This window comes from Kitasatospora sp. NPDC006697, from assembly GCF_042869935.1.
In the GTDB taxonomy this organism is placed as follows: domain Bacteria; phylum Actinomycetota; class Actinomycetes; order Streptomycetales; family Streptomycetaceae; genus Kitasatospora.
On sequence record NZ_JBIAGU010000002.1, the window covers coordinates 1 to 57,671 of the forward strand.

Consider the following 57,671-nt stretch of genomic DNA (forward strand, 5'->3'; position numbering starts at 1 on the left):
GATTCGCCACCGACCGGTGCTCCACCGCCACACCCTTCGGCCGACCCGTCGACCCCGACGTGTAGATCACATACGCCGGATGAGCCGGCAGCAGCTCCCCGTGGACGAACGGGCCCTCGGCCAGGGCGGCCAACGCCTCCTGCACCTCCGGCGCGTCCAGCACCAGCGGAGCGGCCGCTCCGGCCGGCACCACGCCGCGGGTCGACCCGGTGCACAGCGCCACTACCGGCGCGGCATCCGCGAACAGGTACTCCACCCGCTCCGCCGGATAGGAGATGTCCACCGGCAAGTAGGCACCGCCGGCCTTGAGCACCGCCAGCAGCGCCACCACCGACAGCGGCGAACGCTCCAGCACCACCGCCACCAGCGACTCCGGACCCACCCCCGCACCGACCAGCAACCTCGCCAGCCGGTTCGAACGCGCATCCAACTCCCGGTAGCTCAGCTCCTCCTCACCGCAGACCACCGCCACCGCATCCGGCGACCGCAGCACCTGCGCCGCGAACAGCTCCGCCACCGTCACCACCGGGAACTCCACCGCGGTGTCGTTCCACCCCGCCACCACCAGACCCAACTCGGCCTCGCCCAACACCCCCAGCGAACCGAAGGCCACCTCCGGCGACTCCTCCAGCGCCGCCACCAACTCCGCCGTCACCGTCGCCAGCATCCCGCAGACCGCCTCCGCATCGGCCGGCTCGACCGCGTAGACGTCGAAGCTGAAGCCGGCGCCGAAGTCGTTGACCGAGACGCTGAGCGGGTAGTTGCTCGGGTCCGCGCTGTAGAGCGCGCTCATGCCCTCGAAGAACTCCCCGGGCTCCTGGTCCTCGGAGTGCCGCGAGCCGCTGTTGTGGCGGTAGTTGAAGAGCGAGGTGAACAGCGGCGCCTGGGCCGGCAGTCCGGCCGCCCGCTGGGCCAGGGCCAGCGGCGCGTGCTCGTGCACCAGCAGGTCGGCCAGACCGCCCTGGAGGGTCCGGACCGCCTCCTCCACCGACTCGGCGCCGACGTCGACCCGGATCGGCAGGGTGTTGATGAAGAGCCCGGGCACCCGGTCGGCGCCCACGCCGCCCTGCATCCGGCCGAACAGCACGGTGCCGAACACCACGTCCTGCCGACCGGAGACGGCCGCCAGCACCCGGGCGTAGACCAGGTGGAAGAGCGTCGCCGCGCTGACGCCCAGGCGGCGGGCGGTGGCCCGGACCCGCTCGGCCAGCTCGGTCTCCAGTGTCAGCAGCGCCTCGACCGCACCGGCGCCGTTCCCGTGCACGTCCAGCATCCCGAACGGCGCGGTCGGCTCGGTCACATCGCCCAGCAGGTCGCGGAAGAACCGCTCGTGCTCGGCCCGGGAGACCCCGAGCCGGGCCTGCGCGACGAAGTCGCGGAACGGCAGCGGCTCGGCCAGCTCCTCCTGACGGCCCGCCAGGAAGGCGCCCACCTCGGCGAGCACGACCTCCAGCGCGGTGTGGTCCTGCACCAGGTGGTGCACCTGGACCAGCGCGTACCAGGTGCCGGTGGCCGGCTCCTGTCCGGCGTAGATCCGCAGCAGCGGGGCCTTGGTCAGGTCCATCACCGGGTCGGCGACGGCGACCAGCTGCTCCACCACCTCGGCGCCCTCGGCCAGTTCGACCGGGATCAGCGGGATCCGGGCCCGCCGGCAGACCACCTGCACCGGCTCCGGGAGCCCCTGCCAGGCGATCGCCGTGCGCAGGATGTCGTGACGGTCGACCACCGACTGCACGGCCGCGACGAACGCGTCCAGCCGCTCCCGGGCGGTGAACCGCAGGACCGTCGGCTGGACGTAGACGTCGCCGCCGCCTTCGACGCCCATCAGGGTGTGGAAGAAGATGCCCTCCTGGAGGGGGGCCAGCGGGTAGACGTCCGCCACGTTGGCGGCGCCGCCCGCGACGGCGACCACCTCGGCGATCTCGGCGGCCGTCAGGGTGACCAGCGGCAGCATCTCCGGGGTGATCTCGGTGGCGTCCGCCGGGATCAGGTTCGGCGGCACCACCACGTCGCCCTTGCCGCCGGCCGCGGACAGCCCGGCCGGGGTCGGCGAGGCGAACAGCGCCCGCACCGAGACCGAGACGCCGCGCAGCCGCAGCTTCTCCACCAGCGAGACTGCGAGCAGCGAGTGCCCGCCGAGCTCGAAGAAGTTGTCGTCCATGCCGATCGAGGGCAGGCCGAGCACATCGGCGAAGACCTTGCAGATGATCTCTTCCTGGAGCGAGGTGGGGTCGCGCCGGACGGCGGCGCCGGCCGCGTAGTCCGGGGTGGGCAGCGCCTTGCGGTCCACCTTGCCGTTGACGGTCAGCGGCAGCGCGTCCAGCACCAGCACGGCGGACGGGACCATGAAGTCCGGCAGCTGCTCGGCCACGTAGCCGCGCAGCAGGGTGGGCAGGCCGTTCGGGTCGGTCTCCTCGGTGGCGACCACGTAGGCGACCAGGCGCTTGTCGCCGGGCACGTCCTCGCGGGCCACCACCACGACCTGGCCGACCTGTTCGGCCCCGGCGAGCACCGCCTCGATCTCGCCCGGCTCGACGCGGAAGCCGCGGATCTTCACCTGCTCGTCCGCGCGCCCGGCGAAGACCAGCTCGCCCTCGGCGTTCCACCGCACCAGGTCACCGGTGCGGTACATCCGCTCACCCTCGCCGAACGGGCAGGCGGTGAACCGCTCCGCCGTCAGCGCCGACCGGCCCAGGTAGCCACGGGCCAGGCCCGCCCCGGCGATGTAGAGCTCCCCGGCGACGCCCACCGCGACCGGGGCCAGGTGCTCGTCGAGCACGTAGACCCGGGTGTTGTCCATCGGGCGGCCGATCGGCAGCGGATCGCCGACCGCCTCGGGGGCGGAGACCAGGTGCCGGGTCGCGTTCAGCGTGGTCTCGGTGGGGCCGTAGAGATGACGGACCGTCAGCTCTTCGCAGGCCTGGAGCACCCGCCGCACGGCGGCGGCCGGTACCACGTCACCACCCGTCAGCACCTCGCGCAGGCCGACGAAGCAGCCCGGGTCGTCCTCCGCGAGAACCCGGAGCAGACCGGCCGTCACATGGACGTGGGTGAGAGCGAGTTCGGCGATCAAGTGACGCAGTCCGGCCCCGTCGATCCGGGCGCCGGCGACCGTGACCACCGTGCCGCCGGCGGCCAGCGGCGCCCACAGCTCGTAGGTCGAAGCATCGAACGCATGCGGCGCGTGGAACAACACCCGCGCACCCGCACCCACACCCCAGGACCGGTCCGACACCAGCTCCACGACATCCCGCTGAGTCGCCACCACACCCTTCGGCAACCCCGTCGAACCCGAGGTGTACATCACGTACGCCGGATGCGCCGGCAACAACTCCGCCCGCAGGAAAGGCTCATCGGAGTAGGCGGCCAACCGCTCCACCACCGCCGGCTCATCCACCACCAGCACCTCACACCCACCCGGCACCGCACCCCGCGTCACACCCGTACACACCACCACCACCGGCGCCGCATCAGCGAACACATACTCCAACCGCTCCGCCGGATACGACAGATCCAACGGCAGATACGCACCCCCCGCCTTCCACACCGCCAAGAACGCCACCACCAACTCCACCGAACGACCCATCGCCACCGCCACCACCGACTCCGGACCAACCCCCGAAGCCACCAGCAACCGCGCCAACCGATTCGCCCGCTCATCCAACTCCCCATAACTCACCACCACCCCGTCACACACCAGCGCCACCGCATCCGGCGCCTCCGACACCCGCGCCGCGAACAACCCCGGCACCGTCACCACAGGCAACTCCACCGCCGTGTCATTCCACTCCGACACCACCCGCCGCAACTCCACCTCACCCAGCACACCCACCGAGCCGACCCGCAGTTCCGGGTCGGCGGCGACGGCTTCCAGCACCCGGACCAGCCGCTCGGCCAGCGCCCAGGCGGCGGGCTCGTCGAAGAGGTCGGAGGCCACCTTGACCGAGCCGAGCAGGCCGGCGGGCGCGCCCGCGGCGAACTGCTCGGCGGCGGTGACCTCCAGGTCGAACTTGGAGGTGCCGCTCTCCAGCGAGAGGCCGCCCACCCGGGTGTCACCGAGCCGCAGTTCCGGGTCGGCGTTGTTCTGCAGGGTCAGCATCACCTGGAAGAGCGGGTGCCGGGAGAGCGACCGGGACGGTGCCAGGTCCTCCACCAGCCGGTCGAACGGCACGTCCTGGTGGGCGAAGGCGCCCAGGCCCGCCTCCCGGACGCGGTCCAGCACCTCGGTGAAGCGCGGGTCGCCGGAGAGGTCGGTGCGGATCACCAGGGTGTTGACGAAGAACCCGACCAAGTCGTCCAGCGCCTCGTCCACCCGGCCGGCCACCACCGAGCCGATCGGGATGTCGGCGCCGGCGCCGAGGCGGGAGAGCAGCACGGCCAGCGCGGCCTCGAAGACCATGAACAGGGTCACGCCCCGCTCACGGGCCAACTCGACGAGTCTGGCGTGGAGTTCGGCGGAGAGTTCGAGCCGGCTGCTGAATCCGCGGTGGGTGGAGACGGCCGGGCGGACCTTGTCGAAGGGCAGCTCCAGCTCGGCGGGCGCCCCGGCCAGGGCCTGCCGCCAGTAGCCGACCTGCTGGGAGAGCAGGCTCTGCGGGTCCGCCGCGTCGCCCAGCAGCTCCCGCTGCCAGAGCGCGTAGTCGGCGTACTGCACCGGCAGCGGCTCCCACTCGGGTGCCCGGCCCTCGGTACGGGCCGCGTAGGCGGTCGAGACGTCGCGGGCCAGCGGGCCCATCGACCAGCCGTCACCGGCGATGTGGTGCACCACCAGGACCAGCACGCGCTCGTCCGCGGACTCCTCGAACAGCCAGGCGCGCACCGGCACCTCGGCGGCCAGGTCGAAGCAGTGGCCGGCCGCCCGGGCGACCAGGCCCTCGGTCTCGGCCGGCTCGGTGCGGACCAGCTCCAGCTCCCAGTCCAGTTCGGCGGTCGGCACGATCCGCTGGTGCGGCACCCCGCCGCTGGTCGGGAAGACGGTCCGCAGCACCTCGTGCCGCTCCAGCACGTCCCGCAGCGCGGTGCGCAGCGCGGCCAGGTCGACGGCGCCGGAGAGCCGCACCACGGCGGGGATGTTGTAGGTGGCGCTCGGGCCGTCCAGCTGGGCCAGGAACCAGAGGCGCTGCTGGGCGAAGGAGAGCGGCACCCGGTCGGGCCGGGGGCGGGGGGTGAGTTCGGCCCGGGCGCCGGCCGCGTCGGCCAGCGCGGCGGCCACCCCGGCCACCGTCGGGGCCTCGAACAGGGCCTTCAGCGGGAGTTCGGCGCCGAGCACGGTGCGGATCCGGTTGACCAGCCGGGTGGCGAGCAGCGAGTGGCCGCCGAGGTCGAAGAAGTCGTCGTCCACGCCGACCGAGCGCAGGCCGAGGACGGCCGCGAACACCTGGCAGAGCAGCTCCTCCTGAAGGGTCGAGGGGCCGCGCCCGGTGCTGGCGGCGGCGCCGTAGTCGGGCACCGGCAGGGCCCGCTTGTCGAGCTTGCCGTTGACGGTGAGCGGCAGCCCCGCCAGCAGCACCACGGCGGCCGGCACCAGGTAGCCGGGCAGCCGCTCGGCGGCGAAGGCCCGCAGCTCGGCGGGCAGTGCGTCGGCCGGCGCGCCCTCGGCCGGCACCACGTAGGCGACCAGGCGCTTGTCCCCGGGCTCGTCCTCGCGGGCGGTCACGGCGGCCCGGGCGACCTGCTCGTGGGCGGTCAGCACGGCCTCGATCTCGCCGGGCTCGATCCGGAAGCCGCGGATCTTCAGCTGCTCGTCGGCCCGGCCGGCGAAGACCAGCTGGCCGTCGGCGTTCCACCGCACCAGGTCCCCTGTACGGTACATCCGCTCGCCGGGCGTGCCGTAGGGGCAGGCAGGGAACCGCTCCGCCGTCAGCGCGGAGCGGCCCAGGTAGCCCCGGGCCAGGCCGGCGCCGGCGAGGTAGAGCTCGCCCGCGACGCCCGGTGCGACCGGCCGCAGCGCCTCGTCGAGCACGTAGGCCCGGGTGTTGGCGATCGGGCGGCCGATGGCGGGCTCGGCGGCCTCGGGCTCGGCCCGCCAGTAGGTGGCGTCCACGGCGGTCTCGGTCGGGCCGTAGGTGTTGAAGAGCACCCGGCCCTCGGACCACTGCCGGGCCACCTCGGGCGGGCAGGCCTCGCCGCCGACCTCCAGGACCAGTTCGGCGGGGAGCGAGCCGGGCGGCAGCGCGGCCAGCACGGCGGGCGGCAGCGAGGCGTGGCTGATCCGCTGCCCGGTGAGGAAGGCGGCCAGCTCGGTGCCGAGCCGGCGCTCGGCCGGGACGACCACCAGGGCGCCGCCGTTGAGCAGCGCCAGCGACCACTCCAGGCCGAAGTTGTCGAAGCCGACGGAGGCGAACTGGGCCACCCGGGAGCCGGGTCCGGCGCCGAACCGGGTCAGGCCCTGCACGGTGTTGAGGAAGGAGCCGTGCGGCACCAGCACGCCCTTGGGGCGGCCGGTCGAGCCGGAGGTGTGGATCACGTAGGCGGGGTGCGCGGGCCGCAGCTCCGGGTGGGCGAACGGCTCGGCGGAGAGTCCGGCCAGCCGCTCGGCCGTGGCCGGCTCGTCCAGCGCCAGCACCGGCAGCGTGCTGCCGGCCGGCAGCGCCGAGCGGGTGCCCGCGGCGCAGACCACGGCCATCGGCGCGGCGTCCGCGAACAGGTACTCGATCCGGTCGGCCGGGTGGGCCGTGTCCACCGGCACGTAGGCGCCGCCGGCCTTCAGCACCGCCAGCAGGGCGGTGATCAGCTCGGCGGACCGCTCCAGCACCACGGCGACCCGGGTCTCCGGGCCCACGCCGTGCTCGACCAGCAGCCGGGCCAGCCGGTTCGACCGGGCGTCCAGCTCGCCGTAGCTCAGTTCGACGCCGTCGGCGACCACGGCCACCGCCGACGGGTCGGCGGCCGCCCGTGCGGCGAAGACCGCCGGCACGGTGGTGGCGGGCAGTTCGACCAGCGGTCCGTGCCACTCGCCCAGCACCTGCCGGCGCTCGGCCGCGTCCAGCACGTCCACCGCGCCGACCCGGACGGTGGGGTCGGCGGCCACGGCCGCCAGCACCCGCACCAGCCGCTCGGCGAAGACGGCGGCGGCGGGCTCCTCGAAGAGGTCGGCGGCGGCGTTCACCGAGACCCGCAGGCCGGCCGGCTCCCCGGCGGCGCTCTCCTCGACCACGGTGACGTCCAGGTCGAACTTGGCCGCGGCCCCGCCCAGCGGCAGCCGCCCGATCCGCAGGCCGGGCAGCTCGACGGAGGTGCCGGCGTTGTTCTGCAGGGTCAGCGCCACCTGGAAGAGCGGGTTGCGGGCCAGCGAGCGAGACGGCGCCAGCTCCTCCACCAGCCGCTCGAAGGGCACGTCCTGGTGGGCGAAGGCGCCCAGGCCCGCCTCCCGGACCCGGCCCAGCAGGTCGGTGAAGCGCGGGTCGCCGGACAGGTCGGTGCGGATCACCAGGGTGTTGACGAAGAACCCGACCAGGTTCTCCAGGGCCTGGTCGGTGCGCCCGGCCACCGCCGAGCCGATCGGGATGTCGGTGCCCGCGCCGAGCCGGGAGAGCAGCACGGCCAGGGCGCCCTGCAGCACCATGAAGAGGGTCACGCCGCGCCGCTGGGCGATCCGGGCGAGGCGGGCGTGCAGCTCGGCCGGCACCTCGGCGGTCGCGCTGTGGCCGAGGTGCGAGGCCACCAGCGGACGGGCCTTGTCGAAGGGCAGCGCCAGTTCGGCCGGTGCCCCGGCCAGCGCCTCGCGCCAGTATCCGACCTGCTGGGCCAGCACGCTGCCCGGGTCCGCGGCGTCGCCGAGCAGTTCACGCTGCCAGAGCGCGTAGTCGCCGTACTGCACCGGCAGCGGCGCCCACTCGGGTGCCCGGCCCTCGGCGCGGGCCTCGTAGGCGGTCGACAGGTCGCGGGCCAGCGGGCCCATCGACCAGCCGTCACCGGCGATGTGGTGCACCACCACGAGCAGCACGTGCTCCTCGACGGTCTCCTCGAACAGCCAGGCCCGGACGGGCACGTCGACCGCCAGGTCGAACCGGTGGCCGGCCGCCGCGGCGATCAGGCCGTCCGTGGCGCCGGGCCCGCTGCGGACCGGCTCCAGCTCCCAGTCCAGCTCGGCGGCCTTCAGCACCCGCTGGTACGGCTCGCCGCCCTCGGTGGGGAAGACCGTCCGCAGCACCTGGTGGCGGCCGATCACGTCGAGCAGGGCCGCCTGCAGCGCGCCGGCGTCCAGGCGCCCGGAGAGCCGCAGCGCGATGGGGATGTTGTAGGTAGCGCTCGGGCCGTCCAGCTGGGCCAGGAACCACAGCCGGCGCTGCGCGAATGACAAGGGAATCATCAGATCTGCTCCTGCTCCTGCATCGGCCGCAGCGCGGGCCGGACCTTCGCCTCGGTCTCTTCCGGCCGGCTGTCCAGCCGGCTCGCCAGCAGCGCCACGGTGGGCGCGTCGAACAGTGCCTTGAGCGGCAGTTCGCGATTGAGCTCCACCCGGATCCGGCTGATCAGGCGGGTGGCGAGCAGCGAGTGCCCGCCCAGCTTGAAGAAGTCGTCGTCCACGCCGACCCGGGTCAGCCGCAGCACCTCGGCGAAGAGCCGGCAGAGCAGCTCCTCCCGCTCGTTCTCCGGCCCGCGGCTCGCGGCGGCCGCCGCCCCGTAGTCCGGGGCCGGCAGCGCCCGCTTGTCGAGCTTGCCGTTGACGGTCAGCGGCAGTGCCTCCAGCACCAGCACGGCGGACGGCACCATGAACTCCGGCAGCCGCTCGGCGGCGTGCGCCCGCAGCAGTTCCGGCAGCTCCTCGGCCGGCGCGCCCTCGGCGGGCACCGCGTAGGCGACCAGGCGCCGGTCGCCCGGCTGGTCCTCCCGGGCCAGCACGGTGACCTGGGCGACCGCGGGGTGGGCCAGCAGGGCCGTCTCGATCTCGCCCGGTTCGATCCGGAAGCCGCGGATCTTCACCTGCTGGTCGGCCCGGCCGGCGAAGACCACCTCGCCGTCGGCGTTCCAGCGGACCACGTCGCCGGTCCGGTAGAGCCGTTCGCCGGTGCCGGAGAACGGGTCCGCGACGAACCGCTCCGCGGTCAGGCCGGGCCGGCCCAGGTAGCCCCGGGCCAGGCCGGCGCCGCCGAGGTAGAGCTCGCCGGCCACCCCGACCGGCACGGGGGCCAGCCGGTCGTCCAGCACGTATGCCGTGGTGTTGTCCATCGGCCGGCCGATCGGCACCGTGCCGTCGCCGTCGAGCCGTTCGCCGAGCCGGTGCAGGGTCGCGTAGGTGGTGGTCTCGGTCGGCCCGTAGACGTGCGCCAGTGCGGTCTGCGGGCAGTTCGCCAGCACCGCGGCCATCGCGGCCGGCGAGACCAGCTCGCCGCCGGTCAGCACCTCGTCGAGCCCGGCCAGCGCCGAACCGCCTTCGCCGGCCAGCAGGTTGAAGAGCGCGGTGGTGAAGAAGGCGCTGGTCACCCGCTCGGTCTCGATCGTCTTGCGCAGCACCTCCGGGTCGGTGTCCCCGGCGGGCGCCAGGACCACCGCGCCGCCGGAGAGCAGCGGCACCCAGATCTCGTAGGTCGAGGCGTCGAAGGCCAGCGGCGAGTGCAGCAGCACCCGCACCGGCCGCTCGGCCGCGAAGGCCCGGTCGGCGGCGTGCGCGGCCACGTTGCGGTGGGTCGCCATCACGCCCTTGGGCGTGCCGGTGGAGCCGGAGGTGAAGATGGCGTAGGCCACCTGATCGGGGTGGACCGTGGCCTCCGGTGCCCGGTCCGGCCGGTCGGCGGCCGCCGACAGCAGCTCGGCCAGGGTGAAAGCGCGTGCGCCGTCGGGAAGTTCCAGCGTGCCGGCGGAGCCCTCGGTGATCACCAGGCGGGCCCGGCTCTGCTCCAGGATCAGCCGGATCCGGGCCGCCGGGTAGCGCAGGTCGACCGGCACGTAGCTGCCGCCGGCCTTGAGCACGGCCAGGATCGCGACCAGCGCCTCCACCGAGCGGTCCACCAGCAGCGCGACCGGGGACTCCGGGCCGACGCCGTACTCGGCGAGCAGCCGCGCCAGCCGGTTCGCCCGGCTGTCCAACTCCGCGTAGCCGACCGGGACTCCGCCACTGATCAGGGCGGGCGCGGCGGGGGTGCGGGCGGCCTGGGCGGCGAACAGCTCGGGCAGGCTCGCCGCCGGGAACTCGGCGGCCGTGGCGTTCCAGGCGCCCAGCACCTTCTGCCGCTCCGCGCCGCCGAGCACGTCCAGCCCGGCCAGCGGCTGCTCCGGCCGCTCCTCCAACGCGGTCAGCAGCGCCTCGGTCGCGGTGCTCAGCATCGCGCAGACCGCCGCCGGGTCGATCGGCGCCACCGCCTGCACGCTGAGGGTGAATCCGGTGCCGTCGTCGTTGACCGAGACGTCCAGCGGGTAGTTGGTGTGGTCCTCGGTCTGCAGTACCTCGATCCCCTCGAAGGCCGCGTGGTGCTGTGAACCCCCGGTTCCGTGGCGGTAGTTGAGCAGCGAGGTGAAGAGCGGCGCCTGGGCCGGCAGGGCCGCGGCCTGCTGTGCCAGCGAGAGCGGGGCGTGCTCGTGCACCAGCAGGTCGGCCAGGCCGGCCTGCACCGCGCGGACGCCCTCCAGCACCGTGTGGCGGTCCAGGTCGACCCGCAGCGGCAGGGTGTTGATGAAGAGGCCGGGGGTCCGGTCGGCGCCCTGGCCGCCGTGCAGCCGGCCGAGCAGCACCGTGCCGAAGACCACGTCGGAGCGGCCGGAGACGGCGCCCAGCACCCGGGCCCAGACCAGGTGGAACAGGGTCGCGGCGCTGACGCCCAGGCGGCGGGCGGTCGCCCGGACCCGGGCGGCCGCCTCCTCCTCCAGTTGCAGCAGCGCGTCGACCGCGCCGGCGCCGTCGCTGTGCACGTCCAGCACGCCGTAGGGCGCGGTGGTCTCGGTGACGTCGCCCAACAGGCCGGCGAAGAACCGCTCGTGATCCTCGCGGGAGACGCCGGTGCGGGCCCGGACCACGAAGTCGCGGAACGGCAGCGGCTCCGGCAGCCGGTCGCCTCGGCCGGCCAGGTGGGCGCCGACCTCGGCGAGCACCACGGCCAGCGCGGTGTGGTCCTGCACCATGTGGTGCACCTGCACCAGCGCGTACCAGGCGCCGGTGGCCGGGTCCTGCGCGCGGTGGATCCGCAGCAGCGGCGCCTGGCTCAGGTCCATCACCGGGTCGGCAGCCGCGAACAGCGCGGCCACCGGGTCCTGGCCTGCCGTCAGCTCGAGGTCCAGCAGAGGGATCCGGGCCGTGCGGACGACCACCTGCACCGGCTCGGGCAGCCCCTGCCAGGCGATCGCCGTGCGCAGGATGTCGTGCCGGTCGACCACCCACTGCAGGGCGGCGGTGAAGGCGTCCAGCCGCTCCCGGGAGTCGAAGCCCAGCACCGAGGGCAGTACGTAGACGTCGCCGGTGCCGTCGCCGGACATCAGGTGGTGGAAGAAGATCCCCTCCTGGAGCGGCGCCAGCGGGTAGACGTCGGCCAGGTTGGCGGCACCGCCCGCCACCTCGACCACCCGGGCGACCTCGGCCTCGGTCAAGGTGACCAGCGGCAGCATCTCCGGGGTGATCTCGGTGGCGTCCGCCGGGATCAGGTTCGCCGGCACCTCGGTGAGCTCGCCGGCGTCCTCGGCGGCCGCGAGGCCGGCCGGGGTCGGCGAGGCGAAGAGCGTGCGGACCGAGACCGGCACGCCGCGCACCCGCAGCCTCTCCACCAGCGAGACCGCCAGCAGCGAGTGGCCGCCGAGTTCGAAGAAGTTGTCGTCCACGCCGACCGAGTCCAGGCCCAGCGCCTCGGCGAAGGCCTGGCAGAGGATCTCCTCCTGCACTGTGGCCGGCGCCCGGTCGGTACCGGTCACGGCGCCGTACTCGGGGGCGGGCAGGGCCTTGCGGTCGAGCTTGCCGTTGCCGGTCAGCGGCAGTTCGGCCAGCGCCACCACGGCGGCGGGGACCATGTGCTCGGGCAGGCGGGTACCGACCAGGGCCTTCAGCGCGGCCGCCAGGGCCTCGGTGTCGGTCTCCTCCAGCTCCTCCACCACCACGTAGGCGACCAGGCGCTTGTCACCCGCGACGTCCTCGCGGGCGATCACCACGGCCTGCTCCACCTCGGGGTGCGAGGCCAGGACGGCGGCGATCTCACCCGGCTCGACGCGGAACCCGCGGATCTTCACCTGCTCGTCCGCGCGGCCCACGAACTCCAGCAGACCCCCCGCCGTCCACCGCGCCAGGTCACCCGTGCGGTACATCCGCTCGCCCGTGCCGAACGGGTCCGCGACGAACCGCTCGGAGGTCAGCGCGAATCGGCCGAGGTATCCGCGCGCCAGGCCGGCGCCCGAGACGTACAGCTCGCCGGTGACGCCGGGCGCGACCGGACGCAGGTGCCCGTCGAGCACCAGCAGGCGGGTGTTGCCGACCGGGCGCCCCACCGGGACCCGGCCGCCGTCCAGCATCGACGGCTCCAACCGCACCGTCGCCACACCGACCGTGGTCTCCGTCGGCCCGTAGTGGTTGAACACCGCACACTCACCCGCGGCCTCCAGCAACTCCCCCACCCACGCGGGAGAAGCCGCCTCGCCGCCCAGCACCAGCGACCGGCCCGGCAGCACCCGCGCCAGACCACCCGACCCCAGCGCCGCCAGATGCGAAGGCACCACCTTCATGAACTCGATGCCCTCGGCCGCCACATACTCCGCCACCGCCACCGCATCGGTCGCCGCCTCAGCCGGCAGCACATGCAACTCACCACCGAACACCAGACTCGCGAACAGCACCGTGTTGCCCAGATCCGTCGCCTGACCCTGCAACAGACCGAACCGGCCACCCTCGGCCAGGCCGAGGCTGCGGGGGACGGTGGCCACGTAGTTGGCCAGGCCCGCGTGCGTCACCCCGACGCCCTTCGGCCGGCCGGTCGAGCCGGAGGTGTAGATCACATAGGCGAGCTGATCACCCGTCACCTCCAACTCCGGCGCCGTCGACGGCTGCCCGGCGATCCGCGCCGCCGTCACCGGGTCGTCCACCGCCACCACCCGCCCACGGGCAGCCGGCAGATCGTCCACCACCTCCGACGTCCCCAACACCACCGCAGCACGCGCATCACCCAGCATGAACGCCAACCGCTCCACCGGATACGCCGGATCCAGCGGCAGATACGCACCCCCCACCTTCCACACCGCCAACAACGCCGTCACCAACTCCACCGACCGGTCCAAGACCAGACCCACCACCCGCTCCGGCCCCGCACCCTGCGACAAAAGAAAGTGCGCCAACCGATTCGCCCGCGCATCCAACTCCGCGAACGACACCCGCTCACCACCAGCCACCACCGCCACCGCATCCGGCACCAACGCCACCCGCCGCGCGAACAACTCCGGCACCAGCAGCGAACCGGTGTCCACCGCAGTGGAGTTCCACTCGGTCAGCACCCGGTCGCGCTCCACCTCGCCGAGCACGTCGACCTCGCTGACCCGCACCCGCGGATCGGCGACCACCGCCGCCAGCACCCGCACCAGCCGCTCCGCGAACACCCCCGCCGCCGACTCCTCGAACAGGTCGGCCGCCACCGTCAGCGAACCCCGCAGACCCGCCGGCCCGCCCTCCGCGAAGGTCTCACCGACCATCACATCCAGGTCGAACTTGGCACCGGGACGGCCGACCGGCACGATCTCGACGCCGAGACCGGGGAGCTCCAGTGCGGTGTCGCCGGTGTTCTGCATGGTCAGCACGGCCTGGAAGAGCGGGTGCCGGGCGAGTGAGCGGGCCGGGGCCAGCTCCTCCACCAGCCGCTCGAACGGCACGTCCTGGTGGTCCAGCGCGCTCAGGCCCCGCTCCCGGACCCGGTCCAGCACCTCGGCGAACTCGGGGTCGCCGGTCAGGTCGGTGCGGATCACCAGGGTGTTGACGAAGAACCCGACCAGCTCGTTGAGGGCTTCGTCGACCCGGCCGGACACCGCCGAGCCGATCGAGACGTCCTCGCCGGCGCCGAGCCGGGAGAGCAGCACCGCGGCGGCGCTCTGCATCACCATGAACAGGGTCACCCCGTGCTGCCTGGCCAACTCCAGTAGCCCGGCGTGCAGTTCGGCCGGGACCACCAGCTCCGCACTGTGCCCGCGGTGCGAGGAGACCGCCGGCCGCACCTTGTCGAACGGCAGCGCCAGCTCCTCCGGAGCCCCCGCCAGCGCCTCCCGCCAGTACTCCACCTGCTGGGAGAGCAGGCTGTCGGCGTCGGCCGCCTCGCCCAGCAGCTCCCGCTGCCAGAGCGCGTAGTCGGCGTACTGCACCGGCAGCGGCTGCCACTCGGGCGCCCGGCCCTCGGCGCGGGCGGCGAAGGCGGCGGAGAGGTCGGCGGCCAGCGGACCCATCGACCAGCCGTCACCGGCCACGTGGTGCACCACCACGGTCAGCAGGTGCTCGGTCGGGGAGACCTCGAACAGCCAGGCCTTCAGCGGGATCTCGGTGGCCAGGTCGAAGCGGTGGCCGGCCGCGCCGGCCAGCAGCTCCGCCTGGTCCGCCGCGCCCGCCGCCACCACCGGCAGCTCCCAGGCGAGTTCGTCGAGGGCGAGCACCTGCTGGTAGGGCTCGCCGTCCTGGGTCGGGAAGACCGTCCGCAACACCTCGTGCCGCTCCAGCACGTCCCGCAGCGCCGCCGCCAGCACCGGCACGTCCAGCACACCGGTCAGCCGCAGCGCGATCGGGCTGTTGTAGGCCGCGCTCATGCCCTCCAGCTGGCCGATGAACCAGAGGCGCTGCTGGGCGTAGGAGAGTGGCACCCGCTCGGGGCGTTCGCGCTGCGCCAGTTCGGGGCGCACCGGACCGGTGGCCGGCAGCCCGGCGGCCAGTTCGGCGACCGTGGGGGTCTGGAAGACCGCCCGGATCTCCAGTTCGACGCCCATCGCGGCGCGGACCCGGTTGACCAGGCGGGTGGCGAGCAGCGAGTGGCCGCCGAGTTCGAAGAAGTTGTCGTCCACGCCGACCGAGTCCAGGCCCAGCACCTCGGCGAACACCTGGCAGAGGCCCAGCTCCGCCGGGGTGGCGGCGGCCCGCGACTCGGCGGCGCGGGCGCCGTACTCGGGGGCGGGCAGGGCCTTGCGGTCGAGCTTGCCGTTGCCGGTCAGCGGCAGTTCGGCCAGCGCCACCACGGCGGCGGGGACCATGTGCTCGGGCAGGCGGGTACCGACCAGGGCCTTCAGCGCGGCCGCCAGGGCCTCGGTGTCGGTCTCCTCCAGCTCCTCCACCACCACATAGGCGACCAGGCGCTTGTCACCCGCGACGTCCTCGCGGGCGATCACCACGGCCTGCTCCACCTCAGGATGCGAGGCCAGGACCGCGGCGATCTCACCCGGCTCGACGCGGAACCCGCGGATCTTCACCTGCTCGTCCGCGCGGCCCACGAACTCCAGCAGGCCCCCCGCCGTCCACCGCGCCAGGTCACCCGTGCGGTAGACCCGCTCACCTTCGCCGAACGGCGCGGCGACGAAGCGCTCCGCCGTCAGGCCCGGACGCCCAAGGTATCCGCGCGCCAGACCCGCACCGGCGACGTACAGCTCACCCGTCACCCCCGGAGCCACCGGGCGCAGACGCTCATCCAGCACCAGCAGGCGGGTGTTGCCGATCGGGCGCCCCACCGGGACCCGGCCGCCGTCCAGCATCGACGGCTCCAACCGCACCGTCGCCACACCGATCGTGGTCTCCGTCGGCCCGTAGTGGTTGAACACCGCACACTCACCCGCGGCCTCCAGCAACTCCCCCACCCAGGCAGGAGAAGCCGCCTCGCCGCCGAGCACCAGCGACCGGCCCGGCAGCACCCGCGCCAGACCACCCGACCCCAGCGCCGCCAGATGCGAAGGCACCACCTTCATGAACTCGATGCCCTCGGCCGCCACATACTCCGCCACCGCCACCGCATCGGTCGCCGCCTCAGCCGGCAGCACATGCAACTCACCACCGAACACCAGACTCGCGAACAGCACCGTGTTGCCCAGATCCGTCGCCTGACCCTGCAACAGACCGAACCGGCCGCCGCCTTCGAGGCCCAGCCGCTCCGGCACCGTCCGCACGTAGTTCGCCAGACCGGCGTGCGTGACCCCGACGCCCTTCGGCCGGCCGGTCGAGCCGGAGGTGTAGATCACATAGGCGAGCTGATCACCCGTCACCTCCAACTCCGGCGCCGTCGACGGCTGCCCGGCGATCCGCGCCGCCGTCACCGGATCGTCCACCGCCACCACCCGCCCACGAGCAGCCGGCAGATCGTCCACCACCTCCGACGTCCCCAACACCACCGCAGCACGCGCATCACCGAGCATGAACGCCAACCGCTCCACCGGATACGCCGGATCCAGCGGCAGATACGCACCCCCCACCTTCCACACCGCCAACAACGCCGTCACCAACTCCACCGACCGGTCCAAGACCAGACCCACCACCCGCTCCGGCCCCGCACCCTGCGACAGAAGAAAGTGCGCCAACCGGTTCGCCCGCGCATCCAACTCCGCGAACGACACCCGCTCACCACCAGCCACCACCGCCACCGCATCCGGCACCAACGCCACCCGCCGCGCGAACAACTCCGGCACCAGGGCAGCGTCGAGCTCGACGGCCGAGGCGTTCCACTCCTCCAGCACCAGCGACCGCTCGGCCGCCCCCAGCACGTCGACCTCGCTGACCCGCACCCGCGGATCGGCGACCACCGCCGCCAGCACCCGCACCAGCCGCTCCGCGAACACCCCCGCCGCCGACTCCTCGAACAGGTCGGCCGCCACCGTCAGCGAACCCCGCAGACCCGCCGGCCCGCCCTCCGCGAAGGTCTCACCGATGATCACATCCAGGTCGAACTTGGCACCGGGACGGCTGACGTCCAGCAACTCCACTTCGAGCCCGGCCAGTTCGAGGGCGGCATTGCCGCTGTTCTCCATCGTGAGGACGGTCTGGAAGAGCGGGTGCCGGGCCAGCGAGCGGGCCGGGGCCAGCTCCTCCACCAGGCGCTCGAACGGCACGTCCTGGTGCCCGAACGCCCCGAGGCCGGCCTCCTTGACCCGGGCCAGCAGCTCGCCGAAGGTCGGGTCGCCGGTCAGGTCGGTGCGGATCACCAGGGTGTTGACGAAGAAGCCGACCAGCTCGTCCAGTGCCTCGTCGGTGCGGCCGGAGACCGCCGAGCCGATCGGGATGTCGCTGCCGCCGCCGAGCCGCGAGAGCAGGGTGGCCACCGCGCCGTGCATCACCATGAACAGGGTCACACCGTGCTGCCTGGCCAACTCCAGCAGCCCGGCGTGCAGTTCGGCCGGGACCACCAGCTCCGCACTGTGCCCGCGGTGCGAGGAGACCGCCGGCCGGACCTTGTCGAACGGCAGCGCCAGCTCCTCCGGAGCCCCCTCCAGCGCCTCCCGCCAGTACTCCACCTGCTTACTCTGCAGCTTGGTCGGCTGCTCGGCCTCGCCCAGCAGCTCCCGCTGCCAGAGCGCGTAGTCGGCGTACTGCACCGGCAGCGGCTCCCACTCGGGCGCCCCGCCGGCGGCCCGGGCCGCATAGGCCGTGGAGACGTCGCGAGCCAGCGGAGCCATCGACCAGCCGTCACCGGCGATGTGGTGCACCACCAGCACCAGCACGTGCTCGGTCGCGGACTCCTCGAAGAGCCAGGCGCGCACCGGCACCTCGGTCGCCAGGTCGAACCGGTGGCCGGCCGCCCCCGCGACCAGCTCCGCCGTCCCGGACGGCTCGGTGCGGACCGGCTCCAGCTCCCAGTCCAGTTCCGCCATCGGCAGGATGTGCTGGTAGGGCTCGTCCTCCTCGGTCCGGAACACGGTCCGCAGCACCTCGTGCCGCTCCAGCACGTCCCGCAGCGCCGCCGCCAGCGCCGGCACGTCCAGCGCACCGGTCAGCCGGACCGCGATCGGGCTGTTGTAGGTCGCGCTCGGGCCTTCCAACTGGGCCATGAACCACAGCCGGCGCTGCGCGAACGACAACGGAATCATCGGATCTCCTCCAGATCATGCACCGGCCGCGACGCATGCCCAGCCTCGTGTGTGGCCAAAAGCCCGGGAATTCACGGGAATTCACCGGCCCAGGAATTTCAACTGACACGTTCCTGGGCGCCGCCCGATTTCCCCGGCGCCGCCCAGTCCGGCCCTGCTCTCCGCCGCGCGCTATTCGGCGGCGGTGACGCGGTCCCGCTCCACGGCCTCGTAGAGGGCGCGGATGTTCGCGCTGCCGAAACCGCGGGATCCCTTGCGCTGGATGAGCTCGTAGAAGAGCGTCGACCGCTCGTAGGGCGAGCGGGTGAAGAGCTGCAGCAGGTAGCCCCACTCGTCGCGGTCGGCGAGCACCTGGGTCTCCCGCAGCTGGGCGATCTCGGTACCGAGGTCGCCGAACCGCTCGGCGAGCAGGTCGTAGTAGCTGTCGGGGGTGTTCAGGAACTCCACGCCGCGGGCCCGGAAGTCGTGGACGGTGGGAATGATCTCGTCCACCAGGAAGGCCAGGTGCTGCACGCCGGGGCCGGAGTTGCGCAGCAGGAAGGAGTCGAGCTGGCCGGCACCCTTGGCCGGGTCGGGCGCGACCAGGGTGAAGGTGACGTGGCCGAAGGCGCTGCGCACCACGATGGAGTCCATCGCCTGGTCGCCGACCGCCAGGTACTCGCTGGAGTAGCGGCTCAGCCCGAAGCCGTCCCGGTAGTAGTCGGCGACCTGCTCCAGGGTGCCGCCGTCGATGCAGACGGCGATGTGGTCGAGCTGCCGGATCGGGCCGGCCGGGCGCTGCTCGGCGTCGCCCAGCGCGGTCCAGCCGGGGCCGGCGGGCAGCGGGGCGGCGGCGCTGGTGGAGAGCGGCAGCAGGGTGTGGGTGACGTCGCCGAAGCCGGAGACCACCGGGTCGCCGCGCCAGGAGCGGGTCACCGAGGCGCCGGCCGCGGCGGCCGACTCCAGGGTGGCCGCGACGTCCTCGCAGCCGAGCGCGATGTCGGCGATGCCGTCGCCGTGCTCCTCCAGGAACTTCCAGGTGCCGGGCCCCGAGGTGACCAGGATCTGGACGCCGCCCTGGCGCAGCAGCACCGAGTCCATGTCGGCGGTCTCGGTCCGGGCGATCCGGGTGAAGCCGAATTCGCCCTCCAGGAGTTCGACGGCGGAGTTCTGGTCGCCGGCGTACAGCTCAACGTATTCGATGCCTTGCGCGGACATGGAGCATCCATCCTTTCGCTGGGCGGGCTGGGGCGTTCTAGAAGGGGAGCGCGTTCCCGAAGGGCTGCGCGTTCTGGAAGGCCTGGGAGTGCTTGTCGAGGAATTCGATGATTGCCGCGTTCACGGCTTCCGGACGTTCCAGGTAGCCGATGTGCCCGCAGTCGGGGATCTCCACCAGGTCGCAGTCGGGAATGAGGTCCGCGACCTCGGCGCAGAGCTGCGGCGGTGTCACCAGGTCGTCGGCGAAGGCGATGACCCGGCAGGGGGCGGTGATCCCCTTGAGCGCCTCCCGGTGGTCGGCGGTGGTGTCGATCCAGTTGTGGCCGTAGACCCCGCTGCCGCTGTCGCCGGAGAGTTCCAGCACCTCCAGCCACATCGCGGCGGCGGCGCTGTCGCTCAGCGTGCGCGGCGAGAGCAGCCGCATCGCGGAGGTCACGGCGGCGTAGGACGCCGGGAGTCGGACGCCGCTGTCGGCCAGCGCCCGGTCGGCCTCGGTGATCGCCACCCGGAGGGCGTCCGCCCGGGCCCGGGTGGCGATCAGCACGGCGCAGGTGATCAGCTCCGGGTGCCTGATCGCCAGTTCCTGGGCGATCATCGAGCCCAGGGAGACGCCGACCACCCGGCAGGGCGCGAGGTCCAGCTCCTCGATCAGCCCCAGGGTGTCGGCGACCATGTCCTCCATCGAGTAGCGGCCGGCGGGCGCGTCCGAGGGCGCGATCCCGCGGTGGTCGAAGGTGACGGTCCGGTAGCCCGCCCGGTTCAGGGCCGGCGTCTGGTGCATGGTCCACACCTGTCCGCCGGCCGACGACCCCATGATCAGCAGTACCGCCGGGCCCTCACCGGTGTGCTGGTAAGCGAGCTGGATGCCATTGGTGTTGACGTGTGGCACGGTGCGACTGCCCTCCTCGGAGCGGGTGTTCAGAGCGGGTTTCAGAGCGGGTCGGGGCGCGGGCCGGCTACCAGCGCCACTCCTGCTGGTTCAGCAGGTGGCCGCCGGTCACGTCGTTGGCCTCGCACCACTTCATGAACTCGGCGATCTGCTGCAGCTGGTAGGTGTCCTCGTGATAGGTGGTGGCCATCACGTGCCCCAGCCAGCTCTCCTCGCCCATCGCGTAGACGTAGGCCTCGTCGGCGCCGAGCTGGGTGATGATGTCGGCGGCCTGCTCGGCGTTGGAGCCGGAGAGCTTGCGCGAGCGGCTCATCTTGGTGGTGACCGGCTTGGTGAGCAGCGCCTGGTAGAGCCAGGTGAGCGGGGCGCCGTCGCACTCCATGCCGACGAAGGCGATGTCGGCCTTGCCCAGGTAGGCGCGGATGTGGCGGTAGAGCGCCGGGTCGATGCCGGAGGAGTCGGCGCCGATGAAGACCTGCTTGCCGGCCATCTCCACCCAGTAGGTGGACTTGGCGCGGATGTCGAGGTCGCAGTGCTCGCCGAGGAACGGGGTGGCCACCACCCGGCCGCCGGCCCACGGCACCTCGTCGAAGTCGTCGACCTCGATCACGGTGAAGCCGCAGCCGCGCAGCGCGAGCGCCATCGACGGGTCGGAGAGGTTGCCGCGCGAGGAGCGGGGCACCACGATCGCGCCGACCCGGCCGCGCATCTGCAGCATGGTCTCCAGCACGATGTGGTCCTGGTGGCCGTGGGTGATCAGCACCAGGTCGATGTAGTCCGGCAGGTCGTCCAGCGTGTAGCGGCCACCGGCGGTGCTGTCGGCGCTGATGAACGGGTCGGTGACGATGGAGCCCTGCGGGGTCTGCAGGACCAGGCAGGCGTGGCCGAAGTAGCGGATCCGCCCGCCGTCCTCGATGTGGCGGTCGGGGGCCTGGCTGCAGGTGTCGGAGAGCAGGCCGGCCAGCTGCTCGGTCTGCGCGTCGTCGAGCTCCAGCGCCTCGCGCAGCGCGTTCAGCGTAGTGGGCTCCACCCGGGCCCGGAAGAGCGCTTCGAGGCCGGGGTGGTCGAACGGGATGGGCAGCTCCAGCACGTCCGGCGACGGCAGTCGCGGGGTGCTGAGGATGAACGGGCGCTCGACGCCGGTCTCCAGCGAGAGCTGGACGGACTGCCGGGAGCGGTGCTGCTCCCAGGCCTTGTGGATCAGCGGCTCCAGGTAGCGCACCTGGGCCTGGTTGCTGGTGTCGTAGGCGAGCTCGACCAGGCCGCCGAGGGCCTCGGGGAGCTTGGGGTAGAGGGGGGTCAGGTCGAAGCCGGTGGCGTTCGCCCGGACCAGGTCCTCGGCCTCGGCGACACCCTCGGCGAACCGCAGCATCTCGGCCCGGTCGCGCTTGATGGCGGCGAGCAGCGCGCGGACCTCCTCGGCCCGCTCCTCCTCGATGTTGACGAAGTATCCGCCGCGCAGCTCCGGGTTGTTGCTCGCATCGATGTGCACCTGCGGCGACTGCAGGTACGACTCGAGCAGCGGAACCTGCAGGAATGCCAGGTTCATCGCGGCCTGGACCGGCGCCAGCGTGTGCAGCCACACGAAGAAGCGGTCCACCAGCGGCTCGATGATCACCTTGGACTTCAGGAACTTCAGCTCGTCACTCATCCGCGTCCCTCCGGCGGAAAATCCCTCAGGAATATGAAGCGCGATCTCGGGGAATCGATTCGTCCCGCGCACTTCGGCAACTATGGACCGCTGCCCGAGGGGTGATCAACGCTCAACCCGGGACCACCGCGGACCGCTGTTCAACTGGGCCACCGCACCGGTTGAACACCCGCCCCGAGGCCTCTGGCCTGGGCCGGGCCCGGCGCCGTCCCCTAGAGTCCGACACCTACCCACGGGCCGAATGCGCCCTCCTCAGGAAGAGGTCTGAAAAGCCATGATCGGTGGCCTCGGCATACACATTCGGGTCGATGAGGAAGTTACCCGCCAGCAGGTCAAGCGCGGCACGGTGCGAAGAATTCTTCCGTTCACCCGACGGTTCCGCTGGACAATCCTGCTGTTGCTCGTGATAACGGCACTGAATGCCTTCACGGCGGCCCTCACCCCGCTGCTGCTCAAGGTGCTGGTCGACGAGGGGATCGTGAACGGCAGCCTGAAGATGGTGCTCTGGGTCTCCTCGGTGATCGCCGCGCTGTCGCTGCTGAGCGCCGGCGCGGTGATCGTCCAGGCCCGGTACTCGGCCCGGATCGGCCAGGGCCTGATCTACGACCTGCGCACCAGCGTCTTCGAGCACGTGCAGCGGCAGCCGCTGGCGTTCTTCACCCGGACCCAGACCGGGGCCCTGATCAGCCGGCTGAACACCGACGTGATCGGCGCCCAGCAGGCCGTCACCTCGGTGCTGACCGAGTCGGTCTCCACCGTGCTGACCCTGGTCTTCGTCTTCTGCACGATGCTCTACCTGTCCTGGCAGATCACCCTGCTGGCGCTGGTGGTGATCCCGCTCTTCCTGCTCGGCGGGCGGCTGATCGGCAAGCGGGTGCAGCGCTACGCGCGCGGCACGATGGAGGTCAACGCCGAGCTCGGCAGCCTGCTCGACGAGCGGTTCAACGTCTCCGGCGCGATGCTGGTCAAGCTCTACGGCCGGCCCGAGCGGGAGGCCGCGCAGTTCGCCGACCGGGCCGGGCGGGCCCGCAACCTGGCGATCCGGGAGCAGGTGCTCGGCCGGCTCTTCTTCGTCACGATCAGCCTGCTCGCCGCCCTGACCACCACGCTGACCTACGGCATCGGCGGCGTCCTGGTGATCCACGGCCACCTGCAGCTCGGCACCCTGGTCGCCCTGGCCGCCCTGCTCACCCAGCTCTACGCGCCGCTCAACCAGCTCTCCAACATGCAGATCAGCGTGCTGACCGCGCTGGTCAGCTTCGACCGGATCTTCGAGGTGCTGGACCTCGAACCGCTGATCGCCGAGGCGCCGGGCGCCGGCCCGCTGCCGGCCCCGCCGGCCGGCGGATCGGGCGCGCCGGAGATCGAGTTCGACCGGGTCTCCTTCAAGTACCCCTCGGCCGAGGAGGTTTCGCTCGCCTCGCTGGAGTCGATCGCGCTGCCGCCCGCCGAGCGGGCCGGGAACCCGTGGATCCTGCGGGAGTTGAGCTTCACCGCGCCGGCCGGCAAGCTCACCGCGCTGGTCGGCCCGTCCGGTGCGGGCAAGACCACGCTGAGCCACCTGGTGCCCCGGCTCTACGATCCGAACTCGGGCGCGATCCGGATCAACGGCGCCGACCTGCGCGACCTGACCCTGTCGGCGCTGCACGAGACTGTCGGCGTGGTGGCCCAGGACTCCCACCTGTTCCACGACACGATCCGCGCCAACCTGAACTACGCGCGGCCCGAGGCCACCGAGGAGGAGATCGTCGAGGCCTGCCGGGCGGCGCGGATCTGGGAGATGATCGCGAGCCTGCCCGCCGGCCTGGACACCGTGGTCGGCAACCGGGGCTACCGGCTCTCCGGCGGCGAGAAGCAGCGGCTGGCCCTGGCCCGGCTGCTGCTCAAGGACTCCCCGGTGGTGGTGCTGGACGAGGCCACCGCGCACCTCGACTCCGAGTCCGAGCTGGCCATCCAGCGCGCCCTCAAGTCGGCCCTGGCCGGGCGGACTTCACTGGTGATCGCGCACCGGCTGTCGACCATCAGGGACGCCGACCAGATCCTGGTGGTGGAGGCCGGCCGGATCCGCGAGCGCGGCACCCACGAGGAACTGCTGGCCGCCGGCGGCCTCTACGCCGACCTCTACCACACCCAGTTCGCCTCGCAGGCCGAGACCGTCACGGCCTCCTGAGCGGCAGCAGCGCGCGAAGGGGGGCGGGGTCCGGACCCCGCCCCCGCAGATTGCGGGCGTCCCGGCCCCAGAGGATCGCCACCAGCGGACCGCCGCGGGCCACCAGGGCCCGGATCGCCTGCTCGGTGACCTCCTCCCAGCCCTTGCCCCGGTGCGCGGCGGGCTCCCGGTAGATGTTGACCAGGCTGCTGGGCAGCGGCCGCACCTCGGGCGCCACCGAGAAAGCGGGTCCTCTGATCGCCGGGCCCCGCTCCTGCTTCCAGGCGGTGACCAGCGGCTCGATCAAGGCCCGTTGCGGCTCCAGTAGCGCACACGGCCTGAGAGTCTCACCGAGCCGATCCGGACGGTGGCAGCTCCAGCCCTGCCCCCATGGCCAGAAGCTTGTGGTAGGCCGGATTCTCTGCGAAGACCGGATACTTCCCGACGATGAGCTCCAGCCCCGTCACGACGAAAAGGCGGACTCCGGAGATGAACTCGTCCGTCATACACCGGCCCGGTGCGGGGTCCCAGGAGCGCAGGATCATTACGTCCGACCCCTCGGGATGAAAGGTGATGGATGTGTCGTCTTCTGTGAAGCCGGCACGGCCCGTCTTTCCGTGCATCACCGCATCGGCCGCCCGGAGCAAGCAGAACACGAAGTCCAGGAGAGTGATTCCGGGGAGGGCTTCTGCCATGCCTTCCGCAGTGATCTTCACATCTGTCTCGAAGTATCCGTATCGGAGATCCATCTCGCTGGCAGAGCCGAGGGAGGCCGCCATCTTCTCGGTCGGCACTCGCATCGAACTCGGGGAAATATCAACGCGAAACAATCGACTCTCTCCAGGAATTTCAGGACGATGACAGGGTGGCCGCGGCGGAATTCCGCCGCGGCCACCCTATCATCACAGTTGTTGATTAAGGAATCGGGTAGGCGGTCCGGAGGCTACCGTCCGGGTTCACGATCACCTCGATTCCGTAAGCCGTGTCGCTCGCCAGTCCACGGGCTTGCTGCCCGCTCAGGATTCCTACGCCGTTGATGCCGACGCCGCTTACCCGCCCTCGGTAGATGAAGCCGTCACGGCCATCGGTGTTCGGCAGTGCCGGATTGTCCTTGACCACCTGCTGGATCCACTGCTTCACCTTCTTCTCTTTTCCGATGAAGGCGCCCTTCTTCTCGGCGTCGTACAGCTTTGCGCCGATCCGGTGGCGGTCCAGGAGATGCTGCCAACCGTCGTAGCTTTCAGTCGCCCAGACAAGATCCGGATTCCGTGCTCCGGCGCTTTCTTCCAGTATGGCGCCGAGCTCGCTGACGGCACCATCGGCCTCTTCTCCGACCGGCCCCAGGCCGGCACCGCTCAGCCCGATGCCGGCGGTCTCTCCGGAGTCGAACTGGAAGGTTCCCGGGTGAGCCCCGTGCTTTTGGGAAAAGTCCTGTACGGCCTTTGCGCCGCCCTTGCAGTCATCGATGAACCAGCAGATCGGGTCGACCACGTTTTCGACGGTTTCGCCGAACTTGGCCGCACCGACCACTGCGCCCCAGAAGACATCCGCCGCATCTCCCGCGGTCCCGCCGCCGCCACCCCCGCCGTCATCGTCCTCGTCGTCCCCGTGTGTGCCGCACGGGTCCTTCAGCACGTAGGTACACGCAGTGCCACCACCATCGACCATGTCCGGGTTCACGGACAGGCCGGTCGGGTCCGAGCCGGCGACCGGGTTGCCGGCCGCGTAGCCGTATCCCCCGAGCTCCTGCGGGTTGTTGGTCTCCAGGACCGGATCGTCGCTGATGAAGCGGCCGAGTCCGGGGTCGTAGAGCCGGGCGCCGACATCGGTGTAGCCGGTGCTGGTGTCCTGGGGCTTGCCGAGGAAGCCGCGGGTCGGATCGGTCCAGCCGGTGGCAGTACCGCGGGCCTGGCCGTAGGGGGTGTACTGCTTGCGGGTCGCCTTCTGGGTGGTGATGTCCAGGCCGAGGACGGCCGTGTCGTGCGCGTCGTTGAGCACGTACTCCGTGCCGCCGTTCGGCAGCGTGGAGCGCGTGGCCACCGTGGTGTTGCCGCCCAGGGTGTAGGTACGGACGCCGCCGAGCAGCACGTTCGGGGTGACCGCGGTGTTGACGACGATCTGGGTGTCGCCGGCGAACAGCGTGGTCTGGCCGGGGTCGCGCCGGATCAGCAGGTTGCCGTCCGCGTCGTACAGGTACTTGGTGGTGCTGTTGGTGCCCTGGGTGATCACGTCGACCCGGCCCTCGTCGTCCCAGTGCAGGTTCTGCGCCTGGCCGTTGGAGGGTGTGCGGGTGGTGGTGGCACCGGTCGGGCTGTAGCCGAACGCGGTGCTGCTGGTGCCGGCCGGGCCGGTCACGCTGGCCGTGGCCAGGGTGTGCGGCTGCGGGCCGTTGGGGCAGGTGCCGGTGCAGCCGTTGGTGTAGGTGGTGACCGTGTCGCCGGTCGCGCCGTTCACCGCGTGGCTGGTCATGCCGGTCCGGTTGCCCACCGGGTCATAGCTGTAGGACTCCCAGTACGCGGCGCTGCCGCCGGCCACCGTCGCCGAGGACGGACCGGTGCCGGTGGCCGGGCAGGTGCCGGCAGCGGTCCAGGCCTGTGCCAGGTGGTCGAGGGCGTCGTACTGGAAACACTGGGTGTCGGTGGTGTTGGTGTCGGCCTGCTTGTCCACCACCGAGGTGGGGTCGCCCGCAGAGTTGTAGCCGTAGGTGATGTCGTCGACCGTCGGGCCGGGTGCCTGGGTCCGGCTGAGCAGCAGCTCGGAGGGGCGGCGGGTCTGGTCGTCGTAGCTGTAGGTCGCCCAGGCCGGGTTGGTCGAGGGGCCGAAGGTGATCTGGGACGGCTCGTTGTAGTTGGTGTAGACCACGTTCTGCGCGTAGGTCCACAGACCGCTGGTGGCGGACGTCGCGTTGCCGAGCGCGTCGCGGTTGTAGCTGAGCGCTTCGCCGGCCAGCGCGCCGGGCACCCGCTGGTCGGTCTGGCCGATCAGCAACTGGTCATTGGTGGAGTAGGCGAAGGTCGTGGTGTAGGTGGTGGGCAGTGGCGCCTCGGTGCTCGGCAGCGTGATGGTGGTGCCGGTCGGCTTTCCGAGCGAGGTGTAGCCGGTGGTGGCGACCGTGTAGCTGCCACCGGAGGTGTACCGGGTGGTCGAGGTCGGCTTGCCGGCCTGCAGGGTGTCGTAGAGCCAGGACGCGAGCTTGGCGCCGGTGGACTTGTCGGTCTCGGTGGTCTTGCGGCCCAGCAGGTCGTAGCTGTAGTCGAGTTCGATCTTCCGTGAGTCGAAGTCGGACACCTGGTTTCCGGCGTCGTCGAAGCCGTACGTCGAGGTTCCGGCGTCCGGGTCGGTCTGCTGGGTCCTGCGGCCCAGCAGGTCGTAGCTGAACGACCAGGAGGTGTTGTCCGGTGCGGTCATCGCGGTCTGCTTGCCGGCCGCGTTGTAGCGGTAGCGGGTTGCCGAGATGATCCCGCCGGTGGCGGTGTACCCGGTCTGCGCCGTGCCCGTCAGGGTCGGGGCGGTGGTGTACTGGTCCAGTTCGCTCTGCTGCCCACGAGCGTCGGTGACGGTCCTGGTGACCACGCCGCCGGCCTTGGGGAAGACGGTCTGGCTGTCGCCCGTGTAGACGGTGGCCGTGGTCATGCCGGCGGGGGTGGTGCCGTTGTGCTCCTCGTTGGTCGCGGTGGCCCGGCCCTCGCCGTCGTGGTCGGTGACCAAGGTGTCCGGGACGCTGTTCTGCGCGACCATCACCAGGGTGCTACCCGGAAGGGCGGCCACGTTGTAGTTGCTGTTGCTCAGCACCGTCCAGCCGTGCGAGTCGTACTGCGTGTCGCTGACCGTGCTGGTGCCGTTTTCCGCTTGGGCCTGCACCTGGCGGGTGCGCAGCAGCGCGTCGTACAGGGTCACGGTGGACTTGTACGAGCCGTTGTCGAGCAGGCTCTTGGCAGTGACGGCAGTGGGTGCCGTGTTGGAGACCGCGTAGCTGTAGGTCAGGCTGGCGCTCGCGCCTGCCGTCTTGGACTGCGCGGGCAGCCAGACGCCGGTCAGGCGGCCGAGTTGGTCGTAGACGAGGTCGGTCTTCAGACCGGCCGCGTCGACCTTCTCGATCGGCAGGTTTCGAGCCGGGTCGAGGGTGACGGTCGAGCTTTGGTAGGTCGGGCTGCTGCCCGCGGTGACCTGGACCTTCGCCGTCGTCCCGGTGGGAACCGCGCCGTTGGCCGGGGTGTATGTGGTGGTGGTGGTCTGGGCCAGACTGCTGCCGTCGGGAGCCGTCGAGTTGGGTGTGCGGGTAACCGTCACGGGACGGCCGTAGCTGTCATAGCCCGTCTTCAACTCGGCCAGGTAGGCCGTGGCGACCGCGCCGTTCGCCGCCGAGCCGATCTCCGTCAGGGTGGGCTCGCCCTTGGCCGGCGCGCTGCCGGCCGGGCTGGCGCCGTCCCAGGTGAAGGCGTTGCCATCGTAGGAGGTCCGCTTGTCCGAGATCAGTGCCCCGGTCTGGCCGGCGTTCGCACTGGTGCAGTCCTGGGCGTTGACCATGGTCTCGGCGGTCAGCACCAGGGTCTCGACCGGGTTCTCGACGTACCGGGTGAAGGTGCACTTGGGTGTGTTGCCGGCCGCGGCCACCTCACCGCGGTCGTCCGCCTGCACCGCCATGCCGGTGGTCGGCTGGCCGAGCGTGGTGTTGTAGAAGGTGTCCGATTCGGTACTACGCGTTCCGTACGAGACCGCCTGGCTGTTGTACGTGGTGGCGGTGCGCACCATCTGCGCGGTCAGGGGCGCGAGGCCGGTGCGGGCCCGGCTGGCCGTGGGGCCGATGATGGTCGGGATGGTGACCGTGGCGTGGTCGATCGAGCCGCCGTCGCGAGTGTAGGCGTCGGTCTCGAAGACCTCACCGGCCAGGGCGTTGGAGTCGCCGGCGCTGTACTTGCCGTCCTGCGAGGTGACGGTGACCGCCGAACCGCCTGTGCCGTCGGCCGTGTTGTTGGACAGCCCGCGCAGGTAGGTGGTGGCGGTCAGGGTGAGCTGGTCAGAAACCCTGGTGCCGTTGGTGGTGTGGGCGACGGTGGTGTCACCGGTCCGGGTCTCCACTCGGCCGTAGCCGCGGAACTGGCCGTAGGTGCGGTTCTCCGGCTTGACGAGTTCGTTGTCGTCGTAGTGCCAGCCGGCGCCGCCCAGGTACTTGTAGGTGGTCAGCAGCTCGGGGTAGGTGCCGTCCTGGTTCGTCTCGTTGAGGTCCTGGGTCCTCACGCTGTGGACCGTGTAGGTGTAGAACCAGTCGGCCTGATTGGTCGTGTAGCCGGGCGGTTTCCACAGCACCGGGAAGCACGGCAGGGTGTTGGTCGACGGATCGCTCGGCACGTTGCTCGGCGTGCACTGGGTCTGGTCGTAGGTGACGCTGATCTTCGCGCCGGTCTCGGTGGTGATGCTGCTGATCCGGTCGTGGTACATCACCGGAAGGTTCGGCACCGTCCCGACCCGGTTGGGCAGTTGGTTCGGCGGGTCGAAGCTGGTCACCGGCGTGCTGGCGGTTCCGCTGGTGCCGCCGGCGGTGTCCAGTCCGGTGCGCGTGATCGCATCGAGCCACAGGGTCGGGGCGTGGTCGCCGCCGTCCGGGAAGGACTGGGTGAAGTCGTAGCGGTCCACCTGTTGGGTGGCGCCGTTGATCTGGACCAGGGTGGTGATGCTGGTCAGTCGCTTCCGTGACCAGAAGGTCGGCGTGTAGGCCTGGCAGGCGACGCCCGGTGCGCAGTTCTGGTCGATCGGCACATCCGGCCAGTAGGCGCCGTTGGAGGTGGTGAACTGGTCGTCCGTGCAGTTGTTGCCGGCCGGTGTCCCGGGCAGGCAGCGCTCGGCGACAGCGAACTGGACCTGCTCCGGCGCGGTGCCGCTGTACACGGTGGAGGCGGTCATGCCGTAGTCGATCCGGGTCAGGTAGCCGCCGCGGATGTAGGGCACGCCGGTGGTCTGAGCATCGGCGCCGTAGTAGTTGGTCTCCGGCTGGTAGTAGTACGCGGTCGCGTTGTTGTGCAGGTCGACGACGTAGTCCAGGTTCCAGCGCCATCCCTGGGTACAGGAGGAGGAGGCGAAGGTCGAGGCGTTGCACGGATCGCCCGCGTGGGCGCCGTAGACCGGCTCGGTGTAGACCGACTGGGTAGCCTGCTTGCCGGAGCTGTAGCCCGGGAGCTGGTTGAGGCCGAAGTAGTACTGGGTGCCGTTCTGGGTCACCCGGAAGTACTCGCCGTTGTAGGTGCCGTTGCTCGCGCCGCCCGACAGGAAGAGCTGCTCGACCTTCTCGGTCGCCGCGTCCTGCTGAGCGTGGAAGGTGTGCGTCTTGTCGTCGTAGACCAGCTGCGTCGACTGGCCGTTGAGTGAGAGGGTCAGGGACTGGCCGGCCCAGCACCTGTCGCCCGAGTACTGCGGTGCGCCCGAAGTACTGTCATCGGCGCAGGACTTGTAGCTGCGCTCGATGTAGGACTCGGCCGAGCTCCAGCCGTCGCCGAGCCAGGAGGACTGGTTGTTCGTCCCGGCCGTGCGCCCGTCCTGCGTCGAGGAGTCGTAGGAGAGGGAGACGTCCGGGCTGCTCCCGGCGATAGCCGGCGGCAGCTTGATCGGGTAGGAGTAGTGGAAGGAGCCGGTGCTGCCGCCGGCGGTCCAGGTACCTGCCGGGGAGAGCGGCGTGGCCGAGTAGCTGCCGTCGGAGCCGTTGGGCGTGGAAGTGGCGGCCAGCACGGTGGCAGTCGAGTTGGTGGCGGTGGCCGGCGCGGCCATCGCCATCGCCTGTACCGTGCCGGCCGGCTTGGCGGCGAGTTTTACCTGGGTGGTCAGTGCCTGGCCCGGCACCGCGGTGACCGGCGTCTGGGTCTGGCATTCATGCAGTTGCGGAGTGGTCAGAGCGCAGCCCGGCAGTTGCACCAAGTGCAAGCGCGAGGCGTAGTCGCCGCCGAAGGCCGAACGGAAGGAGGAGGAGTCGACCGTCACCGTCGTCGTGCCGGAACCGGCCGCGGTGTCCTCGGGCGCGAGCGAGAAGAGCACGCCGTGCACACCGGCGGCCTGCGCGATGGTCTGGTCGGCGAGGGTGACCTGCACCCGGGAAGGTGAGCCCTCCGCATCGGCCGGACGCCCGATCAGCACCGGCAGCGCACCGGCGCGCACCGGTGCCGCCTGCTGCTGGGCCAGTCCGTCAGCGCGAGCCGCCTGCCGGGTGACTGACGTGCTGCTGAGGTCCACGACTGCCGAGCCCGCGGCGGGAAGCTTGGCCGCCACCGTCGGGTCGAAGGCCGGGACCGGTGCCGCGGCCGTGCCCTTGCCGTCGGGAGCCCGCTTGAACGGCACCTGCCTGTCCTTGGGTATCGCGGGTGCGCTCGGCTTCGCGGCCTTGGTAGCCGCCAAGGCCGGTGTCGCGGCGGCGTTGGCGCCGCCGGTCGCCAGAACCGCCCCGGCCACCAGGATCCCCGCGGATCGGCGCAATCCGTACCGGGGGCCCCGCCCTGAACTGAATAGGTTTCTCATCCACCCCGTCCTAAATAAGTTGAGGCAGCAATGCTGCCGCATCGTCAGATGCCCAGCTGTCCGGGTATGCGTGACCTGACATCACATTTCCATAACCGATCGGTCGCCCGCCCCCCTGAAAAACTCGGCTTTGTGTTGATCTATCTGGACATAACGATCGAGGTGTCGCCGGCCCCGAGCTGCACCCAGCGGGCCGCAAGTCTCAGAATGCGAACGTGCGGCGCCCGGGTTGCGGCGCGCCGGAAGAACAGAAATTGGGGGAGCACGGTCGTATGACCAAGTTCACATCCCTTCGCACGCGAAAGCGACGGGATCTCAGGCCGCCGCGCGTACTGACCGTCTTGGCGCTCAGCGCCATCACCGGCGCACTGCTCAACGTGCCGGCGCTGGCGGTCGACGCCGGGACGAAAGCCGCGATTCCATCAGGCCTCGGCTCGGCCGCCAGGACAGATCCGGCCCTGGCGAAAGCCCAGGCCGAGGCGGTGGTCCAGGCCAAGACGAGCCATCACCAAGTGGTGGTCGACGCGCTCACCAAGGAGAACGCGCAGACCGTTGCCAACCCGGACGGCACGCTGACGCTCACGCAGAACGCGGGACCGGTCCGCATCCGAAAGGAAGCCGGTTGGGTACCGGTCGACACCAGGCTGGCCCGTCGGACGGACGGATCATTCGCACCCGGTGCGAGTACCGCGGACATCGCGTTTTCCGGCGGCGGCACGGGTCCGTTGGTCACCATGACCAGCAACGGCAAGAAGGTGTCGCTCAGTTGGCCGACCACATTGCCGACACCGACGGTTTCCGACAGTACGGTCACCTATCCCTCGGTGCTGCCGGACGTCGATCTGGAGATGACCGCCACCAATGAGGGATTCAGTCAGGTCCTGGTCGTCAAGTCGGCTGCCGCGGCGGCAAATCCGGCCCTGGCGACGCTGCATTTCGCGACGTCCGTAGATGGATTGACGCTGCATCAGAATGTCAGTGGTGACACCGAGGCCAAGGATGCGAACGGCACCACGGTGTTCCATGCCGACCCGCCGCTGGTCTGGGACTCTGCCACCGCCAAGCCGGCGCCAACAGGCCCGCAGTTCCGCTCGGCCGCCGCAGCGGACCGCGCGGAGGCCGCGACGCCGCCGGGCGGCCCTGGCAATGACCCCCACCCCTCTGACATCCGCGGTCCCGGCGGCAACGCCCACCACACCCGGATGAACATGACCCTGGACAACGGCGACCTGGCGATCACCCCCGACCGCGGGCTGCTCACCGACCCGGCCACGGTCTATCCGATCTACATCGACCCCGCCTGGTCGGGCAACCCCTCGGTGCAGGCCTGGGCCAGCATCAGCTCCGGCTACGCCAAGGACACCTCGGGCAACGAGGCCAGGCTCGGTTACGACACCTACTGGCCCGGCTACGACTGCGGGACGAACTGCAACACGGTCTTCCGGTCGTACTTCCAGATGGACTCCTCGGGCTTCCAGGGCGCCAAGGTGACCGAGGCGCACTTCTACCCGTACATGTCCTGGGCCGCCGACGGAAGCGCGGAGCCGACCCAGGTCTGGGTCGACTCCGACATCTACTTCGGCGGACTCGACTGGGGCAATAAGCCCTCCGGTGGCTCGTCCACACTGGTCACCACCAACACCAACTGCCTGGGCCACTACACCTCCAGCTGTGGCCAAGGCCTTGACGACTACAACGTCACCTCCATGGCCCAGGGTGCGGCGAACGGCGGCTGGCGGACCTTCGAGGTCGATGCCCAGGACGAGGGCAACAAGTACGAGTGGAAGAAGATCGACCCGACGCAGACCAAGTGGTCGGTGACTTACTACCTGGCACCACGGCTGGACGGTGGCGACACCACGACGCCGTTGGTGACCAACTTCGGCGGCGCCTTCGACAACAGCAACAGCGTCACCATGAAGGCCACCGGCAGCGACCCCGACGGCGAGTCCGTCCAGTCCGGCTACGAGATCTGGAACTGGGCGAACGGCACCAGCACCTCCGAGGTGGTCGGCGCGCTCTTCTCCGCCTACACCTCGGTCGGCGGGGCCTACACCTACAGCGGCCTGGCCGACGGCACCTATGCCTGGCGCGGCGTCGTGCACAGCCAGCAGGGCGGCATGTGGTCTGGCTGGTCACCGTGGCACGTGTTCACGGTCGACACCAAGGCCCCCAACCCTCCCACGGTGCAGTCCCCACAGTTCCCCAAGAACGCCTTCGGCGGCTCGCTCAGCGACGTCGGCAGCTTCACCGTCACCAACGACCAGTCGAACAACGTCGCGGGCTACCTGGTCTCGATGGACGGCGACCTCGGCTCCACCGTCTGGAGCGCGCAGGGCCAGCAGCCCACCTGGACCGGCACCGGAACCCCGAAGGCCGGCCAGACCTACTGGCTGACGGCGGACAACGGCAACGGCACCGGCAGCATGTCGGTCAACGGCTTCGCCAAGGCGCAGTTCACTCCCGGCACCACCGGACCCCACCGCCTCTACGCCAAGGCCGTGGACCAGTCCGGCTTCACCTCAGCCGAGAGCACCTACCTCTTCTACGCCGGCACCACCACACCCAGCTACGTCTACGGTGACCAGTTGGTCAACGGCTACACCGCGACCAACAACGACAGGACCACCACCTCGGTGCCCAAGGCGGTCGCAACGGTCAGCGCCGGCGGCGTCATCGCCGTGCAGAACGACTGCTGCGACATCCACTTCGCCGACGGCGCGCAGGCCCTGTTCACCGACAACGGCAGCACCGGCCACACCGCGCTGAACGACAAGGTCGTCTTCTCCTTCGACGTGCCGAAGGCCGGCTACTGGGACCTGGGCGGCAACTTCACCCAGTCGGCGGGCTTCGGCCAGCTCTCGGTCAGCCTGGACAACGGAGCGTCGACCCTGGTCCCGGCCGACAACCCGGTGGACGGCTACAGCCCCTACGTCACCACCACCTACCGCGACTTCGGGATCCCCAAGGACGGCCAGGGCAACCCGGTCAGCCTCACCCAGGGTGTGCACACCCTGACGGTCACCATGGTCAACAAGAACGCCTCGACCGTCGGCTACGGCTACAAGTTCGGCCTCGACGTCCTGCGGCTCGCGCCCGCGCCGCCCAACTGCGCGATCAACAACATGACCGCCTGCCTGAACAACACGGCGATCAGCTCCGACAACAACACCGCCGCGGCCGGCGGCGGCGCCGACGGCACCGGCCAGACCCTCTCGGCCACCGACCTGGCCAACGCCGGCTGGACCCCGGGGGCGAAGATCACCGTCAACGGCGCGCCGATGACGCTGCCGAGCTACGCCGACGGCAAGTTCGACAACATCGTGGCCGACGGCCAGACCGTCGACATGACCTCGCTGACCTCGAACAGCGGCAACGCCCTGGTGCTGCTCGGCTTCGGCACCTACGGCAACATCAACAACGCCTCCGGGACGATCACCTACAGCGCCCCGTGCCAAAACCTCGCCGGCCAGAACCCGAACGTCCAGTCCTACAGCATCGACGAGATGCCGGACTGGAGCCCGGGCATCGGCACTGCGGTCGCGATCAACTTCCCGCACTGGAACCGGCTGAACGCCGGCCCGGCCGGCCACAGCAGCCGGGTGTACGCGATCTCGGTGCCGCTGGCCTGCCCCGGCCAGGCCGTGGCCAGCGTGACCCTGCCGGTGGTCTCCAACGGCGTCACCGCCGCCAACCCGGCGATGCACGTCCTGAGCCTGGGCCTGCGCTCCTCCTCCTTCGTCGCCGGCACCTCGCAGAACTGGACCGGCACCTGGGCGGCCCAGCAGGACACCACCTGGGGCAGCTGGACCAACCAGACCTTCCGGGTTCCGGCGCAGATCTCGCTCGGCAACGCCCGCGGCACCAGCGGCCAGGTCAGGATCCACCTGTCCAACGCGCTGGGCGCCTCCCCGGTGACCTTCCCGCACGTCTCGGTCGCCCCGCAGGCGGCGGCGAACACCGCCGCTGCGAGCGGCACGCCGACCTCGGTGACCTTCAAGGGCTCGGCGAGCGTGACCATCCCGGCCGGCGGCGAGGTGTTCAGCGACCCGGTCGACCTCACGGTGGCGGACCAGAGCACGCTGCTGGTCAGCTACCAGCTGGGCGGCACGGTCAACAACATTCCGGTCCACGACAAGTACGGGGCCACCGTCTGGGCCACCACGGCGAACAGCGGTGACCACACGGGGGATACCGCCGCCGCCAACTTCACCGTTCCGATCGTGGGTGTGCCCTACCTGGCCGGGATCGACGTCACCTACGGCACCGCCCCGGTGACCGGCTCGCTGGTGCTCTACGGGGACCAGACGATCAACGCCGACACCGCCACGCAGAACAACGGCTACCGGCTCGCCGACACGCTGACCAGTGCTCTGGCCGCTGCCAACGGCAACTCCGTGCCGTACGGCGTCCTCAACGAGGGCAGCAACGGCCAAGGCACGGGCAACACCCTGCTGCCGCAGGTCAGCAACGCAGCCAACCCGACCAGTGCGACCAACCCGGCGGACCGGAACATCCTGGACAACGCCAACGTCCGCACCGTGCTGATCTCCTCCGGAACCAGCGACATCCTGGCCGGCGCCTCAGCTGCCACCGTCAACCAGCGCCTGGTCGCGCTGGTCCAGCAGGTGCGCAAGTACTACGCGGACACCGGGCTGACCAATCCGATCGGCGTGCAGACGGTCTACGTGGCCACCATCCCGCCGGACCCGCGGATTGCAGCCAACAGCTCCTTCGAGGCAGTCCGCGAGGCGGTCAACGCCTCCATCCTGGGCTCCCCGGGCTCCTACCTGAACGGTAACGCGGACGGTGCGGTCGACTTCGCCGGTGCCGTCGCCGCGCCCGGCGCCCCGACCACCGTCAACTCCGCCTACCTCACCAGCAGCAACCCGAACAACGCCTACTACCAGGCTCTCGCCCAGCAGTACATCACCGCCACCGCCTCCAGCGGCGGCACGGTGACCGTCCAGCCCAACATCGCTCCCCATACCGCCCCGACGCTTCAGCACTGACCCGACATCCATAGGCCGGGCACCCCGCACGGGGTGCCCGGCCTTCAGGGCAGGAGGTGAGCGGTGACTTGTGAAGGGGGAACCAGAAGGTTCGGTTGGCCGGACGGCCCTGGACGACCGGTCACCGAGCTCAGGTAGCCCGACGCGAACCGGTGGTAGCTCTCCACAGTCAGACCTGGCGCGTGGGCGCCGACGGACTTCAGGTACGTCACCAGCGCCCGGCTAGAGGTGAGGCGAATACGTGAGAGGGCTCGGCAGCAACCATCCCGCGGAAGGGGCTGGGGAACGGCAACGCGCCACCATCAGGCGCAGTGCTCAGCGCGGGCTGATTCGGGCTACTGAACTCAATTGCTGCGACGGAATGGATTCGCCGGCCCGATACCCGGAACCAGCCCGACGATCAGCCGTCAGCAGGACTACGGCAGTCGCCAGTCCACCGGCTGCGCGCCCTGGGCCGCCAGCATCTCGTTCGCCTTGCTGAACGGCCGCGAGCCGAAGAAGCCGTAGCTCGCCGACATCGGACTCGGGTGCGCCGACTCGATCGCCGGCACCTGCCCCAGCAGCGGGCGCAGGTTGCGGGCGTCGCGCCCCCAGAGGATCGCCACCAGCGGGCCGCCGCGGGCCACCAGGGCGCGGATCGCCTGCTCGGTGACCTCCTCCCAGCCCTTGCCCCGGTGCGCGGCGGGCTTGCCGGGCGCCGTGGTGAGCGCCCGGTTCAGCAGCAGGACGCCCTGGTTCGTCCAGGGCGTCAGGTCGCCGTTGCTCGGCGGCGGGCAGCCGAGGTCCTGGCACATCTCCCGGTAGATGTTGACCAGGCTGCCGGGCAGCGGCCGCACCTCGGGCGCCACCGAGAAGCTGAGCCCGACCGCGTGGCCGGGCGTCGGGTACGGGTCCTGGCCGACGATCAGCACCCGCACGTCCCGGAACGGCTGCTGGAACGCCCGCAGCACATGGGGCCCGGCCGGCAGGTAGGTGCGCCCGGCGGCCAGCTCGGCGCGCAGGAACTCCCCCATGGCGGCGACCCGCCCGGCCACCGGTTCCAGGGCCTCGGCCCAGCCGGGTTCGACGATCTCGTGCAGTGGTCGCGGTGCCATGGGTTCACCCTATCGGCCGTGCCGGCAGGGGTTCATGTCCCCAGGTCAGGCCACCGGGCGCCCGCGCAGCACGACGAGTTCGGGCGCGGCCAGCACCCGGACGTCGGCCCGCGGGTCGGCGCCGTAGACCACCAGGTCGGCGGGGGCGCCCTCGGTCAAGCCCTCCCGGCCGAGCCAGGCGCGCGCTCCCCAGGTGGTGGCGTTCAGCGCCTCGGTGGCGGTCAGCCCGGCCTTGGTCAGCTCGGCGACCTCGGCGGCGACCAGGCCGTGCGGCAGCGAGCCGCCGGCGTCGGTGCCGACGTAGATCGGCACGCCCGCCTCGTGCGCGGCGCCGACCGTGCGGTAGCGGTTCTCGTGCAGCCGGCGCAGGTGGGCGGCCCAGTTCGGGAACTTGGCCTCGCCGCCCTCGGCGAGCTTGGGGAAGGTGGCGATGTTGACCAGGGTGGGCACGATCGCCACGCCGCGCTCGGCGAAGACCGGGATCAGCTCCTCGGTCAGGCCGGTGGCGTGCTCGATGCAGTCGATGCCGGCCGCCAGCAGGTCGGGCAGCGACTCGGTGGCGAAGCAGTGCGCGGTGACCCGCGCGCCCTCGGCGTGCGCTGCCGCGATCGCCTCGGCCAGGGTGTCGCCGGGCCAGCAGGCGGCCAGGTCGCCGACCTCGCGGTCGATCCAGTCGCCGACCAGCTTGACCCAGCCGTCGCCGCGCCGGGCCTCCCGGACCACGTAGGCGGTGAGGTCGCCGGGCTCGATCTCGTGCGCGAAGTTGCGGATGTAGCGGCGGGTCCGGGCGATGTGGCGGCCGGCCCGGATGATCTTGGGCAGGTCCTCGCGGTCGTCCACCCAGCGGGTGTCGCTGGGCGAGCCGGCGTCCCGGATCAGCAGGGTGCCGGCATCCCGGTCGGTGATCGCCTGCTTCTCGCTGGTGCCGGCGTCCACCGGGCCGTGCGCGTCCAGGCCGACGTGGCAGTGCGCGTCCACCAGGCCGGGCAGCGCCCAGCCGGTGACCGTGCGGACGTCCTGGGCGCCGGTCGGCCGGGTCAGGCTGACCCGCCCGTCGACCACCCAGAGCTCGTCCAGGACCTCGTCCGGGCCGACCAGCACCCGGCCCCTGATGTGCAGCACCGCGCCATCCGTCATGCCCGCACTCTACGACGGCGGCCCGGGCGGCGGACCTGAGGTGTTGATCACGGGCGCCGCATTGACCGGACATGACAAGAATGATTGACTCACCGTCAGACCTTCCCCGCCGGAGTCGGTCCCACACGGCCGTCCGCCCGGCCGCCGTGGCCGCTCCTCCGGTTCACCGCTCGCGGTCGCGCCCCGCGCCATCGCCGCCGGTGGGCCCCGGCGCCCGGGTCCGACGGACCATCCCCCGTATCCGTCGGGCCCGGGCGCTTTCGTGCGCTTCCGTGCGCCCCGGGGAGTTCACGCACCGGCCAGCTGCCGGCCGCGCGCTGCTCACCTGCGCCCGACAGGGTCCAGGCAGCCAAAGTTGGCTATACAACTTCGCCGCCTGTGTTCACGAAGGGCCCGCCATGCCTGACCCCCTCGCCCGCCCCGCCTTCTGGCTGCGGGACAACTGCCCGTGCGCCGAGTGCCGCGACCCGCGCAGCGGCCAGAAGCTCTTCCAGATCACCGACCTGCCCGAGGAACTGGCGGTCGCCGCGAGCACCGGGGTGGACGGCCTGCTGGAGGTGCTCTGGTCGGACGGCCACCGGTCACGCTACCCGGCCGACCTGCTCGCCGAGCCGGGCACCCCCGCCGAGCAGGACGCCGGCGACCTGCGCACCGAGCGGGGCAAGCGGCTCTGGCGGGCGGCCGACTTCGCCGCCGGGATTCCGGAGGCCGGCTGGGAGGCCTACCTGGCCGATCCGGCCGAGCGGGCCGCCGTGCTGCGCGCCGTGCAGCACCTGGGCTTCGCGGTGCTGCGCGGGGTGCCGGCCGAGCCGGGCCGGGTGCTGGAGGTGGCGGAGAGCTTCGGCTTCGTGCGCCGGACCAACTACGGCGACCTGTTCGACGTCCGGGTCGAGCCGGACCCCAACAACCTGGCCTTCACCAGCGCCGCCATCGCCCCGCACACCGACAACCCCTACCGCGACCCGGTGCCCACCCTGCAGCTGCTGCACTGCCTGGAGAACGCGGCCGAGGGCGGCGACTCCGCCCTGGTGGACGGCTTCCGGGCGGCCGACCTGCTGCGCACCGAGGCGCCGGAGGACTTCGCGGTGCTGACCCGCACGCTGGTGCCGTTCGTCTTCCGCGACCGCGGCACCGAGCTGCGCGCCGACCGGCCGCTGATCGGCACCGACCCGCTGGGCCGGATCCGCGAGGTGCGGTTCAACAACCGCTCGATCGGCCGGCTGCGGCTGCCGGACGCCGAGCTGGAGCGGTTCTACGCCGCCTACCGGCGGTTCGCCGCGATCACCCTGCGCCCCGGGCTGCAGCTGGCCTTCCGGCTCGAGCCGGGCGACTGCGTGGTCTTCGACAACACCCGCCTGATGCACGCCCGGACCGCCTTCGAGCGGACCGGCGGACGCCATCTCCAGGGCTGCTACGCCGACTTGGACGGCCTGGCGGCCACCCTGGCGGTGCTGGACCGGCAGTCGGACGCCCTGGACCGCCTCCAGGAGCTCTTCGAGGGCGAGGGCGCGGGCGAGTACCTGGGCGAGCAGGTGACCCAGGCCGAGCACATGCTGCAGGCCGCCGCGCTGGCCCGGCAGGCGGGCGCCTGCGACGAGTTGGTCGCCGCCGCGCTGTTGCACGATGTCGGCCATTTCTTCGACAAGCACAGCACCGAGGTGGTGACGGGCCGTCAGCTGATGCAGGGTCAGGACAACCGCCACAGTGACACCGGCGCCGACTGGCTCGCCCAGTGGTTCGGCCCGGGCGTCACCGAGCCGGTCCGCCTGCACGTGGCCGCCAAGCGCTACCTCTGCACCGTGGAGCCCGCCTACCGCGCCGCGCTCTCCGAGGCCTCCGAGTACACCCTGCTGGTGCAGGGCGGCCCGTTCACCGCCGAGCAGGCCGCCGCCTTCGCCGAACTCCCGGGCGCCGCCGACGCGGTGGCGGTCCGCCGGTGGGACGACGAGGCGAAGGACCCGGCCGCCGAGGTGCCCGGCTTCGCCGCCTACCGCCCGCTGCTGGCCGCCCTGATGGCCCGCGCCTGACCCGGCCCGGGCCGGGTGCCGGGGCGGCGGGCCGCCCCGGCACCGCCGTCAGTCGTCGGCCCGCGCGTGCCGCGAGAGCGCCGAGGTGGCCAGCGAGTTGTGCACGCTGAACGCCACCATCCCGGGCAGGTAGCGGTCCTGCGACCACTCCACCGGACGCCCGGTCGGGTCGGTGGTGCGCCGCCGCTCGCGCAGCAGCGGCGCGCCGCGCCGGCAGCCGAGCAGCCGGGCGTCGTCGCCGTTCGCGGTGACCACGTCAATGGTGTGGTCGGCGTCGGTGAAGAGGATGCCGTGCTCCCGCAGGTGCTCGGTGTGCGAGACCACGTCGGCGGGCAACTGGGCCACCAGCATGCCGACATGGGGCGGGTAGATGGTCCGCTCCACCATCACGGGGGTGCCCGAGAGGGTGCGGAGGCGAAGTGTCACGTACACCTCCGCCCCGGGCTCCAGGCGCAGTTGCTCGCGCTCGGCGGCGTCGGCCGGCCGGCGCAGCAGCGACTCCAGCCGGCCGCCCGGCTCCTCCCCCATCGAGCGCGCCCAGTGGGTGAAACTCAGCAGCTCGGAGAAGCTCTGCACCCGGGCGTTGCCCAGCACCACCCGGCGGGTGCCCCGGCGCGAGGTGACCAGGCCGTCGGCCCGCAGCACCGCCAGCGCCTGGCGGACCGTGCCGCGCGAGACGCCGTACCGCTCGGCCAGCGCGCCCTCCGCGGGCAGCCGCCCGGCCTCGCCGTAGGCGCCGGTGGTGATGGCCTCGCGCAGGTCGGCCGCCACCCGGCGGTAGAGCGCGCCACCGGCCTCGACCGCGCCGCCCGACTCCTCCTGGCCCTCGGGCTCGTCCTGCTGCATCGCGTTCTCCGTGATGGTCTCTGACACCGGTCTCCCCCGCCTGTGACTCGCTGTCCCGCCTGCTGATCGTGGTGCGTCCGGCCTGCTGATCGTGGCTGAGGACTGGCCCGACCTTATCCGCTCCGACCTCCTCCTTCGCGCACCAGATGGATGGCTGTACACCGACCGGAAGCCACCGTTCCCGCAGCCGACCCCTGTTCTGGGGCACCTGTTCACCTTCTGGTCACCGTAGTCCGGCGTACTTACCGGCGTCGGGCGAAGTTGGCCAGCCAACTTGGCGCCAATCTCGCTCCTCCGACGCTCCCCTCTCCATGTCGCAGCCAGCGCACCTGCCCGTGCGACTCTGCCGCACCTCGATCCAGGAGATCCTCCCGTGACCGTGAACCGCGCCCGTGCCGCCGCTTTTGCGGCTGTGCTGACCGCCGCCGCGCTCTCCCTCACCGCCTGTGGCTCCGCGGGCTCGTCCTCGGCCACCACGGCCAACGGCAAGTCCGCCAAGACCGCCGCCTCGGCCGCCGACCTGGGTGGCATGGACGCGCTGGTCGCGGCCGCGAAGAAGGAGGGCAACCTCCACGTCATCACCCTGCCGCGCGACTGGGCGAACTACGGCACGCTGATGGACAACTTCACCAAGAAGTACGGCATCAAGATCGAGGACGAGAACCCGGACGGGTCCAGCCAGGACGAGATCAACGCGATCACCTCCCGCAAGGGCCAGGACCGCGCCCCCGACGTGGTGGACGTGGGCACCGCCTTCGCGATCTCCGGCAGCCAGCAGGGCCTGTTCGCCCCGTACAAGGTCGCCACCTACGACCAGATCCCGGCCTCGATGAAGGCCGGCGACGCCACCACCTACAACGACTACGGCGGCTACGTCTCGATCGGCTGCAACCCGCAGCGGGTCAACCCCTGCCCGAAGACCTTCGCCGACCTGCTGAACCCGGCCTACAAGGGCCAGGTCGCGCTGAACGGCAACCCGACCAAGGCCAACGCCGCGCTGAGCGCCGTCTGGGCGGCCTCGCTGGCGAACGGCGGCTCGCTCGACAGCATCCAGCAGGGCATCGACTTCTTCGGCAAGCTGAAGCAGATCGGCAACTTCAACCCGGTCGAGGCCACCTCCTCCACGGTCGAGAACGGTGAGACCCCGATCACCATCGACTGGTCGTACCTGAACACCGGCTACACCGACAAGCTGCAGCCGAAGGGCATCACCTGGCAGGTGTCGATCCCCTCGGACGGCTCCTTCGCCCAGTACTACAACCAGGCGATCAACAAGGACGCGCCGCACCCGGCCGCCGCCCGCCTGTGGGAGGAGTACCTCTACAGCGCCGAGGGCCAGAACGGCTTCCTCGGCGGCTACGCCACCCCGGCCGAGTTCGACGCGATGAAGTCCGCCAACACCCTGGACGCCACCGCCGTCGCCAAGCTGCCGGCGATCTCCAAGCCCTTCACCACCTTCCCGAGCCAGGCCCAGCAGGACGCCGCCAAGGCCGCGGTGACCTCCAACTGGGCGAAGGCCATCGGGGGCTGAACCGCACCATGACTACGGCTCCCACCCCGGTGCCGCCCTCCGCCGCCGTTGACTCCAACGGCGGCGGGGGTGCCCCCGGCCCCGCTCAGCACGCCCGCCCGGCCGCCCCCACGGCCACCCGCCGCCGCAACCGGGCCTGGCTCGGTGCGCTCCCCCTGCTGGTCTTCTTCGCGGTGGGCTTCGGCCTGCCGGCCGTGGCCATCGCCATCGGCGCCTTCACCACCTCCTCCGACGCCCCGGGCGGCGGGGGCACGTTCACGTTCTCGAACCTCACCGGTTCGCTGCAGGGCGCCTACTGGACGGCCCTGCTCGGCTCGGTGAAGCTCTCCGCGCTCACCGCGCTGATCGGCACCGTCGTCGGCCTGCCGCTCGCGCAGGCGGTGGCCACCTCGCGGTTCCGGATCTTCCGCGACCTGGTGACCTCCGGCTCCGGCGTGCTGGCCAACTTCGGCGGCGTGCCGCTGGCCTTCATGTTCGTCGCCACCCTGGGCAACGCGGGCGAGGTCACCACCGGCCTGGGCCTGAAGAAGTACGGCTGGAGCCTGTACACCTTCGACGGCCTGGCGATCGTGTACCTCTACTTCCTCGTCCCGCTGATGATCCTCACCATCACCCCGGCCCTGGAGGGCCTGCGGGTGCAGTGGCGCGAGGCCGCCCAGAACAACGGCGCGACCACCTTCCAGTACTGGCGGTACGTGGCCCTGCCGGTGCTGCTGCCCTCGCTGCTCGGCGGGTACGTGCTGCTCTTCGGCGCCTCGTTCGCCGCCTACGCCACCGCCGAGGCCATGGTCGGCAGCTCGATCCCGCTGATCTCCATGCAGATCGGCGACGCGCTCTCCGGCAACGTGCTGGTCGGCCAGGGCAACCTGGCGCTGGCCCTCGGCCTCGACATGATCGTGGTCGCCTGCCTGGTGATGGCGATCTACCTGCCCCTCCAGCGCCGGAGTGCCAAGTGGCTCAGCTGACCTCCACCTCGTCCTCCTCGTCGTTCCTGGGCCGGCTGCGGCTCGGCCGCGGCGCGGTGCTGCTGATCTGCGGCGTGTACTTCCTGGTGCCGCTGGGCGCCTCGGTCTGGTTCAGCATCGACGACCACAAGGACGGCGTCAGCTTCGACGCCTACACCAAACTGGTCTCGGCGCCCGGCTTCCTCGACGCGCTCTACCTCAGCCTGGAGCTGGCCGCCGCCACCGTGGTCCTGCTGCTGGTCCTGCTGGTGCCGGCCATGCTGGCGGCCCGGCTGGGCTCGCCCCGGCTGCGCCCGGTGATCGAGGTGATCTGCTCGCTGCCGCTGGTCGTCCCGGTGGTCGCGCTGACCACCGGCATCGTCGGCGTGCTGCGCTGGGGCCCGGACTACTTCTCCACCACGCCGTTCTTCCAGACCTTCGTGGCCGTCCAGGACCCGAAGTTCCCGCTCGTCCTGCTGGTCGCCTACGTGCTGATGGCCCTGCCCTTCGCCTACCGGGCGCTGGACGGCGGCCTGCGCAGCGTGGACGTCGTCACCCTGGTCGAGGCGGCCCGCAGCTGCGGCGCGAGCACCACCCGCGCGGTCTTCACCGTGGTGCTGCCCAACCTGCGCAACGCGCTGCTGAATTCAGCCGTGCTGATCGTCGCGCTGGTGCTCGGCGAGTTCACCACCGCCTCGATCCTCGGCTTCCAGCCCTTCACGGTGTGGATCAACAGCTACGGAAAGACCGACGGGCAGATGTCCGTCGCGGTCTCGATGCTCAGCCTGATGATCGTCTGGGTCGTGCTGCTGCTGATCTCCCTGCTCGGCCGCGGCAGAAAGGGCGCCCGGTCCTGACGGACCGCCGCCCCCGCCCCACACCACACGCACTTTCCAGGAGTTCACCGCCATGACCACCTCGCCCGCACCCATCCCGCCCACCGGCGTGCCGCTGCACCCGGGCAGCGCCACCGTCGAGTTCCGCTCGCTGCGCCGGGCCTTCGGCTCCACCGTGGCGCTCGACGGGCTGGACCTCACCGTCCACCCGGGCGAGCTGCTGGCCCTGCTCGGCCCCTCCGGCTGCGGCAAGACCACCGCGCTGCGGATCCTGGCCGGCTTCGAGACCCACGACTCGGGCGAGGTGCTGGTCGACGGGAAGGACGTCACCCGGACCCCCGCGCACAAGCGCGACGCCGGCATGGTGTTCCAGTCCTACAGCCTCTTCCCGCACCTGACCGCGCTGGACAACGTCTCCTTCGGCCTGAAGATGCGCGGCCTGGACAAGGCGGCCCGGCGCCGCAAGGCCCAGGAGCTGCTGGAGCTGGTCGGCCTGCCGCAGCGCGCCGCCCACTACCCGCACCAGATGTCCGGCGGCCAGCAGCAGCGCATCGCGCTGGCCCGCGCCCTCGCCCTGCAGCCGCGGGTGCTGCTGCTCGACGAGCCGCTCTCCGCGCTGGACGCCAAGGTCCGCCTCAACCTGCGCGAGGAGATCCGCAAGCTCCAGCAGGAGCTGGGGATCACCACCCTGTTCGTCACCCACGACCAGGAGGAGGCGCTGTCGATGGCCGACCGGGTCGCGGTGCTGCGGGCCGGCAGGCTGGAGCAGTGCGCCACCCCGAACGAGCTCTACGCGCGCCCGACCACCGCCTTCGTCGCGGAGTTCGTCGGCACGATGAGCCGGATCCCGGCGCAGCGCTCCGGCGAGGGCGTGGAGGTGCTGGGCCGCCGCCACGCGGTGGACGGCACGGTCCCGGCCGACGGCGAGCTGGTCGTGCTGGTCCGCCCGGAGAACGTCGGCCTGCTGGCCGGCGGCGACGCCGTGGTCATCGGCGCGAGCTTCCTCGGCGCGGTCACCCGGCTGACCGTGAAGCTGGCGGACGGCACCGAGATCAAGGCCGACCTGCCCACCGACCAGGCGGCCCGGCTGCCGGTCGGCAGCGGTGCCACGCTGACCCTGCCCGACCGCCCGGTCCTGGTGGACCGCCGCGTCGGCGCCGGGCTGTGATCCCGCGCATGACCCCTTCCTGCTCACCCAAGCCCGCCGCCGTCCTCTTCGACATGGACGGCACCCTGGTCGACACCGAGCACCTGTGGTGGGAGGCGACCAGCGAGATCGCGGCCGAGCTCGGGTACGCCCTCGGCGAGGCGGACGTCCCGGAGGTGCTCGGCCGCGCGGTCGAGCACACCGCGGCCCACCTGGCCGCCGTCTGCCCGGTCCCGACCGGCGCGGCCGTGCTGGCCGAGCGGCTGAACGCCGCCTTCACCCACAGGGTCGCCGCCCGGGTGGTGCCCCGCCCCGGCGCGCTGGCGCTGCTGGCGGAGCTGCGGGCCGCCGCGGTGCCGACCGCCCTGGTCTCCGCCTCGCCGCGGCAGGTGGTCGACCTGGTCCTGACCCACCTGGGCCGGGACTGGTTCGCCGTCACCCTGGCCGCCGAGGACACCGAGCGCACCAAGCCGGACCCGGCCCCCTACCTGGCCGCCGCGGCCCGGCTCGGCCTGGACCCGGCCGCCTGCGTGGCGGTGGAGGACACCCCGACCGGCGTCGCCTCGGCTCACGCGGCCGGCTGCGCGGTGCTGGCCGTGCCCTCCTCGGACGTGGCGATGCCCTCGGCTCCCGGCATCACCCTGCTCGCCAGCCTCACCGAGGCCGACCTGCCCCTGCTCGCCGGGCTCACCGCCCGGCCCGCAGAATGACGGTCATGCCCTACCTCCTCCTCGTGCTCGCCATCGCCAGCGAAGTCTGCGCCACCAGCTGCCTCAAGCTCACCGAGGGCTTCAGCAGGCTGTGGCCCAGCATCGGTGTGGGCATCGGCTACGTACTCTCCTTCGCCCTGCTCGGCCAGGCGCTGAAGAAGATCCCGGTCTCGGTCGCCTACGCCGTCTGGTCCGGCGCCGGCACCGCCGCCGTGGCCGCGATAGGCGTCGCCGCCTTCGGCGAGCACCTGGGGAAGCCGCAGCTCGCGGGCATCGCCTTCATCATCCTCGGCGTGGTCCTGCTCAACCTGCGCGCCTCGCACTGAGACCGGTCGCCCCGCACCGCCGCTGGAGCCTCGGTGCGGGGCGACCGAATGTTCGGCTGTCAAGACTTCAACCCATAGCGTCATGAATACGACAACCGGATGAATCACACGAGCTGACGGTGTCTCATAGGTCACAGCCGTCGTTGACGGGACCTACCACCCCTCAGGGACACCCATGCGACGTTCCAGTCGTCACCTCGCCATGTCCTCGTTCGCCGCCGCCGCGCTGCTCGGCGGCACCGTCCTCACCGGGGCGGCACCCGCCGGGGCCGCACTGGCGTCGGGGCACCGGCTGCCGACCCCGGTACCGGCCTCCTTCCAGCACCGACTGGCCGGCCCGTTCCCCACGCCCTACACCGTGGCCGACTGCCAGACCCTGTTGAAGCGCTCCTGCTACGGCCCGACCCAGCTCGAGCAGGCGTACGACGAGAAGCCGCTCTTCGACCGGGGGATCACCGGCGCCGGGCGCACCATCGTGATCGTCGACTCCTACGGCTCGCCGACCATCCAGCACGACCTGGACGTCTACAGCCAGCACTACGGCATCCCCAGCACCGGCGTGCAGGTGGTCAAGTGGGGCAACGTGCCGGCCTTCGACCCCACCAACTCGGACATGACCGGCTGGGCCGAGGAGACCACGATCGACGTCGACATGGCGCACGCCATGGCCCCCGGCGCCAAGATCGTGCTGGTCGAGACCGGCGTCTCGGAGACCACCGGCGTCACCGGCTTCCCGGAGATGATGAGCGCCGAGGACTCGCTGATCAAGCAGGGCGTCGGCGACGTGATCTCGCAGAGCTTCGGCTCCACCGAGAACGACTTCGCCGGCTTCGACCAGGGCGACTACTCCAGCCTGCTCAACCTGCGCTTCGCCTTCAAGGACGCCCAGGCGCACGGCGTGACCGTGCTGGCCTCCTCCGGCGACAACGGCGCCACCGACGTGGAGAACGACGGGTCCACCGACTTCCCGTACCCGGTGACCTCCTGGCCGCCCTCCGACCCGCTGGTCACCGGCGTCGGCGGCACGTCGGTGCACCTGGACGCCAACGGCAACCGGCTCTCCCCCGACACCGTCTGGGACGACCCGGCGCCCAACGACCACGGCGCCACCGGCGGCGGCAAGTCCGCGGTCTTCCAGCGCCCGGCCTACCAGTTCGGCGTCCGCAGCACGGTCGGCAACACCCGCGGCGTGCCGGACATCAGCATGCTGGGCGACCCGCTGACCGGCGTCTGGACCTACAACAGCTACGGCCCGGACGACAACGGCTGGGAGCTGTGGGGCGGCACCAGCGTGGCCAGCCCGATCTTCTCCGGCGTGGTCGCGCTCGCCGACCAGGCGGCCGGCCACCGGCTGGGCAACCTGAACTACGCCCTCTACGGCCTCAGCGCCCTGCAGCAGGCCGGCGCCCCCGGCACCGGCCTGGTCGACGTGGTCGGCGGCAGCAACGGCTACGACGGCGTCACCGGCTGGCCGGTCACCCCGGGCTACGACATGGCGACCGGCGTCGGCACGGTCGACGTCGCCAAGTTCGTCCCGGCGCTGGCCGCGCTCGGCTAGTCGCCCGTTCAGTCCCCCGTTCGACACCGGTAGGAAATGGGGTGCCCGCCACGGCGGGCACCCCTTCGCCGTGCGATATCTTGATGTCAAGACGTTGTAGACGTGAAGGCGGAGTACCGGTGACTGACTCGACCATCATTTACACGCACACTGACGAGGCCCCTGCCCTGGCGACGTACTCGTTCCTGCCGGTGGTCCAGGCTTATGCCTCCACGGCCGGCGTCAAGGTGGAGACCCGCGACATCTCGCTGGCGGGGCGCATCATCGCGCACTTCCCCGAGTTCCTCACCGAGGACCAGCGGATCGCCGACGCGCTCGCCGAGCTGGGCGAGCTGGCCAAGACGCCGGGTGCGAACATCATCAAGCTGCCCAACATCTCGGCCTCGGTGCCGCAGCTGAAGGCCGCGATCGCCGAGCTCCAGGCCCAGGGCTACGCCCTGCCGGAGTACCCGGACGACCCGAAGACCGAGCAGGACCGCGATGTCCGCGCCCGGTACGACAAGGTCAAGGGCAGCGCGGTCAACCCGGTGCTGCGCGAGGGCAACTCCGACCGGCGCGCCCCGCTCTCGGTCAAGAAGTACGCCCAGACCCACCCGCACCGGATGGGCGCCTGGACCGCCGATTCCAAGACCAACGTCGCCACCATGGGCGCCGACGACTACCGCTCGACCGAGAAGTCCGCGGTGATCGCCGAGGACGGCAGCCTGAAGATCGAGCTGGTCGCCGCCGACGGCACCACCACCGTGCTGCGCGAGTCCGTTCCGGTGCTGGCCGGCGAGGTCGTCGACGCCGCCGTGATGCGGGCCGCCGCGCTCAACACCTTCCTGGCCGCCCAGGTGGCCCGGGCCAAGGCCGAGGGCGTGCTCTTCTCGGTGCACCTCAAGGCCACCATGATGAAGGTCTCCGACCCGATCTTCTTCGGCCACGTGGTCCGCGCCTTCTTCCCGAACACCTTCGCCCAGTACGGCGCGGTGCTCGACGCGGCCGGCCTCAACCCGAACAACGGCCTGGGCGGCATCCTGGCCGGCCTGGACGCGCTGCCCGAGGGAGCGGCCATCAAGGCCTCCTTCGACGCCGAGCTGGCCGAGGGCCCGGCCCTGGCCATGGTCGACTCCGACCGCGGCATCACCAACCTGCACGTGCCGTCCGACGTCATCGTCGACGCCTCGATGCCGGCCATGATCCGCACCTCCGGCCACATGTGGGGCCCGGACGGCAACGAGGCCGACACCCTGGCCGTCATCCCGGACAGCAGCTACGCGGGCGTCTACCAGACCGTCATCGACGACTGCCGCGCGCACGGCGCCTTCGACCCGGCCACCATGGGCTCGGTGCCGAACGTCGGCCTGATGGCCCAGGCCGCCGAGGAGTACGGCAGCCACGACAAGACCTTCGAGATCGCCACCGAGGGCACCGTCAAGGTCACCGACGCCTCCGGCGCCGTGGTCCTGGAGCAGCCGGTCGCCCCCGGCGACGTCTTCCGGATGTGCCAGACCAAGGACGTGCCGATCCGCGACTGGGTCAAGCTGGCCGTCAACCGCGCCCGCGCCACCGGCGACCCGGCCGTCTTCTGGCTGGACGCCGAGCGCGCCCACGACGCCAACCTGATCGAGAAGGTCAAGGCCTACCTCCCGGAGCACGACACCGAGGGCCTGACCATCGAGATCATGGCCCCCGAGCAGGCCACCGCCTACTCGCTGGAGCGCATCCGCCGCGGCGAGAACACCATCTCGGTGACCGGCAACGTGCTGCGCGACTACCTGACCGACCTGTTCCCGATCCTGGAGCTGGGCACCAGCGCCAAGATGCTCTCGGTGGTCCCGCTGATCAACGGCGGCGGCCTCTTCGAGACCGGCGCCGGCGGCTCCGCCCCGAAGCACGTGCAGCAGCTGGTCAAGGAGAACTACCTGCGCTGGGACAGCCTGGGCGAGTTCTTCGCGCTGGCCGCCAGCTTCGAGCACCTGGCCACCACCACCGGCAACGCCCGCGCCCAGGTGCTGGCCGACACCCTGGACCGGGCCACCGGCACCTTCCTGGAGAACGACAAGTCCCCGGCCCGCCGGGTCGGCCAGATCGACAACCGCGGCAGCCACTTCTACCTGGCCCTGTACTGGGCCCAGGAGCTGGCCAAGCAGACCGGCGACAGCGCCCTCGCCGAGGCCTTCGCCCCGCTGGCGAAGACCCTCAGCGAGCAGGAGCAGGTCATCGTCGACGAGCTGATCACGGTTCAGGGCTCGCCGGTGGACCTGGGCGGCTACTACCAGCCGGTCCCGGCCAAGGCCGCGGCCGTGATGCGCCCGTCGAAGACCCTGAACGAGGCGCTGGCCACTCTGGCCTGACGCTTCCCCGGGTTCACCGAGGGCCCCGGTTCCCGCGCTGCGATGCGCGGGGCCGGGGCCCTCGCGCATCCGGTGCGGGACCGGCACCATGGAGTGCGTGGACCCCTTTGGCGAGCTCACCGGTGATCACTTCCGCGTCCCTCCCTCGGGCTTCCTCGCGCTGCCCGGCGACGTGCTCCCGCCCGCCGCGATCCGCGAGTTCGATCCGGGCGCCATCCCGCCCGAGCTCCGCACCACGGCCGGTGACATCGTCTTCGTCTCCGCCGTCGACCGGGAGGCGGTGAAGCGGTTCTGCGCCGACCACGGCATCCCGCTGCGCACCCGCCCCGACGTCTGGGCCGCGCTGCTGGAGCCCTACCTGGACACCGAGTTCAGCGAGCAGGAGCAGGAGCTCACCGACGCCCTGCTGCGCCGTGCCGGACTCGACGGGGCGGCGGTCCAGGAGATCCGCGACCGGGTCGGGTCGATGGTGTGGCAGTACAACCTGGTGGTCTGGGACTGGGTCCACCTCGGCCTCGCCGACCTCTTCGAGGCAGCGACGAGCAGCTGGGTCCCGGAGGAGCTACGGGTGGCGGAAGTCGACCAGGCCGACTTCTACCGCTGGGCCGTCCGCATCGCCGGCCGCGCCGACCACCCTGGGACCTAGCCGGCCGATCCCGGGCAGGTCCCGCCCCAGCCCGGCGGCAGCAGCAGCGGCGCCGGCCCGGCCACGTCCAGTGCCAGCCCGGCCGAGTCCGCCACCCCCAGCAGCTGCTCGCCGGTGACCGCCAGGTACGGCACCGCGGGCCCCAGCCCGCGCGCCTTGGCGAACAGGCCCAGCGCGGTCTCGCCGGAGAAGGCGTAGACCCACTCGACGCCGTCCAGCTCGGCGGCGAGCGGTTCACCGCCGGTGGTGGGCAGCAGCACCAGGCTGTCCCGGATCTGTTCGACCACCTCGGGAGTGTTGATCGTTCCGTCGTGCAGCGCCACCAGGCGCGCACTCAGCCGTTCCCTGAACACCGGCACCCCACAGAAGATCGGTCATGCTGGGCGGATTCGCTCCTTTCCGGCCAGCGTAACGGTCGTGGCCGGAAGACGACCGCCAGGGGCCGCGGGGCGGTGCCGGCCAATGCCGGTGGTGGACGGACGATCTGACGAGGAGTCGACAAAGGACCGGGAACGGCCTCGCCGGTGCGCAGGCCGGCGGGCGGCGACAGGCCGTCGCCGCCGCCCGCCGGCCTGCGGGATCAGCCGCCCGCGGCCGCCGCGGCCTCGGCCGCGAGCTTCGCCCGGTGCGCCTGCCACCAGCCCGGCTCCTCGCTGGGCAGCTGGCGGCGGTCCTGCTGGTAGCCGGCCGAGCCGTCGATCAGCTCGCGCACGATGTCGGCGTGCCCCGCGTGCCGCGAGGTCTCGGCGATCAGGTGCACCGCGACCCGGTGCAGCGTGGCGGGCCCGTATTCCCGGGGCCACCACGGGACGAAGCCGACGGTGTCCAGCGGCAGCGCCGCCAGGGTGGCATCGGCGTGCCGCCAGGCGTCGCGGTAGACGCCGGTGACGAACTCCCGGGACTCCTCGGCGGTGGCCCACTTGTCGGTGTCGGGGGCGAAGGCGTCCGGGCCCAGGTCGGGCCGGAACCACGGCACCGGCTCCTGGTAGTGCCGCCCAAACACGAAGCCCAGGTAGAGCAGTTCGACCCCGGCCAGGTGCTTGACCAGGCCCAGCAGGTTGGTGCCGGTCGGGGTCAGCGGGCGGCGGATCTCGGCCTCCGTCAGGCCGTCGAGCTTCCAGACCAGCACGTCGCGGGCCTCCTGGAGGTGTCCGCGCAGCTCCTGCTTGAAGGTGTCCTCGTTGCTCATGGCTCTTCTCTCCTCTCTCCTCAGTCGCTCAGCAGGCCGACGACGTTGCCGTCCGGGTCGGTGAAGACGGCCATCCGGCCCATCCCGGGCAGTGCGCGCGGCTCCAGGCGGCGGGCGCCGCCCAGTTCCTCGGCGCGGGCGAGCGCGGTCTCCACGTCGGCGACCCGGAAGTAGACGGCGATGCCGGTGTAGGGGCTGCCGGGACCGGCCTGGCCGATGCCGCCGGTGGGGCGGCCGTCCGCGTCGCCGACCAGCGAGTAGGTGTCGTCCAGGACGTTGACCGGCCAGCCGAACATCTCCTGGTAGAAGCGGCGGGCGCGCGGGGCGTCGGGGGTGGAGACGTCGAACCAGGCGACGGTGTGGGGGAAGGTGCTGTCTTCCTGCACGGGAGGCTCCTTGCGGACGTGTCGGATGTGCGGTCGCAAGGTGGGACTCCGGGGGTGGGGCAGAATCGTCGCTTGTGAGCGAGATTTCCTCCGAAGATCCGTTCGAGTCGCCGGAGGCGGCCGATCTTGCACGGGCGCGCGGCGGGGACGGTGCCGCGTTCACCCGGCTCGTCGCACCGCTGCGGCGCGAGCTGCACGCGCACTGCTACCGGATGCTCGGCTCGGTGCACGATGCGGACGATGCGCTGCAGGAGGCGCTGCTGCGGGCGTGGCGCGGGTTCGAGCGCTTCCAGGGGCGGGGGTCGCTGCGCTCCTGGCTGTACACGGTGGCGACCCGGACCTGCCTGGACGCGGCGCAGGCGCGGGGGCGGCGGGCGATGCCGGTGGACCTCGGGCCGTCCAGCGACCGGGCGGTGCTGGACGCGGCGCCGCTCGGCGAGGTGGCGTGGCTGGGGCCGTACCCGGACGCGGAGCTGCCGACGGGCGGGGGTCCGGCGGCGCGGTACGAGCAGCGGGAGGCGGTGGAGCTGGCGTTCGTGGCGGCGCTGCAGCACCTGCCGGGGAACCAGCGGGCGGCGCTGTTGCTGTTCGACGTGCTGGGGTTCTCGGCGGCGGAGATCGCGGGGATCATGGACACCTCGACGACCTCGGTGAACTCGGCGCTGGCCCGGGCAAGGCGGGTGCTGGCGGAGAAGGTGCCGGCGCGCAGCCAGCAGCAGACGCTGCGCAAGATCGGGGACGCGCGGATGCGGGAGGTCGTGGCCGCGTACTCGTCGGCGCTGGAGCGGGGGGATGCGGAGGCGCTGGTGGCGCTGCTCACGGCGGACGTGACCTGGTCGATGCCGCCGCTGGCGAGCTGGTACCGGGGGCTGGCGGCGGTGATGGACTTCGCGGTGGAGGTGCCGCTGACCCGCTGCCCGAGCTGGCGGACGCGGGCCGTGGCGGTCAACGGGCAGGCGGCGGTGGCGTGTTGGGTGGGGGCGGGGCCTGAGGAGCTTCACACGGGGTTCTCGGTGACCGTGCTCACGCTCCGGGAGGACCGGATCTGCGAGATCGTGTCGTTCCTGGGGGCGGAGCAGTTCGAGCGGTTCGGGCTGCCGACCTCGGTGAAGTGATCGTTTGAGTGCGGAGTACTGTGCCGCCCGTGAGCGTGGAAGCGGAGCCGGCATGGCTCGATGTGCGGGTGGGTTCGGGGTCGGGGCGGTCGCCTGCGGGCGAGGCGCGGCCTTGGGTGCAGCTGGTGGTGGGCGCGGCGGCGATGACACTGGGTGGCTGGTACGGCGCCGCGTATGCGGAGGCGTGGGTGCACTTCCACGGGGCGGCGCGGGCGGATGCGGTGGTGGTGGGGGTGGACTACGCGAAGACGGCGAGCAGGGAGAGTCCGAACGGCTTCACGGTGGAGGTGGCGGGGCGGGACGGGCGGCCGGTGCGGGCGAGTGTGGACGACCCGGCGACGGGGCCGTCGGGGGTTTCGGTGGGGGCGCGGGAAGTCGTGCTGGTCGACTTCGGGCGGCCGGGGCATGTGCTGTTTCCGAGCCAGCTGCACTGGACGGCGGCGGCGCTGCCCGCGTTGGGCGTGACGTTCGGGGTGGTCGTGGCGGGGATGGGGGCGTTCGAGTTGGCTACGCGTCGGGCGGGCGGTGCCTGGGACAGCGGCAGACGGGCCATTCGCCGGTGATGGGGAGGACGTAGAAGTCGGGGTCCACGGTGACGCGGCGCTTGCGGGCGAGGGGGATGCGCTTGCCGGCGGGGGTGATGCGGTAGACGCGGATGGTCATCTTGCTCACGGGGCTGGTCACCCCTGCTGCTGCGCGAGGGACTTGAGGCCGGCGCGGAGGACGGGGAGGAGCTTGTCGATGACGTCGGGGCGGGCGGCGCCGAGGTCGATGAGGTAGACGCCGGTGGCTTGGCCGGAACGCCAGTCGACCCCGACGCTGGGGAGTTGGACGTTGGCGAGGGCGAGGAGGGCGAGGAGGTCTTCGAGGACGTCGGCGGTGTAGGCGCGGGCGTCGGAGAGGTGGCGGGAGAGGGGGGTGGGCATAGCGAGGCTCCGGGGCGGTGAGGTCGCTCAGCGCGACGAGTTTGTGACTCTGGGGATATGGATACGCCATCGGACGCTATGGTTGGAAGCCAGGGATCTTGACTCTTGCCCGGGTAATTTTGGGGGCCGCGTGGTGAACAAGAAGAGCGTCGATCCGTCGCTATCTCCCAGGCACAGCTTCGCAGTTCAGCTGCGCCGGTTCCGCGAGGCCGCCAACTTGACCCAGGCTCAGCTGGCCAAACTGATGAACTATTCGGCCTCCCTGATCAGCAATATCGAACACGCGAAGAAGAACGCGACCCTGGAGTTCGCCACCCTGGCGGACAAGGTGCTCAACGCCCACGGGGCCCTGGTGATGATTTGGTGGCACCAGTTCAACTCGGCTCTGATCGAAGGATTCCCGGAGTTCGTGGCGAAGGAGGCTGTAGCCAAGCTCATCCGCGTGTTCGAGATCGACCTGATCCCCGGACTGCTCCAGACGGAGGAGTACGCGCGTGCCCTCCAAAGCGGCAACATTCGACGCGGTGAGGCGACTCCCGAACAAGCCGAGGAACGCGTCACCATGGTTCTCACCCGCCAACGGCTACTCACAGGTGAGCGACCGCCGCTGATTCACGCCGTCATCGACGAGGCAGCTCTCCGACGCCCCATCGGCGGCCCCGCAGCGATGGCTCGACAGCTTCGGCATCTGGAAACGCTCGCTCAGCTGCCCAACATCATCATCCAAGTAGCGCCGATTGCCCTGGGAGCCGACAGGCCGTTCATCCACCCAGCGATCCTTCTGACCCTTCCAGATCGAACGACGGTGGCATACACCGAGACCGAACAGCGGGGATACCTCGAAGCTGATCAGGAAGCTGTCGAGTCGCTGAGCAGCAAGTACGATCGCCTGCAGGTGGAAGCGCTGTCCCGGACAGCCTCCCTCGCAGCGATCCGCAAGCTTCGAGAGGAATTTGAGAGCTATGCAGAGTGACTTGACAGCGACTCAATGGCGCAAGAGTTCCTACAGCAGCGGCCAGGGCGCCTGCGTGGAGATCGCATCCCACTTCACCACCACCCTCCCCCTCCGCGACTCCAAGGACCCCCACGGTCCCGCCCTCCTCTTCCCCACCCCCTCCTTCGCCGCCTTCCTCTCCTCTCTCAAGGACAACTCCCTCTCTTGACCTCGCACATAGCAATCATCGGCGGCGGGATCACCGGTCTCGCCGCCGCTCTGTTCCTCGCCCGCCAAGGCCACCGCATCACCCTCCTCGAACGCGAGGCCCGCCCCCTCTCCCCCGACCTCGACGCCGACTTCCTCCACTGGCACCGCCCCGCCACTCCCCAAGCGCTCCAACCCCACCTCCTCCGCGCCCCCATCCGCACGGTCCTCCGCGCCGCCGCCCCCGACGTCTACGCCACCCTCCTCGGCCTCGGCGCCACCGAGCACCCCGACCTCGCCGCCTTCGGCCCCTCCGACCACCCCGGCGACGAAGACCTCGTCACCCTCCGCGCCCGCCGCATCCTCCTCGAATCAGCCCTCACCCGCGCCGTCCAGGCCGAGCCCTCCATCACCCACCGCCCTGGCACCACAGCCACCGGCCTCCTCTACTTCCCCGGCCCCGCACCCCACGTCATGGGCGTCCACACTCCCACCGGCGATTTCCGCGCCGATCTCGTCCTCGACGCCGCCGGCCGCCGCTCCCCCATCCACCGCTGGCTCGACGCCATCGGCGCCCGCCCGGCGGTCACCGACGTCACCCGCACCGGCATCGCCTACTTCTGCCGCTGGTACCGCAGCACCGACGCCACCACCCCCGACCCGCCCCGAGCCGGCTGCCTCACCCCCTACACCGCCTTCGGCATCTTCCCCGCCGACAACGACTACTTCGCCCTCGCCTTCACCGTCGCCGTCAACGACCCCACCCGCACCGCCCTGCGCGACCCCGCCACCTACGACCGCGCCGCCCGCCTCTTCCCCGGCGGCGCCGCCTGGCTCGCGCAACCCCACCAACCCGTCACCGACGTGCACGCCATGGCCGGCCTCGACAACCGCTGGACCGCCCTCCACGACGACAAGGGCCCCACCGTCACCGGCCTCCTGAGCATCGGCGACTCGGCGATCCACACCAACCCCACCCTCGGCCAGGGCATCTCCCTCGCCCTCCTCTCGGCCGACTGGCTGGCCCACCAGGACCCGACCTCCCCCACCCTCGCCACCGACTACCACCGCTGGCGACTCGACACCCTCCGCCCCTGGTTCGACGTCCAGACCACGATCGACCGCGACCGCCGGGCCGAACTCCAGGCCTCCCTCAAGGGATTGCCACCCGCGCCCCCGCCCCCGGACGCCCTCAACCGCGCCGCCCTCGGCCCCTGCTCCGCCGACGACCTCACCGTCGCCCGCGCCCGCGCCCAGGTCGCGCAGATGGTCCGCACGCCCGTCCAGGCCTACGCGACCCCGGAGATCCAGTCCCGCGTCACCGCCTGGCTGCGCGCCAACCCCGAGTTCACCGGCCCGCCCCCGGGGCCGACCCGCGAGCTCTGGGAGAAGACCCTCAACCCGAACTGATCTGATGCCCCGTCAGTCCCAC

Annotated in this window: 32 protein-coding genes and 1 pseudogene; 17 read left to right on the forward strand and 16 right to left on the reverse strand. The window is 71.5% G+C overall.

Annotated elements, in window-relative coordinates; translation table 11 throughout:
- The 5 genes from ACFYNO_RS03145 to ACFYNO_RS03165 form a co-directional block, all read right to left on the reverse strand.
- Nucleotides 1–8,311 (reverse strand): amino acid adenylation domain-containing protein (locus ACFYNO_RS03145; RefSeq protein ID WP_388004359.1); only part of this gene is annotated, 8,311 nt, incomplete at its 3' end.
- Entirely contained in the window at nt 8,311–17,943 is a 9,633-nt protein-coding gene (locus ACFYNO_RS03150) for an amino acid adenylation domain-containing protein (RefSeq protein WP_388004362.1), read from the reverse strand. The genes ACFYNO_RS03150 and ACFYNO_RS03145, both read right to left, overlap by 1 nt.
- Nucleotides 17,944–18,114: 171 nt before the next feature.
- Entirely contained in the window at nt 18,115–19,140 is a 1,026-nt protein-coding gene (hppD, locus tag ACFYNO_RS03155; RefSeq protein WP_388004365.1) for a 4-hydroxyphenylpyruvate dioxygenase, read from the reverse strand.
- A gap of 37 nt (nt 19,141–19,177) precedes the next feature.
- Nucleotides 19,178–20,029, reverse strand: coding sequence for an alpha/beta fold hydrolase (locus ACFYNO_RS03160; protein ID WP_388004368.1), 852 nt, complete (start codon nt 20,027–20,029; stop codon nt 19,178–19,180).
- A gap of 67 nt (nt 20,030–20,096) precedes the next feature.
- Nucleotides 20,097–21,680 (reverse strand): MBL fold metallo-hydrolase, encoded by a 1,584-nt coding sequence (locus ACFYNO_RS03165; protein WP_388004371.1) that lies wholly within the window; start codon nt 21,678–21,680, stop codon nt 20,097–20,099.
- A gap of 403 nt (nt 21,681–22,083) precedes the next feature.
- Between ACFYNO_RS03165 and ACFYNO_RS03170 the strand changes: the two genes are divergently transcribed.
- A complete protein-coding gene (locus tag ACFYNO_RS03170; RefSeq protein ID WP_388005461.1) occupies nt 22,084–23,850 on the forward strand; it encodes an ABC transporter ATP-binding protein in 1,767 nt (588 codons plus the stop codon).
- A 43-nt stretch (nt 23,851–23,893) separates the two neighbouring features.
- Here ACFYNO_RS03170 and ACFYNO_RS03175 read toward each other — a convergent pair.
- From ACFYNO_RS03175 to ACFYNO_RS03190, 4 genes and pseudogenes are all read right to left on the reverse strand, one after another.
- Nucleotides 23,894–24,082: pseudogene (locus tag ACFYNO_RS03175) on the reverse strand (uracil-DNA glycosylase); the annotation flags it as partial.
- 94 nt (nt 24,083–24,176) lie between these two features.
- Nucleotides 24,177–24,623 carry a hypothetical protein gene (locus tag ACFYNO_RS03180; RefSeq protein ID WP_388004374.1) on the reverse strand — a complete coding sequence of 149 codons (447 nt, stop codon included), beginning with the start codon at nt 24,621–24,623 and terminating at the stop codon, nt 24,177–24,179.
- A gap of 121 nt (nt 24,624–24,744) precedes the next feature.
- Nucleotides 24,745–31,152 (reverse strand): RHS repeat-associated core domain-containing protein, encoded by a 6,408-nt coding sequence (locus ACFYNO_RS03185; RefSeq protein ID WP_388004377.1) that lies wholly within the window; start codon nt 31,150–31,152, stop codon nt 24,745–24,747.
- Between the two features lie 682 nt (nt 31,153–31,834).
- On the reverse strand, nt 31,835–32,143 hold the full coding sequence (locus ACFYNO_RS03190) for a hypothetical protein (protein WP_388004380.1): 309 nt from the start codon (nt 32,141–32,143) through the stop codon (nt 31,835–31,837).
- A 142-nt stretch (nt 32,144–32,285) separates the two neighbouring features.
- Here ACFYNO_RS03190 and ACFYNO_RS03195 point away from each other — a divergent pair, with 142 nt between their 5' ends.
- The gene (locus ACFYNO_RS03195) at nt 32,286–36,341 is read left to right on the forward strand and encodes a hypothetical protein (protein ID WP_388004383.1); all 4,056 of its coding nucleotides are present in this window, start codon (nt 32,286–32,288) and stop codon (nt 36,339–36,341) included.
- A 416-nt stretch (nt 36,342–36,757) separates the two neighbouring features.
- Here ACFYNO_RS03195 and ACFYNO_RS03200 read toward each other — a convergent pair whose 3' ends face one another.
- Nucleotides 36,758–37,435: a uracil-DNA glycosylase gene (locus ACFYNO_RS03200; protein WP_388004386.1), complete on the reverse strand. Its 678-nt coding sequence runs from the start codon at nt 37,433–37,435 to the stop codon at nt 36,758–36,760.
- Nucleotides 37,436–37,480: 45 nt separating this feature from the next.
- Nucleotides 37,481–38,572: an amidohydrolase family protein gene (locus tag ACFYNO_RS03205; RefSeq protein WP_388004389.1), complete on the reverse strand. Its 1,092-nt coding sequence runs from the start codon at nt 38,570–38,572 to the stop codon at nt 37,481–37,483.
- 398 nt (nt 38,573–38,970) lie between these two features.
- On the opposite strand from ACFYNO_RS03205, the gene ACFYNO_RS03210 reads away from it, so the two are divergent.
- The gene (locus ACFYNO_RS03210) at nt 38,971–40,599 is read left to right on the forward strand and encodes a phosphonate degradation HD-domain oxygenase (RefSeq protein ID WP_388004392.1); all 1,629 of its coding nucleotides are present in this window, start codon (nt 38,971–38,973) and stop codon (nt 40,597–40,599) included.
- A gap of 48 nt (nt 40,600–40,647) precedes the next feature.
- Here ACFYNO_RS03210 and ACFYNO_RS03215 read toward each other — a convergent pair whose 3' ends face one another.
- Nucleotides 40,648–41,445 carry a GntR family transcriptional regulator gene (locus ACFYNO_RS03215; protein WP_388005464.1) on the reverse strand — a complete coding sequence of 266 codons (798 nt, stop codon included), beginning with the start codon at nt 41,443–41,445 and terminating at the stop codon, nt 40,648–40,650.
- A 373-nt stretch (nt 41,446–41,818) separates the two neighbouring features.
- Here ACFYNO_RS03215 and ACFYNO_RS03220 point away from each other — a divergent pair, with 373 nt between their 5' ends.
- From ACFYNO_RS03220 to ACFYNO_RS03260, 9 genes are all read left to right on the forward strand, one after another.
- Complete coding sequence (locus ACFYNO_RS03220) at nt 41,819–42,976, forward strand: ABC transporter substrate-binding protein (protein WP_388004395.1); 1,158 nt, start codon at nt 41,819–41,821, stop codon at nt 42,974–42,976.
- An 8-nt stretch (nt 42,977–42,984) separates the two neighbouring features.
- The gene (locus ACFYNO_RS03225; RefSeq protein ID WP_388004398.1) at nt 42,985–43,941 is read left to right on the forward strand and encodes an ABC transporter permease; all 957 of its coding nucleotides are present in this window, start codon (nt 42,985–42,987) and stop codon (nt 43,939–43,941) included.
- A 26-nt stretch (nt 43,942–43,967) separates the two neighbouring features.
- Entirely contained in the window at nt 43,968–44,777 is an 810-nt protein-coding gene (locus ACFYNO_RS03230) for an ABC transporter permease (RefSeq protein WP_388005467.1), read from the forward strand.
- Between the two features lie 52 nt (nt 44,778–44,829).
- Complete coding sequence (locus ACFYNO_RS03235) at nt 44,830–45,924, forward strand: ABC transporter ATP-binding protein (protein ID WP_388004401.1); 1,095 nt, start codon at nt 44,830–44,832, stop codon at nt 45,922–45,924.
- A gap of 8 nt (nt 45,925–45,932) precedes the next feature.
- Nucleotides 45,933–46,613 carry an HAD family hydrolase gene (locus tag ACFYNO_RS03240; protein WP_388004404.1) on the forward strand — a complete coding sequence of 227 codons (681 nt, stop codon included), beginning with the start codon at nt 45,933–45,935 and terminating at the stop codon, nt 46,611–46,613.
- Nucleotides 46,614–46,618: 5 nt separating this feature from the next.
- Nucleotides 46,619–46,939 (forward strand): DMT family transporter, encoded by a 321-nt coding sequence (locus ACFYNO_RS03245; RefSeq protein ID WP_388004407.1) that lies wholly within the window; start codon nt 46,619–46,621, stop codon nt 46,937–46,939.
- 175 nt (nt 46,940–47,114) lie between these two features.
- Complete coding sequence (locus tag ACFYNO_RS03250) at nt 47,115–48,497, forward strand: S8 family serine peptidase (protein WP_388004410.1); 1,383 nt, start codon at nt 47,115–47,117, stop codon at nt 48,495–48,497.
- A gap of 119 nt (nt 48,498–48,616) precedes the next feature.
- Entirely contained in the window at nt 48,617–50,836 is a 2,220-nt protein-coding gene (locus ACFYNO_RS03255; protein ID WP_388004413.1) for an NADP-dependent isocitrate dehydrogenase, read from the forward strand.
- Nucleotides 50,837–50,933: 97 nt separating this feature from the next.
- Complete coding sequence (locus tag ACFYNO_RS03260) at nt 50,934–51,482, forward strand: hypothetical protein (RefSeq protein WP_388004416.1); 549 nt, start codon at nt 50,934–50,936, stop codon at nt 51,480–51,482.
- Here ACFYNO_RS03260 and ACFYNO_RS03265 read toward each other — a convergent pair.
- The 3 genes from ACFYNO_RS03265 to ACFYNO_RS03275 all read right to left on the reverse strand — a co-directional run bounded on the left by ACFYNO_RS03265 (nt 51,479) and on the right by ACFYNO_RS03275 (nt 53,057).
- Nucleotides 51,479–51,841, reverse strand: coding sequence for an SseB family protein (locus ACFYNO_RS03265; RefSeq protein WP_388004419.1), 363 nt, complete (start codon nt 51,839–51,841; stop codon nt 51,479–51,481). The two genes, ACFYNO_RS03260 and ACFYNO_RS03265, sit on opposite strands and share 4 nt — an antisense overlap.
- Nucleotides 51,842–52,062: 221 nt before the next feature.
- Entirely contained in the window at nt 52,063–52,671 is a 609-nt protein-coding gene (locus tag ACFYNO_RS03270) for a DinB family protein (RefSeq protein WP_388004422.1), read from the reverse strand.
- 20 nt (nt 52,672–52,691) lie between these two features.
- Entirely contained in the window at nt 52,692–53,057 is a 366-nt protein-coding gene (locus ACFYNO_RS03275) for a VOC family protein (RefSeq protein ID WP_388004425.1), read from the reverse strand.
- Between the two features lie 74 nt (nt 53,058–53,131).
- On the opposite strand from ACFYNO_RS03275, the gene ACFYNO_RS03280 reads away from it, so the two are divergent.
- Together ACFYNO_RS03280 and ACFYNO_RS03285 are read left to right on the forward strand one after the other, a co-directional pair.
- Complete coding sequence (locus tag ACFYNO_RS03280) at nt 53,132–54,172, forward strand: sigma-70 family RNA polymerase sigma factor (RefSeq protein ID WP_388004428.1); 1,041 nt, start codon at nt 53,132–53,134, stop codon at nt 54,170–54,172.
- A 29-nt stretch (nt 54,173–54,201) separates the two neighbouring features.
- Nucleotides 54,202–54,735, forward strand: coding sequence for a hypothetical protein (locus ACFYNO_RS03285; RefSeq protein ID WP_388004430.1), 534 nt, complete (start codon nt 54,202–54,204; stop codon nt 54,733–54,735).
- Nucleotides 54,736–54,852: 117 nt separating this feature from the next.
- On the opposite strand, the gene ACFYNO_RS03290 is transcribed toward ACFYNO_RS03285, so the two are convergent.
- A complete protein-coding gene (locus tag ACFYNO_RS03290) occupies nt 54,853–55,098 on the reverse strand; it encodes a hypothetical protein (RefSeq protein WP_388004433.1) in 246 nt (81 codons plus the stop codon).
- Between the two features lie 130 nt (nt 55,099–55,228).
- Between ACFYNO_RS03290 and ACFYNO_RS03295 the strand changes: the two genes are divergently transcribed.
- Genes ACFYNO_RS03295 through ACFYNO_RS03305 form a run of 3 tightly spaced genes read left to right on the forward strand, consistent with a single transcriptional unit; the run spans nt 55,229 to nt 57,649 of the window.
- Nucleotides 55,229–56,071 carry a Scr1 family TA system antitoxin-like transcriptional regulator gene (locus tag ACFYNO_RS03295; protein WP_388004436.1) on the forward strand — a complete coding sequence of 281 codons (843 nt, stop codon included), beginning with the start codon at nt 55,229–55,231 and terminating at the stop codon, nt 56,069–56,071.
- 1 nt (nt 56,072) lies between these two features.
- Complete coding sequence (locus tag ACFYNO_RS03300) at nt 56,073–56,261, forward strand: DUF397 domain-containing protein (RefSeq protein ID WP_388004439.1); 189 nt, start codon at nt 56,073–56,075, stop codon at nt 56,259–56,261.
- A complete protein-coding gene (locus ACFYNO_RS03305) occupies nt 56,258–57,649 on the forward strand; it encodes an NAD(P)/FAD-dependent oxidoreductase (RefSeq protein ID WP_388004442.1) in 1,392 nt (463 codons plus the stop codon). The genes ACFYNO_RS03300 and ACFYNO_RS03305 overlap by 4 nt, the downstream gene beginning before the upstream one ends.
- Nucleotides 57,650–57,671: the final 22 nt, after the last annotated feature.

What these genes read in the sequence shown, in the direction of transcription:
- ACFYNO_RS03150 (WP_388004362.1), bottom strand. Translation starts at nt 17,943, where the DNA reads ATGATTCCGTTGTCGTTCGCGCAGCGCCGGCTGTGGTTCATGGCCCAG.
- hppD (WP_388004365.1), bottom strand. Translation starts at nt 19,140, where the DNA reads ATGTCCGCGCAAGGCATCGAATACGTTGAGCTGTACGCCGGCGACCAG.
- ACFYNO_RS03165 (WP_388004371.1), bottom strand. Translation starts at nt 21,680, where the DNA reads ATGAGTGACGAGCTGAAGTTCCTGAAGTCCAAGGTGATCATCGAGCCG.
- ACFYNO_RS03200 (WP_388004386.1), bottom strand. Translation starts at nt 37,435, where the DNA reads ATGGCACCGCGACCACTGCACGAGATCGTCGAACCCGGCTGGGCCGAG.
- ACFYNO_RS03205 (WP_388004389.1), bottom strand. Translation starts at nt 38,572, where the DNA reads ATGACGGATGGCGCGGTGCTGCACATCAGGGGCCGGGTGCTGGTCGGC.
- ACFYNO_RS03210 (WP_388004392.1), top strand. Translation starts at nt 38,971, where the DNA reads ATGCCTGACCCCCTCGCCCGCCCCGCCTTCTGGCTGCGGGACAACTGC.
- ACFYNO_RS03215 (WP_388005464.1), bottom strand. Translation starts at nt 41,445, where the DNA reads ATGCAGCAGGACGAGCCCGAGGGCCAGGAGGAGTCGGGCGGCGCGGTC.
- ACFYNO_RS03225 (WP_388004398.1), top strand. Translation starts at nt 42,985, where the DNA reads ATGACTACGGCTCCCACCCCGGTGCCGCCCTCCGCCGCCGTTGACTCC.
- ACFYNO_RS03235 (WP_388004401.1), top strand. Translation starts at nt 44,830, where the DNA reads ATGACCACCTCGCCCGCACCCATCCCGCCCACCGGCGTGCCGCTGCAC.
- ACFYNO_RS03240 (WP_388004404.1), top strand. Translation starts at nt 45,933, where the DNA reads ATGACCCCTTCCTGCTCACCCAAGCCCGCCGCCGTCCTCTTCGACATG.
- ACFYNO_RS03245 (WP_388004407.1), top strand. Translation starts at nt 46,619, where the DNA reads ATGCCCTACCTCCTCCTCGTGCTCGCCATCGCCAGCGAAGTCTGCGCC.
- ACFYNO_RS03250 (WP_388004410.1), top strand. Translation starts at nt 47,115, where the DNA reads ATGCGACGTTCCAGTCGTCACCTCGCCATGTCCTCGTTCGCCGCCGCC.
- ACFYNO_RS03270 (WP_388004422.1), bottom strand. Translation starts at nt 52,671, where the DNA reads ATGAGCAACGAGGACACCTTCAAGCAGGAGCTGCGCGGACACCTCCAG.
- ACFYNO_RS03290 (WP_388004433.1), bottom strand. Translation starts at nt 55,098, where the DNA reads ATGCCCACCCCCCTCTCCCGCCACCTCTCCGACGCCCGCGCCTACACC.